Annotated in this window: 49 protein-coding genes (2 of these 49 cut by a window edge); 32 read left to right on the forward strand and 17 right to left on the reverse strand. The window is 48.4% G+C overall.

Going from position 1 to position 57671, the window contains the following annotated elements; translation table 11 throughout:
- The 5 genes from AC07OI_RS07955 to AC07OI_RS07975 form a co-directional block, all read left to right on the forward strand.
- Window positions 1-638, forward strand: the 3' portion of a protein-coding gene (locus AC07OI_RS07955; protein ID WP_492704288.1) for a MucB/RseB C-terminal domain-containing protein. It extends 379 nt beyond the left edge of the window; only the last 638 of its 1017 coding nucleotides appear in the window; its start codon lies beyond the left edge, outside the window; it ends in the stop codon at window positions 636-638.
- 12 nt (window positions 639-650) lie between these two features.
- Entirely contained in the window at window positions 651-2132 is a 1482-nt protein-coding gene (locus AC07OI_RS07960) for a DegQ family serine endoprotease (RefSeq protein WP_492704289.1), read from the forward strand.
- Window positions 2133-2268: 136 nt separating this feature from the next.
- The gene (locus tag AC07OI_RS07965) at window positions 2269-2520 is read left to right on the forward strand and encodes a glutaredoxin family protein (RefSeq protein ID WP_162041320.1); all 252 of its coding nucleotides are present in this window, start codon (window positions 2269-2271) and stop codon (window positions 2518-2520) included.
- A complete protein-coding gene (rnhB, locus tag AC07OI_RS07970) occupies window positions 2513-3118 on the forward strand; it encodes a ribonuclease HII (RefSeq protein WP_495256836.1) in 606 nt (201 codons plus the stop codon). The genes AC07OI_RS07965 and rnhB overlap by 8 nt, the downstream gene beginning before the upstream one ends.
- Window positions 3119-3931: a TrmH family RNA methyltransferase gene (locus AC07OI_RS07975; protein WP_495256837.1), complete on the forward strand. Its 813-nt coding sequence runs from the start codon at window positions 3119-3121 to the stop codon at window positions 3929-3931.
- Window positions 3932-4038: 107 nt separating this feature from the next.
- Here AC07OI_RS07975 and ppsR read toward each other — a convergent pair whose 3' ends face one another.
- Window positions 4039-4887 carry a posphoenolpyruvate synthetase regulatory kinase/phosphorylase PpsR gene (ppsR, locus tag AC07OI_RS07980; RefSeq protein ID WP_492704292.1) on the reverse strand — a complete coding sequence of 283 codons (849 nt, stop codon included), beginning with the start codon at window positions 4885-4887 and terminating at the stop codon, window positions 4039-4041.
- A 232-nt stretch (window positions 4888-5119) separates the two neighbouring features.
- Between ppsR and ppsA the strand changes: the two genes are divergently transcribed.
- From ppsA to AC07OI_RS08000, 4 genes are all read left to right on the forward strand, one after another.
- Window positions 5120-7537, forward strand: a complete 2418-nt coding sequence (ppsA, locus tag AC07OI_RS07985) for a phosphoenolpyruvate synthase (protein ID WP_495256838.1) — start codon at window positions 5120-5122, stop codon at window positions 7535-7537.
- A 229-nt stretch (window positions 7538-7766) separates the two neighbouring features.
- Window positions 7767-8294: an NfeD family protein gene (locus AC07OI_RS07990; RefSeq protein WP_492704294.1), complete on the forward strand. Its 528-nt coding sequence runs from the start codon at window positions 7767-7769 to the stop codon at window positions 8292-8294.
- Window positions 8295-8353: 59 nt separating this feature from the next.
- Window positions 8354-9304, forward strand: coding sequence for an SPFH domain-containing protein (locus AC07OI_RS07995; protein WP_492704295.1), 951 nt, complete (start codon window positions 8354-8356; stop codon window positions 9302-9304).
- 150 nt (window positions 9305-9454) lie between these two features.
- The gene (locus AC07OI_RS08000; RefSeq protein WP_495256839.1) at window positions 9455-11398 is read left to right on the forward strand and encodes an SPFH domain-containing protein; all 1944 of its coding nucleotides are present in this window, start codon (window positions 9455-9457) and stop codon (window positions 11396-11398) included.
- A gap of 25 nt (window positions 11399-11423) precedes the next feature.
- Here AC07OI_RS08000 and AC07OI_RS08005 read toward each other — a convergent pair whose 3' ends face one another.
- The 3 genes from AC07OI_RS08005 to AC07OI_RS08015 are packed head-to-tail and all read right to left on the reverse strand — an operon-like array spanning window position 11424 to window position 15325.
- The gene (locus tag AC07OI_RS08005) at window positions 11424-12314 is read right to left on the reverse strand and encodes an HvfC/BufC family peptide modification chaperone (protein WP_495256840.1); all 891 of its coding nucleotides are present in this window, start codon (window positions 12312-12314) and stop codon (window positions 11424-11426) included.
- Window positions 12311-13231 carry an MNIO family bufferin maturase gene (bufB, locus tag AC07OI_RS08010; protein ID WP_495256841.1) on the reverse strand — a complete coding sequence of 307 codons (921 nt, stop codon included), beginning with the start codon at window positions 13229-13231 and terminating at the stop codon, window positions 12311-12313. Before bufB ends, AC07OI_RS08005 begins: the two co-directional genes overlap by 4 nt.
- A 27-nt stretch (window positions 13232-13258) precedes the next feature.
- Complete coding sequence (locus AC07OI_RS08015) at window positions 13259-15325, reverse strand: ferritin-like domain-containing protein (RefSeq protein WP_495256842.1); 2067 nt, start codon at window positions 15323-15325, stop codon at window positions 13259-13261.
- Between the two features lie 184 nt (window positions 15326-15509).
- Here AC07OI_RS08015 and AC07OI_RS08020 point away from each other — a divergent pair, with 184 nt between their 5' ends.
- The 3 genes from AC07OI_RS08020 to AC07OI_RS08030 all read left to right on the forward strand — a co-directional run bounded on the left by AC07OI_RS08020 (window position 15510) and on the right by AC07OI_RS08030 (window position 19503).
- Window positions 15510-16202: a DNA alkylation repair protein gene (locus AC07OI_RS08020; protein WP_495256843.1), complete on the forward strand. Its 693-nt coding sequence runs from the start codon at window positions 15510-15512 to the stop codon at window positions 16200-16202.
- 111 nt (window positions 16203-16313) lie between these two features.
- Complete coding sequence (locus AC07OI_RS08025) at window positions 16314-18983, forward strand: polysaccharide deacetylase family protein (protein ID WP_492704301.1); 2670 nt, start codon at window positions 16314-16316, stop codon at window positions 18981-18983.
- Window positions 18984-19032: 49 nt separating this feature from the next.
- The gene (locus tag AC07OI_RS08030) at window positions 19033-19503 is read left to right on the forward strand and encodes an Aca2/YdiL-like domain-containing protein (protein ID WP_495256844.1); all 471 of its coding nucleotides are present in this window, start codon (window positions 19033-19035) and stop codon (window positions 19501-19503) included.
- A 53-nt stretch (window positions 19504-19556) separates the two neighbouring features.
- Here AC07OI_RS08030 and AC07OI_RS08035 read toward each other — a convergent pair whose 3' ends face one another.
- The 3 genes from AC07OI_RS08035 to AC07OI_RS08045 form a co-directional block, all read right to left on the reverse strand.
- Entirely contained in the window at window positions 19557-20672 is a 1116-nt protein-coding gene (locus tag AC07OI_RS08035) for an NADH:flavin oxidoreductase/NADH oxidase (RefSeq protein ID WP_495256845.1), read from the reverse strand.
- An 88-nt stretch (window positions 20673-20760) separates the two neighbouring features.
- Window positions 20761-20988, reverse strand: coding sequence for a DUF6500 family protein (locus AC07OI_RS08040; RefSeq protein ID WP_495256846.1), 228 nt, complete (start codon window positions 20986-20988; stop codon window positions 20761-20763).
- Window positions 20985-21587 carry an NUDIX hydrolase gene (locus AC07OI_RS08045; RefSeq protein WP_495256847.1) on the reverse strand — a complete coding sequence of 201 codons (603 nt, stop codon included), beginning with the start codon at window positions 21585-21587 and terminating at the stop codon, window positions 20985-20987. The genes AC07OI_RS08040 and AC07OI_RS08045 overlap by 4 nt, the downstream gene beginning before the upstream one ends.
- Window positions 21588-21758: 171 nt before the next feature.
- Between AC07OI_RS08045 and AC07OI_RS08050 the strand changes: the two genes are divergently transcribed.
- Window positions 21759-22565 (forward strand): M90 family metallopeptidase, encoded by an 807-nt coding sequence (locus AC07OI_RS08050; protein ID WP_495256848.1) that lies wholly within the window; start codon window positions 21759-21761, stop codon window positions 22563-22565.
- Between the two features lie 44 nt (window positions 22566-22609).
- Here AC07OI_RS08050 and AC07OI_RS08055 read toward each other — a convergent pair whose 3' ends face one another.
- From AC07OI_RS08055 to dapC, 7 genes are all read right to left on the reverse strand, one after another.
- Window positions 22610-24595, reverse strand: a complete 1986-nt coding sequence (locus AC07OI_RS08055) for an ATP-binding cassette domain-containing protein (RefSeq protein WP_492704307.1) — start codon at window positions 24593-24595, stop codon at window positions 22610-22612.
- A 117-nt stretch (window positions 24596-24712) separates the two neighbouring features.
- Window positions 24713-25615, reverse strand: coding sequence for a 50S ribosomal protein L3 N(5)-glutamine methyltransferase (gene prmB, locus AC07OI_RS08060; protein ID WP_495256849.1), 903 nt, complete (start codon window positions 25613-25615; stop codon window positions 24713-24715).
- Window positions 25616-25646: 31 nt separating this feature from the next.
- On the reverse strand, window positions 25647-26774 hold the full coding sequence (gene dapE / locus AC07OI_RS08065) for a succinyl-diaminopimelate desuccinylase (RefSeq protein WP_492704309.1): 1128 nt from the start codon (window positions 26772-26774) through the stop codon (window positions 25647-25649).
- 2 nt (window positions 26775-26776) lie between these two features.
- Window positions 26777-27148, reverse strand: a complete 372-nt coding sequence (locus tag AC07OI_RS08070) for an ArsC family reductase (RefSeq protein WP_495256850.1) — start codon at window positions 27146-27148, stop codon at window positions 26777-26779.
- A gap of 4 nt (window positions 27149-27152) precedes the next feature.
- Entirely contained in the window at window positions 27153-28295 is a 1143-nt protein-coding gene (locus AC07OI_RS08075; RefSeq protein ID WP_492704311.1) for a PilT/PilU family type 4a pilus ATPase, read from the reverse strand.
- 65 nt (window positions 28296-28360) lie between these two features.
- Window positions 28361-29188: a 2,3,4,5-tetrahydropyridine-2,6-dicarboxylate N-succinyltransferase gene (gene dapD, locus AC07OI_RS08080; RefSeq protein ID WP_495256851.1), complete on the reverse strand. Its 828-nt coding sequence runs from the start codon at window positions 29186-29188 to the stop codon at window positions 28361-28363.
- 73 nt (window positions 29189-29261) lie between these two features.
- A complete protein-coding gene (gene dapC / locus AC07OI_RS08085) occupies window positions 29262-30494 on the reverse strand; it encodes a succinyldiaminopimelate transaminase (RefSeq protein ID WP_495256852.1) in 1233 nt (410 codons plus the stop codon).
- A 334-nt stretch (window positions 30495-30828) separates the two neighbouring features.
- On the opposite strand from dapC, the gene smc reads away from it, so the two are divergent.
- From smc to def, 5 genes are all read left to right on the forward strand, one after another.
- Complete coding sequence (gene smc / locus AC07OI_RS08090; RefSeq protein WP_495256853.1) at window positions 30829-34353, forward strand: chromosome segregation protein SMC; 3525 nt, start codon at window positions 30829-30831, stop codon at window positions 34351-34353.
- Window positions 34350-35432 (forward strand): cell division protein ZipA C-terminal FtsZ-binding domain-containing protein, encoded by a 1083-nt coding sequence (locus AC07OI_RS08095; RefSeq protein WP_495256854.1) that lies wholly within the window; start codon window positions 34350-34352, stop codon window positions 35430-35432. Before smc ends, AC07OI_RS08095 begins: the two co-directional genes overlap by 4 nt.
- Window positions 35433-35438: 6 nt before the next feature.
- Complete coding sequence (ligA, locus tag AC07OI_RS08100) at window positions 35439-37493, forward strand: NAD-dependent DNA ligase LigA (protein WP_495256855.1); 2055 nt, start codon at window positions 35439-35441, stop codon at window positions 37491-37493.
- Between the two features lies 1 nt (window position 37494).
- Entirely contained in the window at window positions 37495-38370 is an 876-nt protein-coding gene (gene galU / locus AC07OI_RS08105) for a UTP--glucose-1-phosphate uridylyltransferase GalU (RefSeq protein ID WP_495256856.1), read from the forward strand.
- Window positions 38371-38453: 83 nt separating this feature from the next.
- Window positions 38454-38987, forward strand: coding sequence for a peptide deformylase (def, locus tag AC07OI_RS08110; protein ID WP_495256857.1), 534 nt, complete (start codon window positions 38454-38456; stop codon window positions 38985-38987).
- A 69-nt stretch (window positions 38988-39056) separates the two neighbouring features.
- Here def and AC07OI_RS08115 read toward each other — a convergent pair whose 3' ends face one another.
- From AC07OI_RS08115 to map, 3 genes are all read right to left on the reverse strand, one after another.
- Window positions 39057-39803, reverse strand: a complete 747-nt coding sequence (locus AC07OI_RS08115; RefSeq protein ID WP_492704318.1) for a pseudouridine synthase — start codon at window positions 39801-39803, stop codon at window positions 39057-39059.
- 88 nt (window positions 39804-39891) lie between these two features.
- Window positions 39892-42444 (reverse strand): [protein-PII] uridylyltransferase, encoded by a 2553-nt coding sequence (locus AC07OI_RS08120; RefSeq protein ID WP_495256858.1) that lies wholly within the window; start codon window positions 42442-42444, stop codon window positions 39892-39894.
- Window positions 42445-42456: 12 nt separating this feature from the next.
- A complete protein-coding gene (gene map / locus AC07OI_RS08125) occupies window positions 42457-43266 on the reverse strand; it encodes a type I methionyl aminopeptidase (RefSeq protein WP_492704320.1) in 810 nt (269 codons plus the stop codon).
- 414 nt (window positions 43267-43680) lie between these two features.
- Here map and rpsB point away from each other — a divergent pair, with 414 nt between their 5' ends.
- The 14 genes from rpsB to lpxB all read left to right on the forward strand — a co-directional run.
- Entirely contained in the window at window positions 43681-44427 is a 747-nt protein-coding gene (gene rpsB, locus AC07OI_RS08130; protein WP_110253518.1) for a 30S ribosomal protein S2, read from the forward strand.
- Window positions 44428-44563: 136 nt separating this feature from the next.
- Complete coding sequence (tsf, locus tag AC07OI_RS08135; RefSeq protein ID WP_492704321.1) at window positions 44564-45445, forward strand: translation elongation factor Ts; 882 nt, start codon at window positions 44564-44566, stop codon at window positions 45443-45445.
- Between the two features lie 245 nt (window positions 45446-45690).
- A complete protein-coding gene (pyrH, locus tag AC07OI_RS08140) occupies window positions 45691-46407 on the forward strand; it encodes a UMP kinase (RefSeq protein WP_162041352.1) in 717 nt (238 codons plus the stop codon).
- A gap of 85 nt (window positions 46408-46492) precedes the next feature.
- The gene (frr, locus tag AC07OI_RS08145; RefSeq protein ID WP_110253515.1) at window positions 46493-47053 is read left to right on the forward strand and encodes a ribosome recycling factor; all 561 of its coding nucleotides are present in this window, start codon (window positions 46493-46495) and stop codon (window positions 47051-47053) included.
- A gap of 35 nt (window positions 47054-47088) precedes the next feature.
- Window positions 47089-47868 (forward strand): undecaprenyl pyrophosphate synthase, encoded by a 780-nt coding sequence (gene uppS / locus AC07OI_RS08150; RefSeq protein ID WP_495256859.1) that lies wholly within the window; start codon window positions 47089-47091, stop codon window positions 47866-47868.
- On the forward strand, window positions 47868-48686 hold the full coding sequence (locus AC07OI_RS08155) for a phosphatidate cytidylyltransferase (protein ID WP_492704323.1): 819 nt from the start codon (window positions 47868-47870) through the stop codon (window positions 48684-48686). The genes uppS and AC07OI_RS08155 overlap by 1 nt, the downstream gene beginning before the upstream one ends.
- A 5-nt stretch (window positions 48687-48691) precedes the next feature.
- Complete coding sequence (gene ispC / locus AC07OI_RS08160) at window positions 48692-49876, forward strand: 1-deoxy-D-xylulose-5-phosphate reductoisomerase (RefSeq protein WP_495256860.1); 1185 nt, start codon at window positions 48692-48694, stop codon at window positions 49874-49876.
- Window positions 49873-51246: an RIP metalloprotease RseP gene (gene rseP, locus AC07OI_RS08165; RefSeq protein WP_495256861.1), complete on the forward strand. Its 1374-nt coding sequence runs from the start codon at window positions 49873-49875 to the stop codon at window positions 51244-51246. Before ispC ends, rseP begins: the two co-directional genes overlap by 4 nt.
- 69 nt (window positions 51247-51315) lie before the next feature.
- Entirely contained in the window at window positions 51316-53664 is a 2349-nt protein-coding gene (gene bamA, locus AC07OI_RS08170) for an outer membrane protein assembly factor BamA (RefSeq protein WP_492704326.1), read from the forward strand.
- A gap of 50 nt (window positions 53665-53714) precedes the next feature.
- Entirely contained in the window at window positions 53715-54233 is a 519-nt protein-coding gene (locus tag AC07OI_RS08175) for an OmpH/Skp family outer membrane protein (RefSeq protein WP_492704327.1), read from the forward strand.
- A gap of 5 nt (window positions 54234-54238) precedes the next feature.
- Window positions 54239-55300, forward strand: coding sequence for a UDP-3-O-(3-hydroxymyristoyl)glucosamine N-acyltransferase (gene lpxD / locus AC07OI_RS08180; RefSeq protein WP_495256862.1), 1062 nt, complete (start codon window positions 54239-54241; stop codon window positions 55298-55300).
- Window positions 55293-55754, forward strand: coding sequence for a 3-hydroxyacyl-ACP dehydratase FabZ (gene fabZ / locus AC07OI_RS08185; RefSeq protein ID WP_422949882.1), 462 nt, complete (start codon window positions 55293-55295; stop codon window positions 55752-55754). The genes lpxD and fabZ overlap by 8 nt, the downstream gene beginning before the upstream one ends.
- Before the next feature lie 3 nt (window positions 55755-55757).
- Window positions 55758-56546 (forward strand): acyl-ACP--UDP-N-acetylglucosamine O-acyltransferase, encoded by a 789-nt coding sequence (gene lpxA / locus AC07OI_RS08190; RefSeq protein WP_492704329.1) that lies wholly within the window; start codon window positions 55758-55760, stop codon window positions 56544-56546.
- A gap of 6 nt (window positions 56547-56552) precedes the next feature.
- Window positions 56553-57671, forward strand: the 5' portion of a protein-coding gene (gene lpxB / locus AC07OI_RS08195; protein WP_492704330.1) for a lipid-A-disaccharide synthase. The gene runs 42 nt beyond the window's last position; the window shows 1119 of its 1161 coding nt (coding positions 1-1119); it begins with the start codon at window positions 56553-56555; its stop codon lies off the right edge, out of view.

Below are 57671 nucleotides of genomic sequence, written 5' to 3' on the forward strand. Positions count from 1 at the left end.
ATGCGCAATCCCTCCCCGATTCTTATGCAATAAAAAAGGCTGAACTTGGCCGTGTCGCTGGTATCGATTGTCAGACATATTTGCTTGATCCACGCGATGGTTTCCGCTATGGCTACCGCCTCTGCGTAGAAAAAAATTCTGGCCTGTTGCTGCGTGCACAAACTGTCAATACCAGAAATGAAGTGATAGAACAAATCGCTTTCACTCAATTGACCATTGGAGATATTGACAAGCAGAGGGTAAAACCGACTTTTCAAAATACTGCACAATGGCAGGTTGAAAATTTAACGGTGCAGTCCAATATCCATTCAGGTTGGGTTGTTAAATCCTTGCCAGCCGGATTCAAGAAAACCCGTGAAATGAAGCGACTGATTCCCGCTGCTGGAAATGCAAAAAACAGTGATGGAACAGCGATCAAATCACATCAGGTAGTGCAAATGATTTTCTCTGATGGTTTGGCAGCGATTTCCGTTTTTATAGAACCGGATAGCGAAAACCGTACGGAGGGCAGTTTGCAGCAAGGTGCCATGACCATCATGGGGAAACGCCATGCTGAGTACTGGCTTACGGTGGTAGGTGAAGTGCCTGTCAGTGCAATCCGGCAAGTAATGAACTCAATTGAATTTAAACCTAAATAAGCGAATGACACCATGAAAGCGAATAAACTTTTTCCAATTGAAAAAATTGCTTCCACCCTGGTCTTGAGTGCCTGTGTGGGTTTTATTGCGCCGACCGCAATCAATGCCAATCCTGTGGCTGAGGCTGCAGCCGCTGTCGGTCTGCCTGATTTTACCGAACTGGTAGAAAAATCTGGCCCGGCTGTCGTGAATATCAGGACAACAGAAAAAGTTCAGCTAAACCAAAATGGTACGAGCGCTGAAGATGAGCAGATGCAGGAATTTTTCCGCCGCTTCTTCGGCACTCCCATGCCAACACCAAAACAACAACCAACTCCTAAAGGTCGTAAAACACCTCAACAACAAGAGGAGGAAGTGCCACGCGGCGTCGGTTCTGGTTTCATCATCTCCCAGGATGGCTATGTTTTGACAAATGCGCACGTGGTAGATGGCGCATCCGAAGTCTATGTCAAACTGACAGACAAGCGTGAATTCAAGGCAAAAGTCATTGGCGCAGATCGCCGTACTGATGTGGCAGTCTTGAAAATTGACGGTAGCAAATTGCCCCGCGTTACTATTGGTGACTCTGACAAAATCAAGGCGGGTGAATGGGTGATTGCCATCGGTTCTCCATTCGATCTCGACAATACAGTGACTGCAGGTATTATTTCTGCGAAGGCACGTGACACGGGTGATTATCTGCCGCTGATACAAACGGATGTGGCGGTCAATCCTGGCAACTCCGGTGGTCCGCTGATTAATATGCGTGGCGAAGTGATTGGTGTGAACTCGCAAATTTATAGCCGTTCTGGTGGCTATATGGGCATTTCATTTGCTATTCCGATTGACGAAGCCATGCGTGTCGTTGATCAACTGAAGTCCGCAGGTAAGGTTGTGCGAGGTTATCTGGGTGTTGAGCGTATAGACGTGCCTAAGGATATTGCCGAGGGTCTGGGATTGGCAAAAGCCCAAGGTGCATTGATACAGCGAGTCATGCCAGGTTCACCCGCAGAAAAGGCGGGGGTAGAGGTTGGCGACGTAATTCAAAAAGTTAACGGCACCGTGATTGATAGAGCTGTTGATCTGAACCGTGTCGTTGGCGATATCAAGCCTGGCGGCAAGGCGACAGTGACCGTTTGGCGCAAAGGTGGCGCCAGAGATATCGTGATTACGGTTGCTGAGGCTGATGTAGAAAAAACACCAGCAAAAACAGGGAAACAAAAAGCTGAGCCAGCCGCCAATGTATTTGGCTTGTCTATTACCGATCTGACAGAAGCACAGAAACGTGACGCGCATGTCAGTGGTGGCGTGATACTCGAAAATGCAGAAGGTGGTGCAGCCCGTGCTGGCCTGCAAGCGGGTGACATCATCACGCGTATTTTTAATACAGACATCAAGGACGCCAAGGAGTTTGCTGCTGTAATGGCAAAAGTTGATCAAAAGAAACCAGTTTTGTTATTGGTCAAACGTGGTGATGTGTCCAAATTCGTGGCAGTACGTCCAACAAATCAATAAGCTTTTTAAGTAATGCCAGGGCCACCCGTTTTTGGGTGGCCTTTTTTATTTTGTAGGTCTGATAGGGGCGACTTATAATGCTGGCATGGAGACTGAGCGCATGATGTCAGCACACCCACCACTTTAGGCAAAAACGATGATTCAATTTACACTTTATTCACGCAGTTATTGTCATCTCTGTGATGACATGCTGGAACAACTGCAAGCCTATAGCCCTGAATATGGCTTTACCGTCAAGGTAGTCGATGTTGATCAGGATGATGAAGTTCTGGCTTTGTACGATGAACTGGTGCCCGTCCTGGTAGGTCAGAAAGAAGGCCAGAGTCAGCAAAGGATTTGCCATTACTATCTTGATCCCGCCGCGTTGAAAGCTTTTTTCCATGCATGATCTGACACCTGGTTTATCTTTGTTTGATTATGACAATGAAGTGATTTGTGGCGTGGATGAAGCGGGCAGGGGACCATTGGCAGGGCCCGTCATGGCTGCAGCCGTGATTCTGGATCCGAGTCGTCCTATCGCCGGACTGCGGGATTCAAAGAAACTCAGCGAAGCAAAACGTGATCAACTGGCATTGGAGATCAAAGAACATGCCCTGGCCTGGTGTATCGCAGAGTGTTCTGAGCAAGAGATTGATGAGCTCAATATCCTGCAAGCCACCATGTTGGCCATGCGACGTGCGGTCGAGGGTTTATCGGTCCAGCCTACACTGGCACTGATAGATGGCAATCGTTGCCCGGTCATGTCCATAGCGTCGGAGGCTATCATCAAGGGTGATGACAAGGTGCCTGCAATATCGGCAGCATCCATATTAGCAAAAACTGCGCGCGACCATGTGTTAATGCAGTTACATGAAACTTATCCTCAATATGCGCTTGATCAGCATAAGGGCTATCCGACTGCCTTGCATCTGGAGCGTTTGCGCGAACATGGTGTATCGCCGATACACAGAAGATCTTATGCGCCAGTGAAAGCTTTACTCAAATAAATGAAATCGATTACTTCCCGTGACAATCCTCTCTACAAGGAATTCAAACAGCTTGCCACCAGTTCGCAGGCAAGGCGTAAGGCTGGTCGCACCTTGCTTGATGGTGTGCATCTGTGCGAGGCTTATTTTCAGCACCTGGGTGCACCAGAGTATTGCATCGTTGCAGAAAGTAGCATGGATAATGCTGAAGTAGCCGCTGTGCTGGCGCAAAGTGAACAACAGAAAACGCAGTGTATTTGCCTGCCAGATGCCTTGTACAAGGCACTAAGCCAGGTTGAGCATGGGGTAGGTGTGATGTTTGTTATCACTACGCCTGCTCCTGAATTTCCAGCTGCTTTGGCTTCATCTTCAGTGGTGCTGGACAATTTGCAAGACCCTGGCAATCTTGGCTCTATCCTGCGCAGTGCTGCCGCAGCGGGTATAAAAAACGTATTTTGCAGCCCCGGCACTGCGTTTGCATGGTCACCCAAAGTCATGCGCGCAGGCATGGGCGCACATTTTTTGCTGAATATTTTTGAAAATGTCGATTTGCCTGCATTATTAAACAGCGCTACGATTCCGGTGCTGGCTACCAGCTCTCACACCAGACAGACTATTTATCAAAGCAATTTGAATCAGGACGTAGTCTGGCTATTTGGTCACGAGGGACAGGGTGTTTCGCCTGAATTGATGTCTATGGCCACCAGTACAGTGACTATACCCCAGCAAGCTGCGATAGAGTCTCTGAATGTGGCGGCCAGCGCTGCCATCTGCTTTTTTGAGCAAGTACGGCAGCAACTGGATACACAAACGGAGAGGCTGCCGCAAAATTAACTTGGCGTTGTCGCCCCGTCCGAATGTTAAACTGGGTACTAAAGTGCTGTCTGCGCCGGCGACGCCTAGCCGGGGGCGCCAAGCCACCTTAATTTTGCAACAGTCTCTTAGTAAATCCGCACGTCAGATTTAATTTCCTGCAAAATCGTGGTTGAGATCTCTTCTATCGATTTTGCGGTTGATGACAGCCAGCGTATGCCTTCACGCTTCATCATCAGCTCTGCCTCGTTGACTTCGTAGCGGCAGTTTTCCAATGAGGCATATTTGCTGCCTGGGCGACGTTCATTACGAATTTCTGACAGGCGTTCAGGCGCAATACTCAAGCCAAAAATCTTGCCTTTAAATTCAGGTAATGCCGAAGGTAGCTTGCCTCGTTCAAAATCATCAGGAATCAAAGGATAGTTTGCTGCCTTGATGCCATATTGCATCGCCAGATATAGCGTGGTTGGGGTTTTGCCCGAGCGCGACACGCCAACCAGTATCACATCTGCCGTCGATAAATTTTTGTTGGACTGGCCATCGTCATGCGCCAGCGAGAAATTGATGGCTTCTATCCTGTTTTTATATTCTTCAGAGTCCGTAATATTGTGGCTACGCCCTATGGTGTGGGTGGACTTGACGCCCAGTTCTTGTTCCAGTGGAGAGACAAAGGTTTGTATCAAATCCATGTGCAAACCCTTGGATTTGAAAACAACACCAGCCAGGTCAGTTTTGACCAGTGTGGAAAATACGATGGGGCGATTTCCTTCAGCCGTATAAGCATCATTGATCTTGCGCACGGCATCGTGGGCTTTTTCCAGCGTATCGATAAAGGGCAAACGAACTTGTTTGAATTTTAAGTCAAATTGCGTCAATACCGAGTGACCAAAGGTTTCTGCAGTGATGCCAGTGCCATCCGAGACAAAAAAGACGGTACGGTTTGCTGCAGGCCGGACTTGCTGGGGAGTATCTGACATGATAGTTTTATATAAATAATAGCAATAGACTGGACGAAATATATTTGTACTCTTAGAAACAAAAAAGACTGCAAATTCTTATTCCGTTTAGATAAATCTTGCAGGACACAATGTAAAATGCTGCAACAGCATGTCAAGCGTAGTTCGCCTCAAGAATAACAAAAAATCAGCGGGATACGAAGCAGCACGGCATTAAACAGCAAAGATTTCTTACCATCAAAAAGAGGTTGTTATGTCCAACGCAGCAATTACTGAAGCAACTTATGTTGCCTCGTTTGAGCATTTACGCATGACGGATGTTGAATCCGTCGGCGGGAAAAATGCTTCATTAGGCGAAATGATTAGCCAGCTGGCAACAGCGGGTGTACGTGTTCCTGGTGGCTTTGCCACCACTGCACAGGCTTTTCGCGATTTCCTGACGCATAGTATCGATGGCGGCTTGCCGCTGGAAAAACGTATTGCCGACCGTCTTGAACATCTCAATATCGACGATGTCAAGGAACTGGCAAAAGCCGGTGCTGATATCCGTCAATGGATCATAGATACGCCTTTTCAACCACGCCTGCTGAAAGAGATAGAAGAGTTTTACAACAAGCTGGTGTCTGACTCTACTGCTGAAATGTCATTTGCTGTGCGTTCTTCTGCTACTGCAGAAGATTTGCCAGATGCGTCTTTCGCCGGTCAGCAAGAAACCTTCTTGAATGTTGTTGGAATTGACAATATCCTGGAGGCGATGAAGCACGTATTTGCTTCGTTGTATAACGACAGGGCGATTTCTTACCGCGTCCATAAAGGATTTACCCACGCTGAAGTTGCCTTGTCTGCCGGTGTGCAGCGTATGGTGCGTTCTGATCTGGGCGCAGCTGGCGTCATGTTCACGATAGATACAGAGTCCGGTTTTAAGGACGTGGTCTTCATTACGTCCAGCTATGGCCTGGGGGAAACCGTGGTGCAGGGCGCGGTTAATCCTGACGAATTCTATGTCCATAAGCCTATGCTGGAGCAGGGTAAATTGCCTGTCATACGCCGCAATATCGGTTCCAAGCTCATTAAAATGGAATTCACTGGTGAAGCCAAGGCAGGCCGCTCTGTAAAAACCGTGGATGTGCCAGTTGAATTGCGTAACCGCTATTCACTGAATGATACCGAAGTGGTGGAGCTGGCCAAGTACGCTACTATCATCGAAAAACATTATGGCCGCCCTATGGATATCGAATGGGGCAAGGATGGCCGTGACGGCAAACTGTACATCCTGCAAGCACGTCCAGAGACCGTCAAATCCCAGCAAAAACCTACTGATGCACAACAGCGCTTCAAACTCAAAGGCAGTGGCACAGTATTAGCCTCTGGCCGTGCGATTGGCCAGAAGATAGGTGCAGGCCGTGTACGCGTTATTCATGATCCATCCGAAATGGAAAGAGTGCAACCTGGCGATGTACTGGTTGCCGACATGACAGATCCCAACTGGGAACCCGTCATGAAGCGCGCTGCCGCGATTGTCACCAACCGTGGTGGCCGTACCTGCCATGCAGCGATCATCGCGCGTGAACTGGGTGTACCAGCCGTAGTGGGCTGCGAAGATGCGACCGATGTGCTGAAAGACGGCACTCTGGTTACCGTATCTTGTGCTGAGGGTGATGAAGGCAAGATTTACGATGGTTTGCTGGAAACCGAAGTGACTGAAGAGCTGCGCGGTGAATTGCCCAAGCTGTCTTTGAAAATCATGCTCAATGTCGGTAATCCTCAACTGGCATTTGACTTCCAGTCTGTGCCGAATGAAGGCGTTGGTCTGGCACGTCTGGAGTTCATCATCAATAACAATATCGGCGTACATCCAAAAGCGATTCTGGAATACCCGAATATTGATGCTGACCTCAAAAAAGCGGTGGAATCTGTTGCCCGTGGACATGCGTCTCCAAGAGCCTTTTATGTCGACAAACTGGCAGAAGGTATTGCGACTATTGCCGCAGCATTCTGGCCGAAGAAAGTCATCGTTCGCTTGTCTGACTTCAAGTCGAATGAATACAAGAAACTCATAGGCGGATCACGCTATGAGCCGGATGAAGAAAATCCGATGTTGGGTTTCCGCGGTGCAGCACGTTATCTGGCGCCGGATTTTGCCGAGTCATTCGAAATGGAATGCCAGGCCATGAAACGTGTGCGTAATGAGATGGGCCTGACCAATGTAGAAATCATGGTGCCTTTCGTACGTACCCTGGGTCAGGCTGAAAAAGTCGTGAATCTGCTGGCAAAAAATGGACTCAAGCGCGGGGAAAATGGCTTGCGTTTGATCATGATGTGCGAAGTCCCATCGAATGCAATTCTGGCGGAAGAGTTCCTGCAATTCTTTGATGGTTTCTCTATTGGCTCCAATGACCTGACACAGTTGACCCTGGGTCTGGATCGCGATTCCGGCATGGAATTGCTGGCAGCGGATTTTGATGAACGTGACCCTGCTGTACGCGCCTTGTTGTCACGTGCGATCGCCGCCTGTCGCAAACTCGACAAGTATGTCGGCATCTGCGGCCAGGGGCCATCCGATCATCCGGACTTTGCTGAATGGTTGATGAAAGAAGGAATAGAATCGATTTCCCTGAACCCTGATTCAGTGATTGATACCTGGCAGAAACTTGCAGCGGTCGGAAAATAAGTAGTCTGAATTAATGTAAAAAACGGGAACTCCTTGCAAAAGGGTTCCCGTTTTTTCTTGTTGGTGCGCCGCAACATAAATCGAATGTGACCCCTTGTATTTTTTAAAATTAGGACTAGACTACCGGTGTCGAAACTTAAGAAAAAGAAAATCAATACTTCAACAAAATTCCTGGAAGAGCCCTCGTTACCACGTCAGGTAACGGGGGCTTTTTTGTGAGTAAATTCCTATGGCGATTACCGATGAAAAATATAAGCCAGTCATAGAGAATACAAAAGTAGCAGAATTTATAAATACAAAAGTTGATAAGGAGAATAAGAATATGAACGGATGGATGATGTGGATGATATTGGCGGGCATAGTCGTGATATTTGAATTGTTCACGGGTACGTTTTACTTACTGATGATTTCAATTGGCCTGGTGGCAGGTGCTTTGGCGGCTGTATTTCAACTGGGTTCAGAGAGTCAGATGATTGTTGCGGCTGTTGTTGGCGCACTTGCAACTGCGGCCCTGCACAAGAGTAAATATGGCTGGAAAGAAAATGCAAATGCTGCCCGTGACCCGAATGTGAATATGGATATAGGGCAAACCTTGCAAGTCAATGAATGGAAGGATTTAGGTAATGGCAAGTTTGCCGCAAGAACCATGTATCGCGGTGCCATGTGGGATGTTGAATTGCAGCACTCGGCAGGCTATCCCGGTGCTTATATTATTGAAGAAATACAAGGTAGCCGTTTGATAGTAAAACCGTCGTAGCAGTACAAAGAATAATTGAAATCATATAAGACAAACTGAATAACAATAAAGGTAAGGATATGGAAAATATAGGTAGCGTCGCTCTGGTTTTATTGGTGTTGGCCATGGTATTTGTTTTCAAAACCATCAATGTCGTACCACAACAGCATGCCTGGGTTGTGGAGCGACTTGGTAAATATCATGCCACGCTGGGGCCAGGTCTGAATATCGTGGTGCCTTTTGTTGATCGCATCGCTTATAAACACATACTGAAAGAAATCCCGCTGGATGTACCGCCGCAGGTTTGTATCACCAGGGACAATACGCAATTGCAGGTAGATGGTATTTTGTACTTCCAGATTACTGATGCCATGCGCGCATCATATGGCTCGTCCAACTATATCTCTGCCATTACGCAACTGGCGCAAACCACCTTGCGTTCTGTCATCGGTAAGATGGAGCTTGACAAGACTTTTGAAGAACGTGATCACATCAATACCACGATCGTCAACGCGATTGATGAATCGGCAGCCAACTGGGGCGTCAAGGTCTTGCGTTACGAGATCAAGGATTTGACACCGCCTAAAGAAATCTTGCATGCAATGCAGGCACAAATCACTGCAGAGCGTGAAAAACGTGCTTTGATCGCCGCATCAGAAGGTCGCAAGCAAGAGCAGATCAATATCGCAACGGGTGAGCGTGAAGCTTCTATTGCCAAATCCGAAGGTGAAAAACAGGCATCGATCAACCGCGCACAAGGTCAGGCTGCAGCCATATTGGCGATTGCTGAAGCAAGTGCAGAAGCGATACGTAAAACAGCTGCAGCGATACAGTCGCCAGGTGGTGCCGATGCGGTTAATTTGAAAGTCGCCGAGCAATATGTTAGCGCATTCGGCAACCTGGCTAAAACCAATAATTCGATTATTGTACCAGCCAATCTGGGCGATATGAGTGGTCTGATAGCTACAGCCATGCAAGTTGTCAAGTCTCAAAAACCTGCTGTCATCGAGTCGCCACGACGACCCGTCTAATCAAATGAGGGGCGTGACAGGCTCCTCATTGTCGTAACACTACCCACACAAATTCCGTTATCCCGTTGTACTGCTGGCATCTACCAGATGCCAGTAGCGCTGCTGCATTTCCGAAAAAGATCGGAATTTTTTAAAAAGAAGAGGCTAAGTATGTTTGAAATTATTTTGGCGGCTATTGTTGTCATCCTTATTTTGTTGTTCTATAGCAGTAATGTGCTCGTGTATATCTCGAATGAGAAAATCGGTATTGTCGAAAAAAAATGGTCGGCCAGTGGCTCAGTCCAGCATGGATTTATTGCACTGAATGGCGAAGCCGGTTTCCAGCCTGAAGTTTTGCGTGGTGGCTTTCATGTGTTTTTCCCGTTTCAATATTCCATCCACAGACATGATCTGGTGACGATACAGCAAGGTACTCTGGCTTATGTTTTTGCACGCGATGGACAGGCTATGGCACCCACACAAAACCTGGCTTGTAATAAGGAGGCAAATGACTTTACCGATGTCCGCAGCTTCCTCACCAATGCTGGCCAAAAAGGTTTGCAGCGCAAAATCCTGCGCGAAGGTACCTATGCGATCAACCTTGCGCAATTCGTGGTGTTGACTGCCGAACGCGTGTATGCCTTGTCTCTGCCTGGTGATGGCAATATCAGTAATGACGGCATTGTCGTCGGCCAGTTGGCAGAAATGCTGGATGAACTGCGCTTGCGTAATGGTTTTCTTCCCTTGGTCATACGGGACGATAAACTGGCAGTGATTACCACGCATGAGGGGCAATCACTACCTGAGGGCACGATCGTTGCGCCGGTCGTTGGCGCAGATCCGCATCAAGAGCGTAGTTATCATCATGATTTCCAGAATCCAGAAGTATTCATCGATGCCGGTGGTTATAAAGGCCGTCAACTACAAGTCCTGGTTGAAGGCACTTATTATCTGAACGCACGTTTCGCCAGTTATGAAATAGTTGAGAAGCGTGTAGTGCCCGTCGGCTATGTCGGCGTGGTCGTGTCTTATACCGGTAAGGCTGGTAATGATGTGACAGGGGATGCATACCGTCATGGCGAACTGGTCAGTAGCGATGAAAAAGGTGTGCAGGTATCGCCGCTGTTACCAGGCAAGTATGCGTTGAATCCATATGCGAAGCGTGTCATCGATGTGCCAACAACCAACTTCATTTTGAAATGGCAGTCAGGACAGGTGGGCTCGCATGAACTGGACAAACACCTGAGCGAAGTTTCACTGATTACCAAAGATGCATTCGAACCTGACCTGCCTTTATCCGTCGTCGTCAACATCGACTATAAAATGGCACCGCTGGTCATACAAAGATTTGGCGATATCCAGAAACTGGTGGAGCAAACCCTGGACCCCATGGTTGCCGCGTATTTCAAGAACATAGGCCAGGGCAAAACACTCATCGAGTTACTGCAAGAACGTTCAGACATACAGGAGCGCGCCAAAGCAGAAATGCGCAAAAATTTTGAAGGTTATAACCTAACCCTGAATGAAGTATTGATAGGCACGCCGCGTGCCAAGACTGGCGACACGCAGATTGAAGTGATTCTGAAGCAATTGCGTGAACGCCAGGTCTCCAGGGAGCAACTGGAGACTTATAAAACCAAGGAAACCGCTGCCGTACAAGAGCGCATCCTGCGTGAGGCAGAGGCTAGGGCAAAACAACAGACTTCCATCACCGAGTCGGAGCTGGCCGTCAAGATCGCAGAAAACCAGGGTAGTGCAGCCGTACAAAAAGCGATCAAGGCAGCAGAAGAAGCGCGCCAGGTTGCTTCTGGCGCGGCAGATGCCAAACGCACCCTGGCCAATGCAGAGGCTTATCAAATCCAGCAAATAGGTGAGGCGCAGGCGAAAGCGACTGAATTGAATGTGGAGGCTTATGGCGGCCCTGAACTGCAATTCCAGCAAACTGTCTTGTTGCGTTTTGCTGAAGCAATAGAAAAAGGCCACATCGCCATGGTGCCAAGCATACAGACTGGTGGAAGTGGTAGCAGTTCTGCCGTAGATGCTTTTCTGGCACTCGCGGCAAAAGATTTGCTGAATAAAGGGGAGGGTAAGGCAGCAATGATTAATGCCGGTTAATCTTATATCTGAGAGGTGGCTTTGATCAGGTCAAAGTCACCTCTTTTATAGTCAGCAGACCAAGCGCTTGAGCTTGCGGCTGCCACAGGCAAATATCTGCCAGTAGTGCGTGAATATCCAGCCCGGTTTCTTGTGATGACTTTACTGCGCATTGATGCATATCTGGATTGTTGTAAGCAGCCTGTAAAAAATGATATTGCCATGGAAACAGGGGGATCAGTTGCACACGGTAATTCAGGCGGGTAAATGCGAGGTAACTGGTTTCTGGTTTTGGCGGGACGGGTAAATCCTGATCCGCAGGCGCATGTTTTGCCTGTCCCCAGTATGTCAGTAAAGGAAAGCTGGTTTTGAGCAGCCGTACGCAAGCCGGGACATGGATGTCTGCATGTGAACCCATCAGCAAGTCAAACACATTGTGGTTTTTGATGTCGAAGTTATTCTCTAGTCCAGGTGCCCGTATTACTTCAGTAAATGCCCGTTCCATTCGTGCTATCTCTACCGGAAACTGCAATAGCAGGTCTGCTTTTCCAGCCTTTAATCCATCTGTATCTTGGGGCTGACTTTGGAGCAGGAAGTTGGCAAAGCCAGCACCTAAATCATAGAGTGACGGTGCGCGGGAGGGATGTCGCCAGATATAGTTATGGGCAAAAAAATTAAACAATTCATCGCCCATCAGTCGGCGTAGAACCGGGAAGTCAGCTTGCAGGCATTCCTGTAAACGCAGGATGTAGCCATAGGCATAAACATGCATGCGCGATTGTTTACCTGGCGTGATTTTTATTACGTTCGATTCTTCCAGTCCCAGATGCTCCTGTGCCAGCGATAAACCTCTCACCAGCCCACCGGGCGCAGTCATTACCGTTAAAAACCAGTGCTGTAATTGTGATAGCGATGGATCAGGTACAGACTGGCTCATAAAGTGCTGAGTTCTTCCAGTTGAAAATGCAGAGGCGTAGAAATGCTTGTACCCAATGCTGTATTGATTTTCACCTCTGGAAAATGACCAGTCATGACCAACTGAGCTTTGTCCAGTTCTGCCAGCAAGTCAGGATAGGCAGGAATATTGGCATCCCATTCCAGCAGTGTAGAAACACCACCCGTCAAGGCTTGCGCCAACGCATACAAATGCCAGACTGGTGTCGGCACAGGCTGATCGTGCGTATCTATCATATAGTCGCCATGATGACTCGGCCCCGCCAGATGAATTTGCACGATACGGTCTGCAGGCAGGTTGCGTATATAGCGTTCAGCATCAAAGGCATGATTGTACGCAGATACATAAACATTATTAACGTCCAGCAGCAGGCCACAACCGGTTTTTTCAGTTAAACGGCTTAAAAATTCATCCTCAGCCATGCTTGATTGTTCAAATTCAACGTAGGTACTTGGATTCTCTATGATGAGTGGGCGCTCCAGAAAATCCTGCACTATCCGTACACGTTCTGCCACATGCGCTAGCGTGGCTTCATTCAAGGGTAACGGTAGCAAATCATGGGTATTTATCGCTGCTGCACCTGTCCAGCACAAATGATCTGATACCCAGGCAGGCTGCAATTCCTTTGCCAATTGCCTGAGTTTCTTCAGATAGTCGAAATTCAGCGCATCTGTACTGCCTATCGACAGCGAAACACCATGCATGACGATAGGACAGGTTTGCGCTATACGCTCCAGAACATGGCGCGCATAACCATGGTTATCAATGAAATTTTCTGTAATCACTTCAAACCAGGCTACTCCCGCACCATGTTCGAGTATGTGCTCAAAGTGGGTATTACGCAGACCAACGCCCAGACCCAGGTTGGGCAGGCCCAGACGTGGCTGCAAAGTATGCATGGTGTACTGCTCAGGCATGCTTAATTATCAGGTTGATGGTGGCAAGGCCAGGCGCAAATCATTTGGTTTTGGCATTTCCCCCGGGTTTTTGTGGCGCGTCGTCATCACCGTGCTATAGGCCGCCCAGGCCGTGTCAAACACACTGTCACCTTGCTTGAATTTGATGTTCTTGTTCAATAGATGCTCTGCATGTGGTGGTGCATCATCAAAAGTATACAAAGTCATTGTCCCGCTGGCGGGGAATAGTTGCGATGCAGAGATGGGCACGGCACAGCCGCCATAGGTCTTGCAGCGGTTATCACTTGGCGAGCTATATAGAGTGCCTGGAGGTGTAGGCTCCGGTGGTTTGCCGCACAGATTGTGTGAACCGCGGTCTGCAGTTGCGGCGACAAGCGCTTCTTTTTCCGGTTTAACAACCATATCTATTTGAGCAAAACCACAACCACCCTGGGCCTTGCAACCGTTTGAACCACGGCAGCTATGATAAACCGCAATGGCCGCACATTGATTCTCTCCCTGTCCGGTTTCCGATTCCTTGCTGGCGTTGAAATCCAGACCCTGGCAAGAGTGGTACAAAGTATTCTTGTCTGGTAGCGGAACACTGACTGACAAATCTGGTGAACAACCTGTAATCGCCCAGCAAATCGACATACGGTCACCTGAGCCAACCATGGATGGATAAGGGAAATTCGTTTCCTTGTTTGTCCAGTATTTGTCCAGTACAGAGGTTATGCCATAAATGGCACCTGCAGATACGCTGCTTAACATCTGCACAGTTTTTTCCCCTTCGCTTTTCAAGCGATTCAGTGCACCGGCAACGTCATCAGGTGCAGGGATATTTTGTGGCGCTGACGCAGCATCGTAGTCCTTATTGGTCAACATGGAGGCAGTCCACTGATTACCTGCAACAGCATGCCATTGTTCCCAAGTCAGCAAATGATCAGCAGTTGTCTGCCCAGGATGTTCCATCTCTTTGCGGATATCCTGAAAGCGTTCATAGTGATCAAATGCCGCACTGTGAAAGCGTGCGGCAGCATCTCTGGATGGCACATCCTTGCCATCACCGTCATACGCAGGATAATCGGCTTTCAGAGCTTCGTCAGACTCACGATAATCAGGCTGTACGGCACGCAGTAATTGGGTGCGGCGGTAGTGTTTGATTCCAGCGGAATTACCTTCGCCCTGATCGGTAATGGCACACATCATGTCTATGGCTTTGTTTTGTGAACCTGCCATGCCGCCATCAAGATCTTCAGGGCCAAACAAAGTATCAAATTGCGGGTATTCTTTTTGGGGGTGACTGTCGTTCGGCTGCTTAGGTGTACTGTGGACATTGAACATGTCTTTTTGCACTGCATTATTATCAAACAGTTTTTGCCACAGTGTCTGACCATCCGTATATTCCATACTGATGTATTTGGCATAGCATTCATACATATAACCAATAGTGCCGAACAGCGGCAGGTCAGCAAAGCCCTTATCGGGGTTCCAGTTAGCTAGTGGCACGTCGGGGAAATATTTATCAGCGTTGTGGCGTAATTCTTCGCGCGCCTGCTTTTCCGGCTGCTCAATTGCCAAAAACAGTTCTATCTGGTTGTTATTCAGCGACTCCAGATTGACCCTGACATCCTTATAGCTATTGGTATCCCTCAGATCAACAATGCAGGGTATGGTGTGCTTGTTTGGCCCGTAGCAAATCCAGCCACGCTCACTGTTTTGCAGACCAGAATTTTCAGTAAAGCTCGGGTTGACACCAATCGCCGTAGCGATATTGGCAGCCATCTGTAAATGCAGCATTTCCTGTATGAATACGCTGAAGATGACGTTGAAGGCACGCTCATTGGCTGTGCTGGCTTTTGCAGTGGTCGCCATTCCTGGCCATTGGCGGCCTTTATAATAATTATTACCCTTGGAATTGATCTGATGTGTGCCATAGATCGAATACATGGAATTCATGTACAACGGGATCGTAAATAACTCGACACTGACCGTGGCCTGGGCAATTGCCCTTACAGCAGCGGCATCGGTGTCGAATTCTGATAAGGGACGATTCTTGATGACGTGCTGCGGTGCTTCAGGTATGGCTGCGAACATGAGGCTACTCCTGCGCTGGCTTGGTATGATTGGGGGATGTGCAGATGAAATGCGGTAGTGACAAATGAGCAAAACGTAATGACTTTAACATAAAAGAATATGTGCTTGAAAGTATTTGAGTGCACCCGATTCTTTTAATACCGTTTGTTTTTCTCCGCATCTTTACAATTCTGGAGTAATCGATATGAAAGAAATTATCAGTCAATGTCAACTTGGTTTATTGCCGCTTGCTGACCCGGTACGGGCGCAAGGGATGCAAGCCTATATGAAAAACCGTTTTGAATTTCTGGGCATTCCCGCGCCAGACCGGCGCAGGGCGTGTATGGACATTATCCGGCAATTGAAAACGGCTGACGCGGACGAACTTTTACAGATCGCAAATAGCTTGTGGGTCTGTGAGCAGCGCGAATACCAGTATCTGGCAGTGGATATTCTGGCCAAACATTACCGGTGCTTGCGTTTGGAGGATGTGCCAGCCTTGCTCGCTTTAGTGCAGCAAAAATCGTGGTGGGACACTGTTGATGGCCTGGCTGGTGTGGTTGGCGACTTATTGCGGCAAAATTTAACAGCGAGACGGGATATGCAAGCTGGCATGGATAAAGCACTTGAACATCCCGATTTTTGGGTAAGACGCATCGCCTTATTGCATCAGTTAGGCTGGCGCGAGCAGACCGACGTGATCAGATTATTTACCTATGCCCTGGCGCTGGCAGATGAAAAAGAGTTTTTCATCCGTAAAGCGATAGGCTGGGCTTTGCGTGATTATGCCTGGCATGATCCTGTTGCCATACGAGACTTTTTGCAAAAAAACCAGGGTCGATTCTCTGGCCTGACCTATCGCGAAGCCGCTAAAAATCTGGGGAAACTGGGGAAATAGTTACAAAAAACTTTGCAGTTCCTTCCGCAGCAGCACATTAAGCAACCATACCGTATGGCATTTGCAATATGATATCGCTTGTTTGTTAATTGCCGGCCTGTATTTTTCCTGATGAAACCTCAAAAACTTATCTTGTCTGCCATCGCTGTAGTCAGCGTGGCTATCGCCTCTTATTTCCTCGTACAAAAGACTAGCACCACTCCTGAGAGCAAGGCGGTAGCTTCTCAGTCTGAGCAAAAGGATGCATTTGATCCTGCCAAATTGCCAGAAGATTTGAATGGTTTATTGGTCGCGTATCGCAAAATTATCATCTTGCTAGCAGATGAGAAAAAACTCAATGCAAAAGAACGTAATGAGGCAAATCGGGTAGGGCAGGCTTTGTTCCATGAAAATCTGGTCAGGCTCAATAATCTGGACGCTTTTTTCAGTAAATTGAAGTCACTCAGCAATGCCAAACGCGAAGCCAGCTTTGACACTATCCTGACCTATATAGAATCTGGTGAAGATTTATACGATGCAGACCGCCTCGCGTTCCGCGAAGTTTTGCTTAAGATGCAAACATTGATAGCGACAGAACAGACCCTGCCATCGATCAAGCTGCACAAGCGTGTCACTGACGATTTGAATGCACTCAGTGAAATCGAAAAAGAATACGACAAAGAACTCAAAGAAATTTTCTCGCGCTTTGAATCTCGTTCCATAGAACTGAAGCGTGAACGTTGGGATGATTACATCGCCAAGTTACGCAAGCTGTATAACCGAGAACAAATCCTAAAGGATTATGGGATCATCCTGCCTTACCCCGAAAAGCCGGAAGCAGCCGATGAGAAAGACAAGGAGATTTTCGGTCAGGGCTTACCACCAAAAACCGTAGTGTTGACTTTCGACGACGGCCCACATGCTACCTATACCGATGAAATTGCAGCGATACTCAAGCAATACAATGTGCCGGGGGTGTTTTTCCAGGTTGGCAAGAATGTAGGCAGTGTTGATGCGCAGGGCAAGGAATCGCTGAATAAAAACGCTGCAACCAGCAAAAAACTGTTGAGCGCAGGCCATGTGCTGGCTAATCATAGTTTCAGCCACGCCTTGCTGTCCAAGCAAAGCGGCAATAATCTGAATGCAGAAATTGAGCAGACAGATAAATTGCTGAAGGCCATAGACCCGGCTCGTTCTTCCTTGTTCCGTTTTCCCTACGGTGCAAAGAACAAAGAGGGCATGCAAATCCTTCACAAGCTGGGCTTGCGCTCGGTCATGTGGAATATCGATTCCCTCGACTGGGCTGACCCTGTACCTAATTCGATTGCCGGTCGTGTACTTGGCACTTTGGAGAAAGAGCAGCGTGGCATCATACTTTTCCACGATATCCATGAACGCACAGTAAAAGCTTTGCCGCTGGTACTGGATAAACTGATTGCCGATGGCTATAGCTTTGCCTCATGGGATGGCACTGACTTCAAGATTGCCAAAGGTGGCAAGCCTACGCCAGAAAAAGTCAGCATCAGTACCGACTATCAAAATAGCTGGGCTATCGTCATTGGTATCAACGAGTATGCAAAATGGCCCAAGTTGCAATATGCGGTGCAGGATGCCAATGCTATCCGCGACACTCTGATCAATCGTATGGGCTTTGCCGGCGACAAGGTATTGACACTCACCAATGCAGATGCGACCCGCAATAATATCCTCGCCTTATTCCATGAAAAACTGGGACATGGGCAATTGAAAAAAGATGACAGGGTCTTCGTCTTCTTTGCTGGCCATGGCGCAACCAGGAAGCTGAGTTCTGGTCGTAACCTGGGCTATATCATTCCCGTTGATTCTGACCCTGAGCAATTATCTGTCGATGCCATTCCCATGACAGATTTGCAGAATATCGCCGAGAGCCTCAATGCCAAGCACATTTTGTTTGTCATGGACGCCTGTTATAGCGGATTGGGGTTGACGCGTGGCGGCGGCACCAGCGCATTTCTACGCGAAAATGGAAAGCGACTGGGCCGTCAAATGCTGACGGCAGGTGGCGCTGATCAACTGGTTGCTGATGGCGGACCTAATGGTCATTCTGTCTTTACCTGGACTTTGCTGCAAGCCCTGAGTGGCAAGGCAGACATGAATGGCGATGGCATGATTACCGCAACAGAACTGGCAGCCTATATTGCACCCGCAGTATCAAGCGTATCGCAACAAACCCCTGCATTTGGCAGTTTGCCAGGTTCAGAAGGTGGTGAATTTGTATTTGAAACACGGGGAGAAGGTGAGTTCCTGAATGCAAAAACCAATCAATTGTCTGCTGACGCCATCGCCCTCAATAACAAACTTGATGGCGCAGTCAAAGCAGGTGCTGATACACCGATAGTCATCAAAAACCTGACTGGCGGTGAGCAAAAAATCGCGGCACCCAAAATGGTGGATGGCTCATCACGACAACTGGCACAAAGAGCCAATGACCATGGACTGCAATTGTATAAAGAGAAGCAATATGCACAGGCAGAAGCCGCATTTACAGAGGCGCTGAAGTACAGGCCTGACTTTGGTCTGGCGGCAAACAACCTGGGTTTTGTCTATTTCAAACAGCAAAAATATGCAGAAGCTGCGCGCTGGTTTGAAAATACTTTACAGATTGACCCATCGAGATCGATTGCCTACCTGAATCTGGGAGATGCCAGGGCGCTTTTGAATGAAAATGAGAAAGCCAAAAAAGCCTACACCAGCTTCCTGGAATTATCACCAAATAGCTCGAATGCCAATTATGTCAAAGAGGCTTTGAAAAAATTGAATTGATGCTTTTCAAGAGCGTTCAGAGATAATGAGAATTGAGTAAGGGATAAAAATGAATGGTGTGAGTTTGAAGGCTATGCGCAGCTTGCTGCATTTCAGCCAACATGAAGCTGCAGAGCTGATTGGTGGTGTCCCGGTACGGACCTGGAGTAACTGGGAAGCTGGTGCACAAAAGATACCGCAAGATGTGATATCCATGATTAATTACCTCATGATGTGTCGCAAGAAGGCTATTACAGATACGCAAGCTGCGATAAAAACCTACTACCAGCAAATGCCTCCCGGTGTGAGCAAAAAACCAGTAACGCTAGTCTGGTACGACAGTTTTGAAGACTGGTGTACTTTGCCGTATCGTGAGTCAATCATGTGGAGGCCACAGCAATCTGTAGTGGCGCATCTGATCTCGGTAGAGAACTGCAGCGTTGTACAATTTGAGGCTGCCGTATATGAAAAATGGCTGGGCAGGCGTCCAGATAATGATTCCATGCGCAATCAGTGGGCGGATGAACAGGTACTGGCCTGATGACGTCTGGCAAAGCTGCAGTATGCCGTTTTGCCAGATCGTACATGTATTGATTATCTTTGCCCTATGCGGGTGTCGCCAAACAGGTTTTTCTGATCACGTGGTTGAGAGCGCCAATACTGCTTTGGTGCATCCACTGTTGCCCCCAATTGCGCGGCTGCATGCCAGGGCCAATGCGGGTCGTACAAAATGCCACGGGCGATGGCGATGGCATCAGCTTTGCCTGTCGTAATAATTTCTTCTGCCTGATGGGCGTCCGTAATCAGGCCCACCGCGATGACAGGTATGCTGCAATGCAGTTTGATCTCTTCCGCCAGATGAACCTGATAACCAGGTCCCAGTGGGATTTTTTGATCAGGTGAAACCCCGCCGCTGGAAACGTGGATAAAGTCACAGCCGCGCTTCTGTAATTCTTGGACAAAGAGTTTGCTTTGCGAGATATCCAGGCCACCTTCCACCCAGTCGGTCGCTGAAAGTCGCAAGCCAACTGCCATGCTGTCTTTAGGAACTGCGGCCCGCACGGCATCAAATACTTCCAGAGGAAAACGTAAACGGTTTTCCTTTGAACCACCGTATTGATCTGTACGCTGATTTGCAATGAGAGATAAAAATTGATGTAGCAAATAACCATGTGCTGCATGTATCTCGATTGCATCAATACCCAAGCGGTGCGCGCGTACCGCTGCATCAACAAAAGCCTGTTTCACACGTTGCAGGCCGGCGTCATCCAATGCCAATGGTGCGCGCTCAGCTTGCGCATGCGGCACAGCTGAGGGCGCGACCATTTGCCAGCCACCATCTTCCAGTGCAATCAATTGACCACCATGCCATGGCGCCTGGCTAGAAGCTTTGCGTCCGGCATGACCCAGCTGTATCGCAATCGGCATGGCAGAATGCTTGCGTATCGAAGTCAATACTTTCGCCAGCGCAGCTTCTGTTTCATCTGACCATAAACCCAGATCACCTGGAGAAATGCGGCCTATCGCTTCTACGGCGGTGGCTTCCAGTATCAATAAACCTGCACCTGACAAGGCAAGTCCACCCAAATGAATAAGATGCCAGTCAGTCGCCTTGCCATCTTCTGCAGAGTACTGGCACATGGGGGCAATGATGATGCGGTTTTTTAAACTGAGTGAACCAAGCGTGATGGGGGAGAAAAGAGCGCTCATATCTTTGAGAAATGCATGAATGAAGAAAGTATTCTGATTTCTTCATTATGCCTGCGCTTTTCTTTTACTGCAGGGAGCCGCCAATTCTTCAGCTTGCTTCCAGAGCTTCAACTATTGCCTTGATTTTGACTGCCTTTTCAAAGTGATCAAACTTGTTTTCCATGATCCACCATGTGGCAGCTTCCATCAGCAATTGTGGGTCATCGTTTTTGTTGGCAAAGAACGCATAAAAGGATAGACCAACATTGCTGCCTTTTTGTTCTATTTTGTTATTGCATACTTCGGTGATCTTTTTTCTCAGAGTGCTTCTCATCATTTATTCGTATTCAATGTTAATGCGTGCAAGCCTCGGTAAAACGAGGCTATGTGCAGCGCTTGTGAAAACTCGTTGGTTTCTATCTTTTTCTGTATTTCAGAAATTGCCAGAAAGTCGAATTCTATATCTTCAGATACATCGAGCTGCTGCTCACCCTTTAAATCAATCCCGGTAGCAAAAAACAAATGAATGGTATTGGTTTGACGAGCAGGGTTGGCATGCATGATTCCTAAAAATTGCCAGTGAGTGGCGGTGTGACCTGTTTCTTCCAATAATTCTCTTTGTGCGGCAAGGAGCGGTGCCTCACCTTCTTCAATGACACCACCAGGTAATTCCAGGCAAACCTTTTTTATGCCATAGCGAAACTGCTTTACCGTCAATATACGGCCATCATCTGCCTGGGCAAACACATGCACCCAGTCTGCTTCATGGAGTACATAATAGGGTTCGATTATTTGTTTATTGGGGAGCTTGCATGTGTCTGCGGTCAGCTTTAACCAGTTATCGCTGATTAGTATCTTTGAGCTTAAGGTTTCCCAGGGTTTCATAGTAAGGCCCAGACTTGCGAAGGAAAAAATCAATCCATGATATTTTCTCATGAAATTATCTAATTCATATTATTTAATGCCATGTGATCTGATAAGCTGATTTTCAAGGGCCATGACCTTATATATTAATTGCTATTGAGTTTGACTTTGTCGCGCCCATTTGCATCTGATCAACGAATGTCAGATGCAAATCACATTCGCAATCCTGATTAGGTTGTCGACATGGAATGGTTAATTCTTATTATTGTTTTACTGGTACTTGGCATCGTTGTCCTGCCCAGGCTGCGCTTGCGTCGTGTGTTATCCCAGGCTTTTCCCTTGAATTACTCAAAAATTTTACGCAAAAACCTGCCGGGCTATACGCGCATGCCGACTGATCTGCAAATGCAGTTGAAGAAACGCATACGCCAGTTTCTTTATCAAAAAACTTTTGTTGGTTGTAGTGGTTTAGTAATCACTGATGAAATCAGGGTAACGATAGCGGGCAGGGCTTGCCTGTTGCTGTTGAACCGTGAATCAGATGTGTATCCGCAGCTTACGCATGTGCTGGTATATCCATCAGCATTTGTGGCACCCCGGACCCAAATGAATGCTGATGGTATCGTCACGCATACCAATCAGGGATTGAGCGGAGAATCATGGAGTGATGGCCGTGTCATTCTGGCCTGGGATCAGGTCGCACATAATCCCGACAATGAAGCACGGGGGCAGGATGTGGTTATTCATGAATTTGCCCATCAGCTTGATAGTGAAACGGGAACGACCAATGGCGCGCCAGCCTTGAAGTCAGCAGCAGCTTATATGGCATGGTCGACGCTGATGGAAAGAGAATATGCTCAATTACATCAGGCGATAGCCAATGATATTCAAACGGTCATTGATCCTTATGGCGCGACCAATCCGGCAGAATTTTTTGCTGTCGTGACAGAGGCCTTCTTTAAGAAAAGCCGTGATCTTGCTCACTATCATCCAGCCTTGTATGAACAGTTGAGGGCGTATTATCAGGTTGATCCATGTGACTGGGTTTGACTTTTGGTCAAAAAGCAAAGGGGCGCTGTATGCGCCCCTTTGCTTTATTCTACTGCTTCCAGAAATTCCTGCTGCTCCAGCCAGTCAGCTTCTATCTGCCCCAGTTCCTTGACGACGTAAGCCTGGTCGAGTAACAGTGTCTTCAACTTTTCCTTATTGGCATCGTTATAGATGTCGCCATCTTCCAACTGTGCATCGATGTCTTTCTTTTTGATGTTCAACTTGGCCATCTGCTCTTCAAGACGTTTGATGCGTGTTTCTATTGGTTTACGCAGATTAGCAAGGCGTGTGCGTTCGTCGGCGTCGCGTTTGCGCTGCTCCTTGTCATCAACCTTGGCAGCGGGAACAGGTTTTGCCTGTGGTAAAGCAGCTTCCTGCGCTTTGGTTTTTTCTGGCAGGGCAGGGTTGGCTTTTTCCAGTTTGTTTTTGAACAGCCAGTCTTTGTAATCGTCCAGATCGCCGTCAAATGGTTGCAGCTTGCCATCAGCAACGATGATAAACTGGTCCGTTGTGGCACGCAGCAAATGCCTGTCATGTGAAACGACGACCAGTGTGCCTTCAAACTGCGCCAGGGCATCAGTCAAGGCTTCGCGGGTTTCCAGATCCAGATGGTTGGTTGGTTCATCGAGCAGCAAGAGGTTGGGGCGCTGCCAGACTATCATTGCCAATGCCAGACGGGCTTTCTCACCCCCAGAGAATGGTTTGATGGGGCTGCTTACCATGGTGCCAGGGAAGTTGAAGCCGCCAAGGAAGTTGCGTAATTCCTGCTCACGTACATCAGGGGCAATATGGGCCAAGTGCCATAGCGGTGATTCGTCATGACGCAACATCTCTACCTGATGCTGGGCAAAGTAACCGATGGACAAACCCTTGCCAGTTTGCATGACACCGTTCAATGGTGCGATATCGCCAACGATGGTTTTGATCAGTGTGGATTTACCTGCACCATTGACACCCAAGAGGCCTATGCGCTGACCGATTTGCAGCGTGAACTTGACATCGCCCACGATTTTTTTCTCGGTGAAGCTGTGATCAGTTTCTGATTCTGTACGGTAGCCGCAATCCACATCTTCCATCACCAGCATGGGATTCGGGGCGCTCAGTGGCTCGCGGAATTCAAAAGAGAACTCGGCAGCAGCCCGCAAAGGCGCCATTTCTTCCATACGTGCCAGCGCCTTGATGCGGCTTTGTGCCTGCTTGGCTTTGGATGCCTTGGCCTTGAAGCGGTCAATAAAGGATTGCAGATGGGCGCGTTTGCGGGTCTGTTTCTCCAGCATGCCTTGCGCGAGTTCCAATTGCGCTGCACGCTGGCGTTCAAAGCCAGAATAATTGCCACCATAGCGCTTGAGCTTGCGTTCATCAATATGCACGATGACATTCACCACGCCATCGAGAAAATCGCGGTCATGGGAAATGATGATCAGTGTGCCTTCATAGCGCTTGAGCCAGTCTTCCAGCCAGATGATGGCATCCAGATCCAAGTGATTGGTTGGTTCATCAAGCAGCAGCAAATCGGATTTGCACATCAGCGCCTGCGCCAAATTCAGGCGCATGCGCCAGCCACCAGAAAAACTGGCGACTGATTGCTCCAGTTCATTAATCTTGAAGCCCAGGCCCAGCAGTAATTGTTCTGCACGTGGGCGCACGGTGTAGGCATCGGCATCGGCCAATGCACCATACATATTGCCTATGGCAATACCGTTTTCATGGCTTTCTGGCTGGGCTTCCAGTTCGGCCAGTTGTGCTTCGAGTTTGCGCAAGGCGACGTCACCGTCTATTGCGTAATCAATGGCGCTGCGTTCCAGTGGTGGTGTTTCTTGCGCGACGTGGGCAAGCTGCCATTTGGCCGGGAAATCAATGCTGCCCTGATCAGGGTGCAATTCACCGCGCAACATGGCAAACAAGCTCGATTTGCCAGCACCGTTGGAGCCGATCAAGCCTATCTTGTCGCCGGGATTGAGCGTCACATCGACGCTGTCAAATAATGGTTTGATGCCGCGCGCCAGGACGACTTGTTGAAGACGTATCATATAAACTTAATTAATGGGTAATGCAATTATTGATGCAAAAAAATGGAAAAACGGGCAAAACTGGTTTTGCCCGTCTTCAATGTACTTATTACACTGATTACACTGCGCTACACAGATTTATGCAGTGAAATTGCTCAGTTGGTCAGCCTCTACCAAAAATACCATGTCATCACCGGCACTGGTACTCAACCAGGTCAGGTTCAGTTCTGGGAAGGCGGCTTCGGCGAAGGCACGTTCATTGCCAATTTCCACCATCAGCAAACCATCTTCGGTCAGGCGTTGTGCAGCACCTGCGACTATCTTGCGCACCAGGTCCATGCCATCATCACCGCCAGCCAGGGCGATTTGTGGTTCGTGCATGTATTCCTTAGGCAGTTTGGCCATGGAGCCGGAGTTCACATATGGTGGGTTGGTGATGATCAGGTCATATTTCTTGTCCGGCACATTGCTGTACAGGTCAGACTCGATCAGGGTAATGCGGTCCTGCAATTCATAGGTTGCTACATTCCGCCTGGCCACTTCCAGTGCATCTTTTGAAATATCAACGGCATCCACATGCGCCTCTAAGAACATATCGGCCAGCATAATGGGCAGACAGCCAGAGCCGGTGCACAGTTCAAGGATGTTAGTGATAGCTTCTGGATCTGTCACCCATGGTGAAAAATGTTCGGGTATCAGTTCAGCGATGAAAGAGCGCGGCACGATGACACGTTCATCCACGTAGAAATTATAAGTGCCGAGCCAGGCTTCATTTGTAATGTAGGATGCAGGCACGCGGTCGACTGCACGTCTGTCAATTACGCGCAATACGGCATCTATTTCTGACGGTAATAAATGCGCATCAAGGAATGGTTCTATCTTGTCCAGTGGCAGATGCAGAGTATGCAGCAGCAAATAAGCGGCCTCATCCAGCGCATTGGCACTGCCATGGCCAAAGAACAGTTTTTCTTTATTGAAGCGGGTGACGGCATAGCGCAACAGATCGCGCAGAGTCAGAAAGGTAGTAGCGGGTGTAGTCATATTGTTTCCGTATCGGCCAGTGGTGAGCTGATCAGGTCAGCAGGTTTTCCAGAGTGCGGCGATAAATATTCTTGAGCGGGTCTATGTATTGCAGCTCTATGTGTTCGTCAATTTTATGGATGCTGGCATTTGGCGGACCAAATTCAACCACTTGTGGGCAGATCTTGGCGATGAAACGGCCATCAGATGTGCCACCGGTAGTGGAGAGTTCGGTTTCTATGCCAGTTTCAGCACGGATTGCATCACCCAGTGCATCGCTGAGGCTGCCTTTGGGGGTCAGGAAAGGATGGCCACCGACTGTCCATTTCAGATCATATTCCAGGCCATGCTTGTCGAGTATGGCATGCACCCGCTGTTGCAAGCCCTCGGCTGTGCTGGCAGTGGAAAAACGGAAATTGAAATCGATAACCGCTTCGCCAGGGATAACGTTGGAAGCACCAGTGCCGGCATGGATATTCGACATTTGCCAGGATGTTGGCAGGTAATACTCATTACCTTCATCCCAGACTTCAGCCACCAGTTCTGCCATGGCAGGGGCGGCCAGATGGATAGGGTTTTTTGCCAGCTGCGGATAGGCGATATGGCCTTGTACACCTTTGATTATCAGCTTGCCTGACATGGTGCCGCGACGGCCATTCTTGATGGTGTCACCCAGTTTATCGACAGAGGTTGGTTCGCCGACAATGCAATAGTCAAGCTGCTCGCCACGTGCCTTGAGCTTTTCGCAGACGACAACTGTGCCGTCAGTAGCCGGACCTTCTTCATCACTGGTGATGAGGAAGCCAATGGACCCTTTATGACCTGGATGGGCAGCCACGAATTCTTCTGTCGCCACCACAAAAGCGGCAATCGAAGTTTTCATGTCGGCTGCACCACGACCATACAGCTTGCCATCTCTGTGAGTAGGTGTAAATGGCGCAGACTGCCATTGCGCTACAGGGCCAGTAGGTACAACATCAGTATGACCGGCAAACACAAGCAAAGGCTGGGTCTGACCACGTCTGGCCCATAGATTGGTTACGTCACCAGATTGTATTGTCTCGCATTGGAAGCCCAGAGGCTCCAGCAGGGCAATCAGGGTGTTTTGGCAACCCTTGTCTTCAGGTGTGACCGAATCCAGCGCAATCAGCTGTTCGGTCAGGGCAAGTGTTTTGCTCATGTTTACTTATGGAAAATGGACTGGTATTGCGGCACAGAAAAACCGACATTCACTTGCGATTTGCCATCATTATTGATCAGCAATACCGGGCGTTTGATGACAGATGGTTTATCCAGCATGAGTGCAATGGCTTGCTCAGTATCTGTGGCAGAGGATTTTTCTTCGTCACTAAGCGCCCGCCAGGTGGTGCCTTTGCGGTTGATCAACACATCCAGGCCTTGATGCTCCAGCCATGTTTCTATGGTGGCGCGGTTCAAGCCTTGTTTTTTGAAATCATGAAATTCAAAAGCCAGTTCCTGCTCTTGCAACCAGGTACGGGCTTTTTTAACGGTGTCACAGTTTGGAATGCCAAACAGGGTAATGCTTCGCGTCATACTTTTATACGTTCAGGGTAAATTCTGTGAAAGAAGCTTCTTCTTTGGTTTCTGGCTCTGGCTCTGGTTGAGGCGCTGTAACGCTTGCGGCTTCATTGTTCAGCAGCCATAACAAGTTATTGGCAGAATCAGAATTGGCCAAGCCTTCCTCCTGCGTGATCAAACCTTCCCTGATCAAATGCATGAGGGCGCGCTCAAAGGTTTGCGAACCAGGTGACAAGCTTTTCTCGATAGCTTCCTTGATCTGGAAGATATCGCCTTGCTCTATCAACTCAGCCACATAGCGGGTGTTGAGCATGATCTCGACTGCAGGGGCACGACCACCATCTTTAGCGCGTATCAAGCGCTGCGAGATAATCGCGCGTATGGATGACGACAAATCCAGCAGCAATGCACTACGCGTTTCCATAGGAAAGAAACTGATGATGCGATTCAATGCCTGATAACTATTATTCGCATGCAGGGTCGCCAATACCAGATGGCCGGATTGCGCATAGGCAATCGCTGCCATCATGGTTTCCAGATCGCGAATCTCACCAATCAGGATGCAGTCTGGTGCCTGACGCAAGGAGTTTTTCAGCGCCGTTTTCAGACTTTCAGAATCGCTGCCAATTTCACGCTGGTTAACGATGGATTTTTTACTGCGGAACAAAAATTCTATCGGGTCTTCCAGCGTCAGGATATGGCCGGTCTTGACTTCATTCCTGTGATCCAGCATGGATGCTATCGTAGTTGACTTGCCTGAGCCGGTCGAGCCGACCAGCAAGATCAAACCACGTTTTTCCATAATCAGCTCAGCCAGTACCGGTGGCAAATGCAGGGTGTCAAGCTTGGGAATATCACCAGGCACATAACGGAAGACAGCAGATATGGAACCACGCTGACGGAAGGCCGACAGACGGAAACGACCTATGCCTGGTGCGCCGATACCGATATTCAGTTCGTTTTTTTCTTCCAGTTCCTCCATATGCTCAGACTCTACTACCTCACTGAGCAGCGACAGAATGTTTGCCTGGTCCATCTTCTGCTGATTGATAGGGAGCAGATTGCCATTGATTTTCAAATGTATGGGCGAATTCATCGCGAAAAACATGTCAGAAGCCTGTTTTTCCTTCATCAGTTGAAATAACCTCTCCATCGCTGCCATGATGTTTCCCTAAGCTGAGCTAATTATTAAAAGAATAATGCAAGAACGACGCAAAAAGTACTAAATCAAGCGCCACGCAACAATTCATTGATGCTGGTTTTCGAGCGTGTCTGTGCATCGACGCGCTTCACAATCACTGCGCAATACAGGCTGTATTTGCCATCAGCAGATGGCAAATTACCGGAAACAACAACAGAACCTGCAGGTACCCGGCCATAACTAACTTCGCCAGTGGCGCGGTCATAAATCTTGGTGGACTGACCGATGTAGACGCCCATGGAAATGACGGAATTTTCTTCAACGATCACACCTTCAACGATTTCTGAACGTGCACCGATAAAGCAATTGTCTTCAATGATGGTCGGGTTGGCTTGCATAGGCTCCAGTACGCCACCGATGCCAACGCCACCAGACAAATGTACGTTTTTACCAATTTGTGCGCAAGACCCGACAGTCGCCCAGGTATCAACCATCGCGCCTTCATCGACATAAGCGCCGATATTGACATAAGAAGGCATTAACACCACGTTTTTTGCGATAAAGCTGCCACGGCGTGCAACTGCAGGTGGCACCACGCGGAAGCCGCCTTTGACGAAGTCTTCTGCCGTGTAAGTGGCGAACTTGGTTGGCACTTTGTCGAAGAACTGCATATGATCACCAGAAGGCATGCAGATATTGTCTTCCAGACGGAAAGACAGCAATACAGCTTTTTTGATCCATTGATTGACTTGCCAGCTACCCTCAATTTTTTGCGCAACGCGCAGAGTGCCGGCATCAAGTTCACTCAGTACATGGGCAACTGCCTCGCGGATTTCTGCAGGCGCAGATTTTGGTGAGAAATTTGTGCGGTCTTCCCAGGCTTGATCAATGATTTGCTGTAATTGTTGAGTCATGTTGAGTGTCTTCAAATGAAAATGTAAAAAATAAAAACCGAAATAATCTTGTGTCTACTGTTTGGCTACAATATCAGACTGTTGCCGAAGTAAAATTCTTGCAAAAGCTGACTATCCTTTGTGCCGCTTCCAGGCATTCTTCAGGCTCAGCCACCAAGGCCATGCGTATGCGGTTTTGCCCAGGGTTGATACCATGAGCCTCACGCGCCAGATAACTACCGGGCAGAACTGTTACATTATATTCCTCGTACAGGCGGCGGGCGAACTCCGTATCTGATAAGCCCATGGCATCAGGAATTTTTGCCCACAGGTAAAAGGCAGCGTCAGGCAGTTTTACGTCCAGCACTTCCTGCAAAATCGGTGTGATCTGGGCAAATTTGCGTATGTACTTGTCGCGATTTTCTTGCACATGCACTTCGTCATTCCATGCCACAACTGAGGCAGCCTGTATATTCGGGCTCATGGCACTGCCATGATAAGTCCGGTACAGCAGGAATTTCTTGATGATTTCCGCATCGCCGGCTACGAAGCCGGAGCGCATGCCAGGTACATTCGAGCGTTTTGACAGGCTGGACAAGGTAATCAGGCGTTGATAATCATTCCTGCCCAGTTCACGTGCGGCTTGCAGACTGCCCAGCGGTGCTTCGGCTTTGAAATAGATCTCGGAATAGCATTCATCTGCAGCAATAACAAAACCATAACGGTCTGACAAGGCAAATAACTCTTTCCAGTCATCCAGATTCAATACTGCGCCAGTGGGGTTGCCGGGAGAGCAGATATACAGCAGCTGTACGCGTTGCCAGACGGATTCAGGGATGCTCTTATAGTCAGGTGCAAAATTGCGTTCAGGGTCAGCATTGGCAAAATAGGGCTCAGCTCCGGCCAGATACGCTGCACCTTCGTAAATCTGATAGAACGGGTTGGGGCATACCACTAATGGCAGCCCATTCTTGCAGGCACTGGGGTCGATGACGGTTTGCGCCAGGGCGAACAAGGCTTCGCGTGAACCGATGACAGGCAAAACCTGAGTCGCAGCATCCAATGGAGGTATGCTGTAACGGCTTCCCAGCCAGGCAGAAATGGAGTTACGCAAGGCATCCGAGCCAGCGGTGGATGGGTAACTGGCCAAGCCTGCCATATTGTTGACGATGGCATCCTTGATCAAAGCGGGAGTAGGGTGCTTGGGTTCGCCTATGCCCAGACTAATGGCTGGAAACTTGGCATTCGGTACAACATCGGCGAACAGGCGTTTCAGTTTCTCGAACGGATACGGCTGCAACTTACTGAGATAAGGATTAAATGTCATTTTTTCGAATTGTTGTCGATGCCAAACAGATTTTTAGCCAATTTCTCTGGCCTGCTGGCCGTATTCCGGCATTTTATTTGGTCTGCTTGTGCTTGTTACTTCTTATTTGCAATCCGTATTATAGCGTCCTGAGGATTCTATAGAGAAAGGCTTTCACCTGTACTTGCGTGAAATACTGATTAATATGTAAATTGTGTCATAAGTTTGAAAACTGAAAATTTTGCTCTTACGATGGTATGATGCAGCGATACAGGAACGCGGCTGGCATTGATGGCCTTGGCATATATACGATACGCGGTAGATTTGACTGCAAAAGATAATAAAATTATATAAAGTGCGATTAACTTCTATTAAATTAGCGGGATTTAAATCTTTTGTAGATCCCACCCATTTTCAGGTTCCTGGCCAACTGGTTGGTGTTGTCGGCCCTAATGGTTGCGGCAAGTCCAATATTATTGACGCTGTGCGCTGGGTTTTGGGTGAATCCAAAGCCTCTGAGCTGCGTGGCGAATCCATGCAGGACGTTATCTTTAACGGTTCTACCCACCGCAAACCCGCTGGTCGTTCATCAGTCGAGCTGGTTTTTGATAACAGCATGGGTAAAGCTGCCGGTCAATGGAGCCAATACGGTGAAATCGCCGTCAAGCGTACCTTGACGCGTGATGGCACGTCTACGTACTACATCAACGGTCAGCCAGTGCGCCGCCGTGATATTCAGGACATCTTCCTCGGTACAGGCCTGGGTCCGCGTGCTTACGCGATTATCGGTCAGGGTATGATTTCACGCATCATTGAAGCCCGTCCGGAAGAATTAAGGATTTTTCTCGAAGAAGCTGCCGGTGTTTCCCGCTACAAGGAGCGCCGCCGCGAGACAGAAAACCGCATCCACGACACCCATGAAAACCTGGTACGTGTTGAAGACATCCTGCGCGAGCTGAATAACAACCTTGACAGGCTGGGTGCACAAGCCGTAGTTGCCAATAAATTCCGCGAATTGCAGACTGACCAGGAAGAAAAGCAAAAACTGTTGTGGTTGCTGCGTAAAAAAGAAGCGGAAAACGAACAAAAAAAGCATTTTGCCGAAATAGAAAAGACCCAAACCGACCTCGAAGAGCAAACAGCCAAGCTGCGCCATGTCGAGCTGGAGCTGGAGCAAATGCGTCAGGCCCACTATGCAGTCGGCGACCGCATGCATCAGGCGCAAGGTCATTTGTACCAGACCAACGCTGAGATTGGCAGCCTGGAAGCACAAATCAAATTTGTCATCGAATCACGCAGCCGTTTGCAATCGCAATTGCAGTCACTGACTGCACAGCGCGATCAATGGCAAAATCAGAGTCGGCAATTCCAGGATGATTTGTCTGAAGGCGAAATCCATGTCGAGGAACTGGCCATGCGCGCCGAGCAGGCACTGGAAGTCAGCCAGCAACAGCAAGACAAACTGCCCGCGATGGAGCAAATATGGCGTGAGTCTCAACTGAAGACGACAGAATCACGCGCCAAAATCATGCAGATGCAGCAGCAGATAGAGCTGGAATCTGCCCATCAGCGCAATGCCTCGAATATCCTGAACACTCTGGCATCCAGACGTGAACGCCTGATGCAGGAGAAGCAGGGTCTGGTATTGCCGGATACGACGCATCTGGATAATTTGTCCACGCAGTTGGAAGAGAAAAAGCAGGTGCTGGAAGAACTCACCATGCAACTGGAGGAAGCGCAAGAGCGCTTGCCTTTGCTGGAAGATGAGCGCAAACAGGCGCAGCAGCAAGTGAACCAGGATAGCGCTGAATATGCGCAACTGGAAGCACGTCTGCTGGCCCTGAAGCAATTACAGGAAAAAGTACAAAGCCAGGGCAAAGTACAGCCCTGGCTGGAAAAGCACGAATTGAGTGGTTTGCCAAAAATCTGGCAAAAACTGCATATCGAAGCTGGTTGGGAAACCGCGCTGGAATCTATCTTGCGTGAACGTACCGCAGCGCTGGAAATGTCGAACCTGGACTGGGCTAAGGCTTTTTTTGGTGATGCGCCACCTGCCAAGTTGGCTGTTTGTGCGCCCACTATCGTAGCAGAAGCTGTCACACCTCTGGCTGGCTTCAAACCTTTCATCGATTTACTGCAACTCAATGATGCAGGTTTGCGTGGTTTGATGCAGGACTGGTTGCATCAGGTTTATATCGCTGACGATATTACTTCTGCCTTCATGGACAGGGTTAAATTGCCAGCCGGTGCCTGTTTTATCACCAAGCAAGGCCATGTGATTGCCCGCTCAAGTGTGCGTTTTTACGCCTCCGATTCCGAGCAGGATGGTGTACTTGGCCGCCAGCAAGAGATAGAAAACATCACCAAGCAATGCCGCGCCAAGCATATGCTGGCGGACGAATCCAAGACCCGCGCTGTACGCTCAGAATCTGCTTACACTCAGGCCACACAGCAATTACAAGACTTGCGCCAGCGCGTGGGCAGCCTGACACAGACTACGCACAGTCTGCAAATTGAATTCATGAAATTGTCTGAAGTGCAGGAGCGCTTTAATCAGCGCAGCACGCAGATAGGCAGTGATCTGGCAGAAATTGCTTCGCAAGAGAGTGAGCAACAGCAAATCAGGGCAGAGTCCGAGCAAAAATTTGAGCAACTGGACATGGACCTGGCGGAACTGCAGGAAACCCATGAAGAAGGCCAGACCGCTTATCTGGAAAAAGAACAGCAATTGAATGAAGCCAGACAGCGTCTGCGCGATCTGGAACTGGCCGCTCAGGAAGCAGCTTTTGCAGAAAAATCCCATCGCAGCAAGATGGAAGAATTGCGCCGCAGCATTGCGACTGCGCTGGAGCAATCAGCGCAATTATTCGCCAGCATGCAGCAGGGACAGCTTGAGCTGGAATCCATGGATGACCAGACTGCGCAAGCCGGTTTGCAAGATTTGCTGGACAGACGTAGTTCTCAGGAAGTGGCGCTGGCAAATGCCCGTCATGAACTGGATCAACTGACGCAACAATTACGCCATCACGAAGAATCCAAAATGCAGGTGGAACGCAGCCTGCAACCGCAACGTGACCGTATCGTTGAGTTGCAATTGAAAGAACAGGCTGCGCGTCTGAGCCAGGAACAGTTCTCGGAGCAATTGCGTAATTTTGAAGTTGATGAGGAAGCCCTGGCGCAAAAACTGCATGATGATCTCAAACCATCTTATTTGCAGGGTGAAGTTACCCGTCTGACCAATGCGATTGCAGCGCTAGGTGCGGTGAATATGGCTGCTCTAGATGAGCTGGCGCAAGCAACTGAACGCAAGACTTTCCTGGATGCCCAGCATGCTGACTTGACTGAGGCGATCACAACCTTGCAAGATGCCATCCACAAGATTGATATTGAAACACGCGACTTGTTGCAGGATACCTTTGACAAGGTGAACCATCATTTCGCTGAGCTTTTCCCAATTTTATTCGGCGGTGGTCAGGCAAAACTGATCATGACCGGCGACGAAATCCTCGATTCTGGCGTGCAAGTCATGGCGCAGCCACCTGGCAAAAAGAATGCGACCATTCATTTGCTGTCTGGTGGTGAAAAAGCCCTGACAGCAACTGCGCTGGTATTCTCGATGTTCCAGCTGAATCCTGCACCTTTCTGCTTGCTTGATGAGGTTGATGCACCGCTGGATGATTCAAATACCGAGCGTTTCTGTAATATGGTGAAACGCATGTCGTCAAACACACAATTTTTATTTATCTCCCATAACAAGATTGCGATGGAAATGGCACAACAATTGATTGGTGTCACCATGCAAGAACAGGGGGTTTCACGAATCGTGGCGGTAGATATGGAATCTGCCGTCAATTTTGCTACTGAGGTTCAAGCAGCATGACAGATCTACAAATAAGTTTGTTAGCGATAGGTGGAACGCTGGTGGTAGGCGTCCTTATTTTTAATAAATGGCAAGAATACAAAGCCAAGAAAACCGTTGAAAATGCGTTTGGCGATGGACATGATGATGTCCTCATGAATCCTGATGCGCCCGTGGAGTCCATAGTCCGGCATGAGCCTAGCCTGGATGGTGATGTGCAGCCAGTCGACGATGTGCCACAACACCATGCACCCATGCACGCAGATGTTGCCACTGAAATGGAAGCCCCGGTAGCTGTTCAGGATAAAGAATTGCCAGTTGATGAATTAATCGATTGCGTAATTCCATTGGAATTTGAAACACCTGTACGTGGCGAAAAAATATTGGCAGAAATTGCTGATCTTAAGTATGTAGGCAAAAAACCTGTGCATTTCATAGGCCAAAGCCATAGCGGCGAGCGCGATGTGATTGCCGTTGGCGGGGCTTATACCTGTCTGTTTGCCGGCGTGCAAATGGTCAGCCGCAATGGCCCTTTGAATGAATTGGAATATTCTGAATTCATCATGAAATTGCGGGCGATTGCTGACAATCTCAGCGCACATCCAGATATTCCAGACATGAACAAAGTCATGGTCAATGCCCGCGAATTGCATCAATTCGTCGCTGAACATGATGCCCAACTGAGTGTGAATATCGCTGCCAATGGTGCGCCATGGGCCTTGAATACTTTGCTGGCAGCATTGGAGAAAATGGGTTTTGATCAGCGCCCTGACGGTCGTTTGATGATGCCTGATGGTGACGGCGGCAGCCTGTTCACCTTATCGACCAATGTCAGCGTCAGTGAAACCATGACTTCGCGTCTGACGCTGTTACTGGATGTACCCTGCGTTGCCCCTGCTCGTGATGGCTTTGGTGCCATGGCAGCTTGCGCCCGCTCTTTGGCGACGCGTCTGGGCGGTACAGTCGTGGATGATGGCAATCAGCCTATTTCCAAACTGGCGCTGGATGAGATATCCGGCCAGGTCCATGAATTTTATGCCGCAATGGCAGAGGCGCAGATTCCTGCTGGCTCTTTGCGTGCCCAGCGATTATTTAGTTGAAATTATATGTTGAATTTTTTACCTAGCAACGAGAGCGTCTCAAATTCAGTTGATCCCAGTTCTCGCGCAAAGTATCTTCGAACTGAATTAAATCGTCACGGGTATGCTTACTACGTATTAGATAATCCTATCATTCCAGATTTTGAGTATGACAAACTCTTTGATGAGTTGCAAAAAATAGAGTTTGAATACCCTGATTTAAGAACTCTTGACTCACCTACACGTCGGGTTGGTGGGGTGCCTTTGGCAGCATTTTCACAAGTAAAACACTCCATTCCAATGCTGTCTTTGGGAAAGGCTCAAACTGATGACCAGCTTAAAAATTGGGTAAAAAACATTCAAAAAGAGCTGGGGGATGTATCGACATTTCAATTCGCGGCAGATTTGAAATTTGATGGGTTAGCAGTGAATTTACGTTACGAAGATGGAATACTAGTACAAGCATCGACTAGAGGAGACGGTGAAATTGGGGAAGATGTAACGGAGAATATTAGAACGATCAGAACCATACCGCTTCAATTGGAGCATTTTTTCCCCCCGAAAGTATTAGAAGTTAGGGGGGAGGTCGTAATGTTTAAGGCAGATTTTGAGAGATTGAATCAAAAACAACGCGATTCGCAATCAAAAGAATTTGTAAACCCACGCAATGCTGCCGCTGGAAGTTTGCGTCAGTTAGACTCAAAAATTACTGCTCAACGGAATCTGAAATTTTTTGCATACGGCGTAGGACTATTAGAGGATGAGTACGCGCCAAAAACGCACGATGAACTACTGAAATGGTATCAAGAAATGCGCATACCAGTATGCAATTCTAGAAAAATTGTAAATGGTGCTTTGGCTTTATTGAATTTCTACAAAGAAATTGAGTTGAAAAGAGATAGTCTTGACTTCGAAATTGATGGATTAGTTTATAAATTAAATGATTTTTCCTTGCAACACCAACTTGGCTTTAGAGATCGAGAGCCAAGGTTTGCTATTGCTCATAAATTCCCTGCCGAAATTATAGAGACAACGATATTGGATATAGAGGTGCAGGTCGGTAGAACAGGTGCGATCACACCTGTGGCCAGGCTGGCCCCTGTCTTTGTTGGTGGTGTGACTGTAACCAACGCCACCTTACACAATGAAGAGGAGATACAGCGCAAGGATATACGTATAGGCGACACGGTTTCTGTACGCCGCGCAGGTGATGTCATACCTGAGGTCGTTGCCAGCATATTGGAAAAACGTCCGGCAGATTCGCGCCAGTTTGTCATGCCGGTGGAGTGTCCGATTTGTGGCTCGCCCATACAAAAGCCGGAAGATGAAGCGATTGCCCGTTGCAGCGGTGGCTGGATAAAATGTACTGCACAACGCAAGGGTGGCTTGTCGCACTTTGCTTCACGTAAGGCAATGAATATTGATGGTGTAGGAGAGCAGCTCATTGATCAGTTGGTCGACAAGAATGTCGTTACAACTGCTGCAGATTTGTATAAGCTTGGTCTGCGCGCGTTGGTTGAGCTGGACCGCATGGCAGAGAAATCTGCGCAAAATGTATTGAGTGCGCTGGAAACATCGAAGCTGACCAGTTTCCCGCGTTTTATCTATGCGCTGGGGATACGCCATGTTGGTGAATCTACGGCAAAAGATCTCGCTGCACATTTTGGTAATACGGATGCATTAATGAAAGCGACGGAAGAGCAGTTGCTGGAAGTATCGGATGTCGGTCCTGTGGTTGCCAAATCGATACTCCGCTTTTTTTCTGATCCGCTTAATGTGGAGTTGGTGGAGCAATTGCTGGCGTCCGGCATACATTGGCCTGAGATAGAAGTCCAGGAAAAAGGTGAGCAGGTATTGGCTGGCAAGACGCTGGTATTGACAGGTACGTTGCCTACACTGAGTCGTGATCAGGCGACAGAGATCATAGAAAAAGCGGGCGGCAAGGTTTCAGGCTCAGTATCAAAAAAAACCAGTTATCTGGTTGCTGGCGATGATGCGGGAAGCAAGCTGGTAAAAGCGCAAGAATTGGGTTTAACTATATTGACAGAAGCAGAATTGCTTCAACTTTGTTCCAGGAGCTGAAATGAGAAAAATTAAAAAAGCCGTATTTCCCGTGGCTGGTTTGGGTAGTCGCTTCTTGCCTGCGACGAAAGCGCAACCAAAAGAGATGCTGCCCATTGTAGATAAGCCTTTGATCCAATACGCGGTTGAAGAAGCGGTTGAGGCTGGCATTACAGAGATGGTATTTATCACGGGTAGAAACAAGCGGGCGATCGAAGATCATTTCGATAAGGCTTATGAACTGGAAAGCGAACTGGAAGCAGCGGGCAAAGAAGCCTTGCTGGATCTGGTCAGGAACGTTATTCCCAAGAACATCAACTGCATTTATATCCGCCAGACAGCAGCTCTGGGTTTGGGCCATGCGGTATTGTGCGCGCGTCCAGTAATTGGCGACGATCCTTTTGCGGTCTTGCTGGCGGATGATTTGATGGATGCGGATGTTGGTCAACCTTCTGTCATGGCGCAGATGGCGCGTCAGTATGAAGCAGAAGGTGGCAGCATTATTGCTGTACAAAACGTGCCGCGTGAATTTACCCGTCAATACGGTATCGTCAGTGGTACACCTTACACTGATAGCCTGGAAAGAGTGCAGGGTATAGTAGAAAAGCCTATGCCTGACGTTGCCCCGTCGACTCTGGCGGTAGTTGGCCGCTATATTTTGTCTGGTCGCATTTTCTCTTATCTGGAAACTCTGGGTAAAGGCTCTGGTGGTGAGATTCAATTGACTGACGGCATTGCGGCCATGCTGAAGGACTTTCCTGTCTATGCCTTCCGTCCCAATGCAACGCGTTATGACTGCGGCTCCAAACTGGGTTATCTGAAGGCCAGTGTTGCCCTGGGTTTGAAGCATAAAGAAACCAGCGCAGAGTTCTCTGAATATCTGCAGTCCCTGAAATAAGTAATACTAAAATACGGCCAGACAGAATCTGGCCGTATTTATATGAAAATCATTTATTACATTCATTAAACATCTGGTGCACCATGATTCATCCTATCCTGAAAATGGGCGATGCCCGACTATTAAGAGTTGCTGAGCAAGTCACTGCGTTTGATACGCCAGAATTGCATGAGCTCATCAAGGATATGTTCGAGACCATGATTGCTGCCAATGGCGCTGGTTTGGCAGCGCCGCAAATTGGTGTGAATTTACAACTGGTGATTTTTGGTTTCAAAAATAATCCACGTTACCCTGATGCACCTGTTGTGCCTGAGACAGTGCTCATCAATCCTGTACTGACACCCTTGTCTGAAGAGACTGATGACGCATGGGAAGGCTGTTTGTCTGTGCCAGGCATGCGAGGCCTGGTGCCGCGCTGGAGTGCTCTGCGGTATGAAGGCTTTGATCAGTTCGGCACACGAATTTCACGTGACGTAGATGGCTTCCATGCCCGCGTCGTGCAACATGAGTGCGATCATCTGAATGGCATTTTGTATCCCATGCGCATACGCGATCTGACACAATTTGGTTTTACTGAAGTCTTGTTCCCGGAACTTGACCCTAACGACGACGATTGAGTTATTGATTTCAAAACAAAAGGGGCAAGAATGTTGGTTCTTGCCCCTTTTGTTTTTTTAAGATGTAAATTAGAACTGCTCGTCTTCACGCAGATAGCGCCACTGACCTTCTGGCAATTTACCTAGTTTGATCTTACCTATGCGTACACGTTTCAGACCTATGACTTTCAAGCCTACCATTTCACACATGCGCCTGATCTGGCGCTTCTTGCCTTCGCGCAGGATGAAATTCAACTGGTCTTCATTCTGCCAGGTGACTTTGGCGGGTAGCAGTTTCTTGCCGTCCAGTGACAGGCCATGATTCAGGCGCCGCAGATCTGCATCTGGCAAACGCCCAGGTTTACCGTATTGCACCCGTACCAGATATTCCTTTTCCACCACCGTGGTTTCGCCTATCAAATGCTTGGCGATACGACCATCCTGGGTCAATACCAGCAAACCGACTGAATCGATATCCAGGCGGCCAGCCGGTACCAGACTACGCAATTGAGTAGGGTGGAACTGGGTATCGACTTCATCTTCTGTCCAGCGGTTTTCTGGCTTGATCAGGGCGATTGCTGGCGTGTAGCCATCTTCAGCCTGACCGCTGACATAGCCTACCGGTTTGTTGATAAGGACAGTGACGCGTTTCGATTGCTCGGCGGCAGCCTGCCTTTCCACTGTTACTTTTTGATGGGGTAGTACTTTGCTACCCAGTTCCGAGATGACTTTGCCGTCAACTCTGACCCAGCCGCGCGCTATCCATTCATCGGCCTCACGGCGGGAGCAAAGGCCAAGTTCGGACATGCGTTTGGAGAGTCGTACAAGTTCAGTCATGATGCTTTTAGAGTAGGCTTGCCTGGGGCTTGTTGCGAATCAGGCAAGGGTTTTGATTATTCGGTTGCGGTACTGCGTTCGATAGAGCTTAAATTCTTAGGGCATCCAGCAAGTCAGTTTCAAACTGTATCTGGCTGCGGGCACCTTGCAGGGCCTGGCCATCAACAATGAAAACGTCTTCCACTCTTTCTCCCAGAGTCATGATTTTGGCTGTATGTAAATTGATTTTATACTTGGTCAGTATATTTGCCACCGCATACAACAAGCCATTTCTGTCATTGGCAGAGATGGACAGTAAATAATACTGACCACGATCATCTGGCCGTAAATCCACCGTAGGCACGATAGGGAAGGTGCGCGACATCCGTGACAAACGTCCACGGTTTGGTGGTGACAATGGTGTCTGACGAGTCAGAATTTCTGTCAGTTCGTGCTCTATCAAATTAATGATGTCACGGTAATTATTGGCAAAAGCAGGTTCTATCACCAGAAAAGTATCGAGAGCGTAACCATTTTTGCTGGTGTGAATTTTTGCATCGAGAATGCCAAAATTCTTGCCGTCAAAATAATTACAGATGCGTGCAAACAAGTCGGGCTGATCTTTGACGTAGACTGTAATCTGCAAACCTTCACCTATGGGCGATAGCCGGCATTTCACCACTGGTATCTGGCTATCTATGCGGTCATGCAAGGCACGTGTTTGCCAGGCGATATCAGATGCGTCATGGCGCAGAAAGTATGCGACATCAAGTTGCTGCCAGAATTTTTCATGCGCATCAGGTGCCAGACCATACAGGCGCAAGGCTTTCAGCGCTTCTTCCTGACGATTCTTTAACTCCCTGTCCTTGCTTGGTGTTTCGCCACCCAGCACGCGTAAGGTCATGCGGTATAAGTCTTCCAGCAGCTTGCCTTTCCAGGCATTCCAGACTTTGGGGCTGGTGCCACGAATATCAGATACTGTCAGCAAATACAGGGCCGTCAAATGACGTTCGTCCTTGACCAGATTGGCGAAATTTTGCACTACATCAGGATCAGATAAATCCTGTTTTTGTGCCACATGCGACATGGTCAGGTGTTTTTCTACCAAAAAGATAATCAATTCGGTATTGACCTTGCTCAGGCCATGGTCGTAGCAGAATTTCTTGGCATCTGCCATGCCCAGCAGTGAATGGTCGCCACCGCGCCCCTTGGCGATATCGTGAAATAAAGCTGCGATATACAAAACCCAGGGTTGATTAAAATTCGCCATCAACTGGCTGCAAAATGAGTATTCATGCGCATGCTCGGGCATGGTGAAGCGGCGCAGGTTGCGCACGACCATGAGGATGTGCTGATCTACTGTGTAGGCATGAAACAGATCATGTTGCATCTGTCCTATGATGCGACGGAAATTCGGCAGGTAGCGACCCAGTATGCTCATTTGATTCATGCGGCGCAACGCATGGGTGATCCCTTGCGGCGATTGCAGAATTTGCAGAAATAGAGAGCGATTGAAGATGTCATGGCGAAATTCAGCATCAATCAACAGCCGCGCATGCCAGAGGGCACGCAACGTCCTGGCCGTCATGCCTTTGAGTTCGGTGTGTCTGGCCATGACTAGAAAAACTTCCAGTATGGTCGATGGATTTGCTTCAAAGGTATCATCTCTGGCGATATCGATGAAGCCGTTCACCTCATTGAAATGCTCATTGATGGGCCGTGGTACCGAGGGCTGTGGAAATAATACTGCTTCAATATTTTGTAGCAATATAGTATTGAGTTGCGTAACAGCCTTGGCAGCCCAGTAATAGCGTTGCATCAGGTATTCGCTGGCACGTCTGGATTCTGTAGTCTTGAATCCAAAGGTTTCTGCTATCGGTGTCTGTACATCAAAAATGAGGCGATCTTCACGGCGGCCTGCATGGATATGCAGTCGTATGCGTATGTCTTTAAAAGCACGCTCATTGCGTTTTAACTGACGGGCTTCGACATCTGTTATCAGGCCACGCTCAGCCAGTTCACGCCATGAGTTACCCAGATTAGCAGCTTTAGCCACCCAGAGTATGACTTGCAAATCCCTGAGCCCGCCCGGGCTTTCTTTGCAATTAGGTTCCAGACTATAGGGCGTGTCTTCATATTTGACGTGGCGCTGTTGCAGCTCCAGGAGCTTTTCCTGGAAAAATTTTTGCGGCTGCATGGCTTCCGCATATTGCTGCTGCATTTCCTTGAACAATTTGCGGCTACCTGTTACCAGACGTGCTTCCAGCAGGCTGGTTTGTACGGTGATGTCGGCAGCGGATTCTTGCAGGCATTCATCTATTGTGCGTATGCTGTGACCAATATCCAGACCGATGTCCCAGAAGAGTTGCACCAGTTTTTCCAATTTTTCACGCAAGACAGCATCCGGCCTTTGCTGTAACAAAATCAGCACATCAACGTCGGAATAGGGGAATAATTCGCCACGACCATAACCGCCAACAGCGACCAGTGCCGCTTCTTTCGGAAATTCAAAATGACGCCAGATTTTGCTGAGTTGCTGATCGACATTGCGGCACAAATCATGTAGCAATTGTTCTGCCTTATGATTTTCCTTGAACGCATTAATGACGATCAGTTGCGCTGATTTCAATTCTTCCTTGAAAGAGAGTGCCGGTGTCTGCATGTGACCAGGGTCTTAAGCGAGTTTGATGAAATCCGGGATAGGCGGGTAGCCTGCCGACAATGTCAGCACTTCATAACCGGTTTCCGTTACCAGGACAGTATGCTCCCACTGGGCCGACAGGCTGCGGTCCTTGGTTTTGATGGTCCAGCCGTCAGGCATTTCCTTGATATCACGGCGGCCAGCGTTAACCATGGGTTCTACCGTGAAAATCATCCCAGGCAACAGCTTCTCCATAGTGCCAGGTTTACCGTAATGCATAACTTGTGGTGCTTCATGGAAAATTTTGCCTATGCCATGGCCGCAAAATTCACGAACGATGCTGTAGCCTGCACGTTCAGCGTGCTGCTGAATAACATGGCCTATGTCGCCAAGATGCGCGCCAGGTTTGATTTTATCGATACCCAACCACATGCATTCATAAGTAATCGCATTCAGGCGTTTGGATAGTATGGACGGTTCACCCAGCAAGAACATACGGCTGGTGTCACCATGGTAACCATTTTTGATGACGGTAATATCCAGATTGACTGAGTCGCCATCTTTCAAGACCTTGTCTCCAGGTATGCCGTGGCAAATAACATCATTCACTGATGTGCAAATGGCTTTTGGATAAGGCGTGTAACCCGGTGGGCAATAATTCAATGGAGCAGGGATGGTGCCTTGCACATTAGTCATGAATTCATGACACAAACGGTCAAGTTCACCAGTCGTTATACCAATTTTGACAAAAGGCGTGATGTAATCGAGGACTTCCGAGGCCAATTTACCGGCAATGCGCATGCCGGCGATATCTTCCGGCGTCTTTATAGTGATAGCTTCCATACGTTTTCTTGTCGTTTGCCAAGACTTGCATAGCGAATACATGACATGGCCCGACATTTTTGCCTGGCGGCCAGGTTCGCTTACCAGCTAAAGTCTTGATCTGAGTAAAATTGCGAAAGTGTTGCAGAACCGGAATTATAGTCTATGAAAGGCCGTACCGTATTGCCCTGACAGCGCTCCTGCACTGACTTCTTAATCTCAGCACTTGAGGAAAATACTGTTTTCATAGTAGAATAGATGGTTAGCTTGTAGATGTATAGAAATGCGGTACTTGCTAATTTATATTTTATCAATCGAATCCGGTCGAAAAGGGTGTCTTGCAGCGCTTGGTTTTGATAGTTATTAAGGTAGCTATTGCAACTATTAAGCCGCTCAGATCACTGGCTGGATTCAAGACCTAACCCTGGAGTTATTATGTCTGTAACAATGCGTGAAATGCTGGAAGCTGGTGTGCACTTTGGTCACCAAACCCGTTTTTGGAATCCAAAAATGGCACCGTACATCTTCGGCCATCGCAACAAGATTCATATCGTCAACTTGGAAAAAACCCTGGCAATGTACCAGGACGCGATGAAGTACATCCGTCAATTGTCTTCCAATCGCGGCACAGTGTTGATGGTTGGCACTAAGCGTCAATCCCGTGACATCATCGCAGCAGAAGCACAACGTGCTGGCATGCCTTTCGTTGATCAGCGCTGGTTGGGTGGTATGTTGACTAACTTCAAAACAGTCAAAACATCTATCAAGCGCCTGAAAGACATGGAAGCTTCCATCGAAGACGGCTCCGTTGAGAAACTGTCCAAAAAAGAAGCTCTGATGTTCCAGCGCGAAATGATCAAGCTGCAAAAATCCATCGGTGGTATCAAGGATATGGGCGGCGTTCCTGATGCAATTTTCGTGGTTGACGTTGGTTACCACAAAGGTGCAATCACTGAAGCTGCGAAACTGGGTATCCCGGTTATCGGCGTGGTTGATACTAACCACTCCCCAGAAGGTGTTGCATACATCATCCCTGGTAATGATGACTCCTCCAAAGCAATCGCTTTGTATGCTCGCGGTGTTGCCGACTCCATCCTGGAAGGCCGTGCAAACGCAGTGAACGAAGTTTTGGAAGCTGTTAAGCCAGGTTCTGATGAGTTTGTAGAAGTAGAGCAAGCTTAATAGCCTGTTCTGGCACATGGTTTCAAGCTGCTGTGGCGGCTTGAAACAAAAAATGGGGCAACAGTCGTTCGCCCTTTTTTTTAAACAAAATTTGATATCGGTGTTTCTTTAAACACCATTGAACTAGGAGAATGACATGGCGGCGATTACAGCAGCTTTGGTAGGTGCACTGCGCGCAAAAACAGATGCGCCAATGATGGAATGCAAAAAAGCGCTGACAGAAGCAGAAGGCGATATGGACCGTGCGGAAGAAATTCTGCGTGTAAAACTGGGTAGCAAAGCTTCCAAAGCATCTTCCCGTATTACTGCAGAAGGTGTTGTCGCATCTCACATCGCTGGCAATGTTGGTTCCCTGATCGAAGTTAACTGCGAAACAGACTTCGTGACCAAGAATGATGATTTCCTGGCGCTGGCAAATACTTGTGCAAAATTGATCGCTGAGCATAACCCTGCTGACATCGCAGCTTTGGGTGCGTTGCCACTGGACGGCAAAACAGTTGAAGAAGTGCGCGCAGCACTGGTTGGTAAAATCGGCGAAAACATGTCTTTCCGTCGCTTTGTCCGTTTTGATACAACGGCTAAACTGGTTTCTTACCTGCACGGTACACGTATCGGTGTGGTTGTTGAATTTGACGGTGCGGATGAGCAAGTTGGTAAAGACGTAGCGATGCATATCGCTGCGATGAAACCAGTATCCCTGTCTTCTGATCAGGTTCCTGCTGAGTTGATCGAAAAAGAGCGCTCTGTAGCAGCTTTGAAAGCAGCAGAATCTGGCAAGCCAGCAGATATCGCTGAAAAAATGGTTGAAGGTTCCGTACAGAAATTCCTGAAAGAAGTTTCCTTGCTGAATCAAACATTCGTTAAGAACGACAAGCAAACAGTTGAGCAGATGTTGAAATCTGTTAATACAACTGTCAAGGCATTCACCATGTTCGTCGTTGGTGAAGGCATTGAGAAGAAGCAAGATGACTTCGCCGCAGAAGTGGCCGCGCAAGTGGCCGCAGCAAAACAAGCGTAATTGGCGAAATAAAAAAACGGGCCGAAAGGCCCGTTTTTTTAAATCCAGCGATTGTAAGTATTTGTGTCTGAGCATCAAATTTGTGTATTCAGGTGTAAATATGAGCGGATGGTGCTCCATTTGCTTTGTGTATTGCCTGACCGGGCTAGTTTACAAATCAAATGGTCATTGAGGTGCCTTATCCAGGCTGCTTCATCCAGTATGCATTTTTTAAAACTATTTAAACTACCAGAAGGAGTCCTATCATGACAAAACCTGCTTACAAGCGTGTGCTCTTGAAGCTCTCTGGCGAAGCCCTGATGGGCGATGATCCGTTTGGCATTAACCGTGCGACGATAGAGCGCATGGTGGCCGATGTGGCCGAAGTATCAAGAATGGGTGTAGAGCTGGCCATCGTTATCGGTGGCGGTAACATCTTCCGTGGCGTGGCACCTGGAGCGCAAGGCATGGACAGGGCTACTGCTGACTATATGGGTATGCTGGCCACGGTCATGAATGCTTTGGCATTATCGGATGCGATGCGTCAGGTCGGTTTGACTTCACGTGTCATGTCAGCAATCGCCATTGACCAGGTCGTTGAGCCTTATGTGCGTCCTAAAGCCTTGCAATATCTGGAAGAGGGTAAAGTCATTGTATTTGCTGCAGGTACCGGTAATCCCTTTTTTACTACCGACACAGCCGCTGCTTTGCGCGGTTCTGAAATTGGCGCTGAAATCGTCCTGAAAGCGACCAAGGTTGATGGCGTTTATACCGCTGATCCTAAAAAAGATGCCACAGCGACACGTTATACAACGATTTCTTTTGATGAGGCCATTGCTCGTCACCTGCAAGTCATGGATGCAACTGCCTTTGCTCTTTGCCGCGACCAGAAACTGCCTATCAAGGTATTTTCCATAATTAAACCAGGTGCATTGAAGAATGTCATCCTGGGGGCAGACGAAGGCACCTTAGTGCACGTATAATCCTGCACTTTGGATTGTTTCATATTAATTCGGCAAGGAGCGCGGCAAGACCCGTCGCTCGTGCCCAGATGTACAGGAGAGCGCTATGAGCGTAGCAGATATTAAAAAAAGTTCTGACCAGCGTATGCAAAAGTCTATCGAGACTTTAAAGGCAGATTTGTCTAAAGTACGTACTGGCCGTGCCCACACCGGCATTCTGGATCATGTCCAGGTTGATTATTACGGTACACCTACCCACATCACCCAGGTTGCCAACGTTACTTTGATCGATGCCCGCACGATTGGCGTGCAGCCTTGGGAAAAGAAGATGTTGAACGCTATTGAAAAAGCCATCCGTGATGCTGATCTGGGTTTGAACCCGTCATCTCAGGGTGAGTTGATTCGTGTGCCAACTCCGCCGCTGACAGAAGAGCGCCGCAAGGAAATGGTCAAACTGGTCAAGACTGAAGGCGAGAGCGCCAAGATCGCGATACGCAACATCCGTCGTGATTCTAATGAGTCGCTGAAAAAGTTACTGAAAGAAAAAGAATGCTCGGAAGATGATGAGCGTCGTGCCCAAGATGACATCCAGAAATTGACAGACAAGTTTGTTGCCGAAGTGGACAAGCTCCTGGCTGACAAAGAAAAAGAAGTGTTGACAGTATAAGTCGTCGCCCGCGTATCAACACATTCTGGATTTACATGACCCATACAAGTTCCACCAAGGAAATTCCGGCAGTTGGCGCAATTCCTAAACATATCGCAATTATCATGGACGGCAACGGGCGCTGGGCAACTAAGCGTTTTTTGCCGCGTGTCGCCGGGCATGTAAAGGGCGTTGAGGCGGTCAGGGGCATCGTTGAAGCCTGTGCCCGCCGCGGTATTTCTTACCTGACCTTTTTCGCATTCAGCTCAGAAAACTGGCGTCGCCCTGCCGAAGAGGTGTCATTATTAATGCGTTTGTTTGTGACCGCTCTTGAAAAAGAAGTGGCGAAAATGCACGCTAATAATATACGTCTGAAAGTGGTTGGCGACCTCACGCGCTTTGACCCGCAACTGCAAAGCATGATAGCTGCTGCAGAGCAAAAAACTGCCAGTAATCAAGGCTTGACCGTGACCATTTGCGCCAATTACGGCGGGCGCTGGGACATCATGCAGGCCATGAACCGTTTGCAAAAAGAGCGTGTGGCAGCAGGGCAGGCTGATCAGGAAATGACAGAAGACCAGCTTGCCGCTTATCTGTCTATGGCCTATGCGCCTGAACCGGATTTGTTTATCCGTACCGGCGGCGAGACACGCATTTCCAATTTCCTGCTCTGGCAACTGGCGTATAGTGAGTTGTATTTTACAGATACGTTCTGGCCTGATTTTGACGCGGCTGCTCTGGACTTGTCCATTTCATCTTATCAAAACCGCGAACGTCGCTTTGGACGGACCAGTGCGCAAGTAACCGAACAATCTGCCCAGCAAGAAAGCAAGTAATGCTTAAAACCCGTGTTCTGACTGCTCTGGTTCTGTTGGCCATTTTGCTACCAGTACTGTATTCGGCCAATTTCTATGCATTTTCTGTAATGGCTGTCGCTTTTTTTGCTGCTGCGATGTGGGAATGTCAGCGATTATTCAAAAAACCCGGTCCCATCATCATGGCTGCGTTGTGGGTAGGCTTGCTGGTGTATTGCTTATTCCATCTGGCAGATTTCTCGCATCCCTTACTGTTTGCGTTAAGTACGGCATTCTGGGCTTTCAGACTGGTTCCCACGCTGGCCAGAGGTTTGCCAGAGACTCATAATTTTTCCAGCGGCATGCTGAGCACTTTATATGGTATCAGTATTTTTGCCTGCTTCGTCGCGATTGCTGTTTTCTTCCAGCGTTCACCGATGTATTTGTTCTCTGTCATGGCAATCGTCTGGATTGCCGATATCGGCGCCTATTTTTCTGGTAAAGCTTTTGGCAAGCGCAAACTGGCCCCGACAATTTCTCCCGGTAAATCGTGGGAGGGCGCTATCGGTGGCTGGATATGCGTATTGATACTGGCCGCGGCGACCAGCTTTATTCCCGCGCTGGAAAATACTTTTACTGCGCAATTGCTTGCCAGAAAAGGCTGGCTCATCTTTGTTTGTGCCATGACTTTGATTACTGCCGCCAGCGTAGTGGGTGATTTGTTTGAATCTTCATTAAAGCGTCGCGTTGGCATGAAAGACAGTAGCAACCTGTTGCCTGGCCATGGCGGTGTACTTGACAGGATAGATGCATTGATACCTGTGCTTCCTCTGGCAGCCTTAGTGGACTTGTGGCGATAAAATAAATGCAAAAAAAACAGCAATTATGCATATTGGGGTCTACGGGCTCAGTAGGCGTATCGACACTGGATGTCGTCGCGCGTCATTCTGATCGCTACAGTGTTTTTGCACTGACTGCACATACCCAGGTAGCAAAACTGGCTGAGCAATGTGCACAGTTTTTGCCTCAGGTTGCAGTAGTTGGTACAGCGCAGGCTGCTGACGGACTGGCAATTCTATTAAAAGAAAAACATTTACCTCAAATCCAGATACTGTTTGGCCCTGAAGCCTTGTGTGCCGTTGCCAGCGCCAGCGAGTGTGACAGCGTGATGGCCGCTATTGTAGGTGCGGCTGGCTTGCCCGCTTCTCTGGCTGCAGCAAAAGCGGGCAAGAAGGTATTGCTGGCGAATAAAGAAGCACTCGTCATGTCTGGCCAGTTATTCATCGATGCCATTAAAGACAGCGGCGCTGCCCTGTTGCCCATCGATAGTGAACACAATGCCATTTTCCAGTGTCTGCCTGGCAATTACAATCGTCAACCAGGGCAGCATGGCATACACAAGATATTGCTGACCGCCTCTGGTGGGCCATTCTTGAACAGAGACGTGAATACCCTGGACGATGTGACGCCTGAACAAGCCGTAGCGCACCCTAACTGGGTCATGGGGCGAAAAATCTCTGTCGATTCAGCAACGATGATGAATAAGGGCTTGGAGGTCATCGAGGCACACTGGTTGTTTGCAACGCCAGCAGAGCAGATAGAAGTAGTCATCCATCCGCAAAGCGTGATTCATTCCATGGTGTCTTATACTGATGGCTCTGTGATCGCACAAATGGGTAACCCGGACATGCGCATACCTATCGCCTATGGCATGGCTTATCCAGAACGCATAGCTTCTGGAGTTGCACCGCTAGACCTGCTGAAAGTCGCCAGTCTGAATTTCATCAAACCAGATTTCCAGCGCTTCCCTTGTCTGCAATTAGCTTATGATGCCTTGAAAGAAGGCAAGTCTGCTGCAACTATATTGAACGCAAGTAATGAAATCGCTGTCCAAGCGTTTTTGGATAAGAAAATAGGCTTCCGCATGATCAATCAGGTCATAGAGCATACACTGAGCAAGGTGGTGGCAACAGAGGCGCCAGACCTGGAAAGTATACTTGCCTGTGATGCAGAGGCGCGTCGTGTTGCTGAGGCTATGATCGCCTTATGACCTGGCTGCAAAACGCACTGGCCTTCCTTGTGACCTTGGGCATACTGGTCACTATCCATGAATTTGGGCACTATATCGTCGCACGCTGGTGTGGCGTCAAGGTTTTGCGCTTTTCTCTGGGTATGGGGAAAATCATTTACTCAAAACGCCTGGGTAAAGATCAAACGGAATGGGCAATCTCCATATTGCCGCTGGGTGGTTATGTCAAAATGCTGGATGTCCGTGAAATGGGCGCTGACAATATTGATCCTGCCGAGTTGTCCCGTGAATTTTGTCATCAATCGGTCTGGAAGCGTATCGCCATCGTTGCTGCGGGCCCGATAGCCAATTTTTTATTGGCCATCTTTCTTTATACGGTTTTGTTTGTACATGGCGTGCCTGAGCCTGTTGCCAAAGCGCGTGTTGGCTCCGAGTCTTCTATTGCCTACAAGGCGGGTCTGCGTCACGGCGACTTGATTACGGCCTTTAATGGTGAGCAGATACAAAGCTGGTCTGAATTTCGCTGGAAAATGATGCAGGCTGGTGTCAATAATCGTAATCCGGTATTGGAAGTGCAGCGTGCTCATTCCGGGCAAGGCAGTGACAATACGCCACTTTCCATAGAAATTCCTCTTCAACAACTATCCTCCAGAGAAGCCGATGCAGATATTTTGCTGCATCTTGGCTTGAATCTTGCTGGTAGTGCTGAGGTTGTGCTGGAGGATTTTTTGCCGGATAGCCCTGCAATGCGGGCAGGCTTGCAGGTTGGTGACCGCATTCTGGAAATTGGACAAAAACCTTTGCTTGATGTCATAGATTTCCGGCAAATCGTCAACGCCAATCCCGATAAACCGTTGAAGCTATTGGCTCAACGGAAGGGGAAGAAATTTGAGGTGGAAGTCACCCCTGTAAGCCAGGAAACTAATGGGCAAACAGTAGGGCTGATGAAAGTAAAACTGCAGCCTGTCACATATGAAATGACGATAGTGCAGGCAAACCCGCTGCAAGCACTCATTAAGTCAGTTGAAAAAACCTGGGACACCAGCATCTTCAGCCTGAAAATGATGGGGAAAATGTTAACGGGCAGTGTTTCTTTGAAGCATATAACCGGACCTTTGACTATCGCTGACTATGCCGGGCAAACATCCAGAACTGGCTTGATTACCTACCTCAGTTTCATTGCGGTAATCAGTATTAGTCTTGGCGTGATGAATTTACTACCAATACCGGTTTTAGATGGGGGGCATTTGTTGTATTATTCGCTGGAAGTTTTAACGGGGAAACCTTTGCAAGACCGTTACGTCGAAATGGGGCAGCGCGCCGGAGTTTTTTTGCTATTGACGATGATGGCAATAGCTTTTTTTAATGACATTGCCCGACTAGTGCCATAATAGCTGGCTTGATGGCAGAAACTCATTTCAGATAGCAATATTGAGAGTATTGAAAGAAATTTATACCCAATGAAATTACATATAGAGCAGTTCACTTTAGCCCATTTTCGTCGTCATGCTTTATCTTTGGCTGCACTGGCACTTTGCACCGGAAACGCACTCGCGATTGAGCCCTTCACCGTCAAGGATATACGTGTAGAAGGCTTGCAACGGACAGAAGCTGGTACTGTATTTAGTTATTTGCCAGTAAAAGTCGGCGAACAATTTGATGACGCAAAAAGTACCACTGCGATCAAATCCCTGTATGCAACGGGTTTCTTCAAGGATGTTCAGATAGAAGTACAAGACGGTGTCTTGATCGTCTTGCTGGAAGAACGTCCTACTATTGCCGGTGTAGAATTCACCGGTACTAAAGAATTTGAAAAAGATGCACTCGTCAAAGCCTTGAAAGACATAGGCGTCGGTGAATCACGTATTTTCGATAAGGCAACAGTTGACCGTGCCGAACAAGAACTCAAGCGCCAATACCTGTCCAAGGGCTTGTATGGCATGCAAATCACAACCACCATCACGCCGATAGAACGTAATCGTGTGAACGTCACTTTTGCCGTGGATGAAGGTGATGTGGCAAAGATTGCTCAAATCAATATTATTGGCAATAAAGATTTTTCTGACGGTGAAATCCGTGATTTGCTGACCTTGACGACACCTGGCTGGTTTACCTGGTACACCAAGGCTGATCAATATTCCAAGCAAAAACTGTCTGGCGATATCGAGACTTTGCGTTCGTTCTATCAAAACCGTGGTTATCTGGAAATGCAGATTTTGTCCACCCAGATTTCCATTACACCAGATAAAAAAGATATCTACATCACCATCAATATTGATGAGGGCGATAAATATACTGTCTCCGATATCAAGCTTGAAGGTGACACCATGGGCAGGGAAGAGGAGCTAGCCTCTTTGCTGTTGCTCAAAAAAGGCAATGTCTATAATGCAGCTCGTCTGACGGAAAGCACCAAGCGCATTTCTGAACGCATGGGTAATTTCGGTTATGCCTTTGCTAACGTGAATGCAAATCCTACCCTGAATAAAGAAAAGAAAGAAGTTGCATTTACCATCTTTGTTGACCCAGGTAAGCGCGTTTATGTGCGCCGTATCAATCTGGCTGGTAATACCCGCACCCGTGATGAAGTTATCCGCCGTGAATTCCGCCAGTTTGAAAGCTCCTGGTATGACGGTGAAAAAATCAAGACTTCACGCGACCGTGTAGAGCGCCTTGGTTACTTTAAAGATGTCACGATAGAAACGCCTGAAGTACCTACCAGTGTTGATCAAGTTGACGTCAACCTGACTGTGACTGAAAAACCTACCGGTAACCTGATGTTTGGTGCTGGTTATTCCAGTGCAGAAAGACTGACGCTGACAGGTTCGATCCAGCAAGCCAATGCCTTTGGCAGTGGTGACACGATAGGTTTGGATATCAACACTAGTCGTCAGAATCGTACGATTGCTCTTTCTCACACTGATCCATACTTCACGGATGATGGCGTGAGCCGCAATGTGGAAGCGTATATTCGTACCACGCGTCCGATTATTGGTAGTATTGGTGACTATAAAATCCAGACTACTGGTGGTGCTTTGCGTTTTGGTGTGCCATTCTCTGAAGTTGATACCGTGTTCTTTGGTCTTGGCTTTGAGCGCACCAAGGTTGAAACTTACTACGGCAGTCCATATCGTTACCTGAAATATGTTGCTGATTATGGCACTGGCTCCAAAGATACGACGGCGATAGACTATGGTATTGGTGAGGCAGTAACCAATTCTTTCCCATTGACCGCAGCCTGGCAAAGGGATAGCCGTGATAGCGTATTGACGCCGACGATAGGTCGTTATCAACGTGCCAACCTCGAATTGGCGGCTGTAGGCAGCTTTAAATATTATCGTGCGATTTATAATGCACAATTATTCCAGCCCGTTTATCGCTCCATCGTTCTGGCTTTGAACGGTGAAATTGACTACGGTCATGGCCTTGGTGGCAAGCCTTATCCACTGTTTAAGAACTTTTATGCTGGCGGTATAGGCTCGGTACGTGGCTATGAGCCATCTTCTTTGGGAACCAAAGATCCAAATGGCGATGCTTTGGGTGGTGCAACCCGCTTGCTGGCTAATGTAGAATTGCAGATTCCTTTCCCAGGGGCTGATAAGTCTTTGCGCTGGTTCACTTTTGTGGATGGCGGCAATGTATTTGATGAAGGTCAAAAAATCCGGGCGAAAGACTTACGCTTTTCTGCCGGTATCGGTATAAGCTGGATATCACCAGTTGGCCCATTGAAGCTCAGCTTTGGTAAAGCCTTGAATGCCAAGGCAGACGATAAGAAACAAACCTTCCAGTTCCAGATGGGAACAGGGTTCTAATTTCTTATGTTTGGCTGTGTTTTGTTTTAGTACGTGTTACGGAGATTATTTTGAGTCAACATACTACCCCGACCAAATTGTTGCAACGCTTGATGGTTTGTGCGGCTTGCGTTTTCAGCGTTGCTCAAGCTCAGGCGCAGGACACCAAAATAGCCATCTTTGATTCTCAAAGGGTGATGCGTGAATCCGTGCCTGCAAAAGCGGCAGAAGCCAAGCTGAAAGTCGAATTTCAAAAACGTGGCGAAGAACTGGAAAGCCTGGCAAAAAAATTGAAGGCGACTGCTGAAAAGTATGAAAAAGATGCGCCTTTATTGTCAGAAGCTGACCGTGTGGTTCGCCAGCGTGAAATTACCGAACTGGACCAGACTTTCAAACGCAAGCAGCGTTCTTACAATGAAGATGTGAATCAGCGTCAGAACGAAGAGATCGCGTCTTTGGTAGAACGTGCGCAAAAAGTGATCAAGCAAATTGCAGAAGTTGAAAAAATTGATCTGGTCTTGCAAGATTCTGTCTATCACAGCGCCCGTATCGACATCACTGACAAAGTTCTCAAAGCACTCTCCAAATAATTCCTATGACCGCAAGCATTCGGCTGGGTGAATTGGTCGATCGCTTCGGTGGTCAATTGACTGGTTCACCTGATATTACTGTTACTGGCATTGCTCCTCTGAGTGAAGCCAGTGAACAGCATGTTACCTTTTTATCCAATCCCAAATTACGTCATCAAGCCGCCGCTACACAAGCCGCAGCATTGATATTGACGCAGGCTGATTTTGAGCAAATTGGCAAAGACTATGCCGGCATTTGCCTGATAGTCCCGCAGCCCTATGTGTACTTTGCCCGCGCGGCGCAATATTTTGCTTCGCTTAATGCGATACCTGCAACAGTAGGTGTGCATCCCGCTGCCTGGGTCAGTCCGCTGGCAATCGTGGCAGCAACTGCCAGCATAGGTGCCAATGTCAGTATCGATGCTGAAGCCGTAATTGGCGAGCATGTCGTCATCAAACCGGGCGCCGTAATAGGTCGTGGCGTGGTGATAGGTGACAACAGCCTGATCCATGCGAATGTCAGTATTTATGACTATTGTGTTCTGGGGCAGCGTTGCATCATCCATTCTGGCGCAGTGATAGGTGCAGACGGTTTTGGCTTTGCCAATGAAAAAGGCCAATGGATAAAAATCCCGCAAACGGGCAGGGTGCTGATTGGTGACGATGTAGAAATCGGCGCAAACACCAGCATAGACCGTGGCGCCTTGGCCGACACCATCATAGAAGAAGGTGTAAAGCTGGATAACCAGATACAGATCGGCCATAACTGTCACATAGGCGCGCATACTGCGATGGCTGGCTGCGTGGGCGTGGCAGGTAGTGCCAAGATAGGTAAATATTGCACATTTGGTGGCGCGGCCATGGTGCTGGGACACCTGACCATCGTCGACAATGTGCATATTTCTTCTGCCAGCATGGTATCGCGCTCCATCCTGGAACCTGGTCAATATACAGGCTTCTACCCCTTGGCAAAGAATGCCGACTGGGAAAAAACTGCTGCCATCGTACGCAATTTGTCGGGTATGCGTGAAAAAATGCGTTATCTCGAAAAAACAATGAAAACACTGACTGAAAAAGATCATGAATAGCCTGGACATTAATCAAATCAAAGAATACCTGCCCCACCGTTATCCTATGTTGCTGGTAGATCGCGTACTGAGCTGGGAAAATGGGAAAACCATTACCGCCATCAAGAATGTCACGGCAAACGAAGAGTTCTTTAATGGACACTTCCCGAACAAACCTGTCATGCCTGGCGTATTGATGATAGAAGCGATGGCGCAGACTGCTGCCATCCTCTCATTCCTGACCATGGGCCAAAAACCTGATGAAAACACCATCGTGTATTTCCTCGGCATTGATGGCGCACGTTTCAAGCGTCCAGTTGAGCCTGGTGACCAGTTGAAGATGGAAGTTGAAATCATCAAGGTCGCACGCGGTATCTGGAAATACAAGGCCAGGGCAACAGTCGATGGTCAATTGGCGGTAGAAGGCGAATTGATGTGCACCATGCGTACGAAAGATGAAGCCAAGGAGGGCTAGATAATGCATATCCACCCAAGCGCGCTGATTGACCCCAAAGCCAAGCTGGATAGCACGGTTGAAGTGGGTGCATATTCCATTATCGGCCCCAATGTGACGATAGCGGCAGGTACCAGGATAGGCCCGCATGTCGTCATTGAAGGACATACGACGATAGGTCGTAATAATACTTTTTACCAGTTCTCATCCATAGGCGCCGCACCGCAAGACAAAAAATATGCGGGTGAACCTACGCGCCTTGAAATTGGTGACAATAACGTCATTCGTGAATTTTGCACCTTCAATCTGGGTACGGTTCAGGATAATGGCGTAACCCGCCTGGGTAACGACAACTGGATTATGGCTTATGTGCATCTGGCACATGACTGCCAGGTTGGTAATAACGTCATATTCGCCAATAATGCCGCTTTGGCGGGTCATGTACACGTAGGTGACTGGGTGATACTGGGTGGTTTTACCAATGTGCACCAGTTTTGCAAGATAGGTGCACACGCGATGTGCGGCATGGGTACCTCCTTGCTGCAGGACGTGCCGCCGTTCGTCATGTTGAATGGCAATCCGGCAGCAGCGCATGGCATTAATGTTGAAGGTTTGAAGCGTCGAGGCTTTAGCCGCGAACAAATCTCAGCCATACGTCAAACTTATAAGCTGATCTATAAATCCGGTTTGACCCTGGAAGAAGCCAAAGCAGCGATAGATGAACAGATTGCTGAACTGGAAGCAGATGCGGCACTTCACGTGCAATCCATGCGTCATTTCCTGGACGCTGCAACACGCGGCATCGTTCGTTAAGCTGCTGTGACAACTCAAGCTAATCGCCCCATCATTGCCATGGTTGCCGGAGAAACCTCAGGCGACATGCTAGCCAACCGTCTCTTGTCCGGCTTGCGCCCGGCCTTGCCTGATGCCCATATGCACGGCATAGGTGGCCCACGCATGGCTGAACATGGCTTTATTAACGACTGGCCCATGGAAAAACTGTCCGTGCGCGGTTTGTTTGAAGTGCTGGCGCATTATCGTGAAATCAGCGGCATACGCAAGCAATTGCGCGAACAGTTATTGCTGGAAAAACCGGATGTTTTCATCGGTGTCGATGCACCAGACTTTAATCTGGATCTGGAAATCCAGTTGAAGCGTGCCGGCATTCCCACCATGCACTATATCAGTCCATCGATCTGGGCCTGGCGTGGTGGCCGCATCAAAAAGATAGCTGAAGCTGTATCCCATATGTTGGTGGTGTTTCCCTTTGAAGAAGAGATATACCGCAATGCTGGTATACCTGTGACTTATGTGGGTCATCCGCTGGCACAAGTCATTCCCATGGAAACGGACATGGCTGCAGCCAGGGACGAACTGGGCCTCGACAAGAATGCCAGAGTTGTCACGATCTTGCCGGGCAGTCGTATGTCCGAGATCAAATACAATACGGAAGCCTTTATCCAGACGGCCAAAATACTGTGCCAGCGTGACCCACATTTGCAAATCGTCGTGCCTATGGCTGGCGAAAAACAGCGCAGTTATTACATCAAGCTGGTGGTCGAGGCTAAACTCGATAATGTACCTGTGCTACTGATTGATGGCCGTTCGCATACTGCCATTGCAGCCGCAGATGCAGTACTGGTCGCATCAGGGACTGCGTCACTGGAAGTGGCTTTATTCAAAAAGCCTATGGTGATTGCCTACAAGATGATGGAAGCCTCATGGCAAATATTGCGCCATATGGGTTACCAGCCCTGGATAGGTTTGCCGAATATACTGGCGCGTGAATTCCTGGTGCCAGAATTTTTGCAATCTGCCGCCAGGCCAGATGTGATGGCAGATGCCCTGTGGCAGCAGTTAAGTGACGAAGCCTTGCAGGAACGCCTTAAACAGCGTTTCATCGATATGCATCACTCCCTCTTGCGCGACACTGCCAAC

The organism is Undibacterium sp. GW821-FHT07F11 (assembly GCF_059418665.1).

Bases quoted from the DNA above. Each gene is read 5' to 3' on its own strand.
- AC07OI_RS07960 (WP_492704289.1), top strand. From the start codon at position 651: ATGAAAGCGAATAAACTTTTTCCAATTGAAAAAATTGCTTCCACCCTG.
- AC07OI_RS07965 (WP_162041320.1), top strand. From the start codon at position 2,269: ATGATTCAATTTACACTTTATTCACGCAGTTATTGTCATCTCTGTGAT.
- rnhB (WP_495256836.1), top strand. From the start codon at position 2,513: ATGCATGATCTGACACCTGGTTTATCTTTGTTTGATTATGACAATGAA.
- AC07OI_RS07975 (WP_495256837.1), top strand. From the start codon at position 3,119: ATGAAATCGATTACTTCCCGTGACAATCCTCTCTACAAGGAATTCAAA.
- ppsR (WP_492704292.1), bottom strand. From the start codon at position 4,887: ATGTCAGATACTCCCCAGCAAGTCCGGCCTGCAGCAAACCGTACCGTC.
- ppsA (WP_495256838.1), top strand. From the start codon at position 5,120: ATGTCCAACGCAGCAATTACTGAAGCAACTTATGTTGCCTCGTTTGAG.
- AC07OI_RS07990 (WP_492704294.1), top strand. From the start codon at position 7,767: ATGGCGATTACCGATGAAAAATATAAGCCAGTCATAGAGAATACAAAA.
- AC07OI_RS07995 (WP_492704295.1), top strand. From the start codon at position 8,354: ATGGAAAATATAGGTAGCGTCGCTCTGGTTTTATTGGTGTTGGCCATG.
- AC07OI_RS08000 (WP_495256839.1), top strand. From the start codon at position 9,455: ATGTTTGAAATTATTTTGGCGGCTATTGTTGTCATCCTTATTTTGTTG.
- AC07OI_RS08005 (WP_495256840.1), bottom strand. From the start codon at position 12,314: ATGAGCCAGTCTGTACCTGATCCATCGCTATCACAATTACAGCACTGG.
- bufB (WP_495256841.1), bottom strand. From the start codon at position 13,231: ATGCATACTTTGCAGCCACGTCTGGGCCTGCCCAACCTGGGTCTGGGC.
- AC07OI_RS08015 (WP_495256842.1), bottom strand. From the start codon at position 15,325: ATGTTCGCAGCCATACCTGAAGCACCGCAGCACGTCATCAAGAATCGT.
- AC07OI_RS08020 (WP_495256843.1), top strand. From the start codon at position 15,510: ATGAAAGAAATTATCAGTCAATGTCAACTTGGTTTATTGCCGCTTGCT.
- AC07OI_RS08025 (WP_492704301.1), top strand. From the start codon at position 16,314: ATGAAACCTCAAAAACTTATCTTGTCTGCCATCGCTGTAGTCAGCGTG.
- AC07OI_RS08030 (WP_495256844.1), top strand. From the start codon at position 19,033: ATGAATGGTGTGAGTTTGAAGGCTATGCGCAGCTTGCTGCATTTCAGC.
- AC07OI_RS08035 (WP_495256845.1), bottom strand. From the start codon at position 20,672: ATGAGCGCTCTTTTCTCCCCCATCACGCTTGGTTCACTCAGTTTAAAA.
- AC07OI_RS08040 (WP_495256846.1), bottom strand. From the start codon at position 20,988: ATGATGAGAAGCACTCTGAGAAAAAAGATCACCGAAGTATGCAATAAC.
- AC07OI_RS08045 (WP_495256847.1), bottom strand. From the start codon at position 21,587: ATGAGAAAATATCATGGATTGATTTTTTCCTTCGCAAGTCTGGGCCTT.
- AC07OI_RS08050 (WP_495256848.1), top strand. From the start codon at position 21,759: ATGGAATGGTTAATTCTTATTATTGTTTTACTGGTACTTGGCATCGTT.
- AC07OI_RS08055 (WP_492704307.1), bottom strand. From the start codon at position 24,595: ATGATACGTCTTCAACAAGTCGTCCTGGCGCGCGGCATCAAACCATTA.
- prmB (WP_495256849.1), bottom strand. From the start codon at position 25,615: ATGACTACACCCGCTACTACCTTTCTGACTCTGCGCGATCTGTTGCGC.
- dapE (WP_492704309.1), bottom strand. From the start codon at position 26,774: ATGAGCAAAACACTTGCCCTGACCGAACAGCTGATTGCGCTGGATTCG.
- AC07OI_RS08070 (WP_495256850.1), bottom strand. From the start codon at position 27,148: ATGACGCGAAGCATTACCCTGTTTGGCATTCCAAACTGTGACACCGTT.
- AC07OI_RS08075 (WP_492704311.1), bottom strand. From the start codon at position 28,295: ATGGCAGCGATGGAGAGGTTATTTCAACTGATGAAGGAAAAACAGGCT.
- dapD (WP_495256851.1), bottom strand. From the start codon at position 29,188: ATGACTCAACAATTACAGCAAATCATTGATCAAGCCTGGGAAGACCGC.
- dapC (WP_495256852.1), bottom strand. From the start codon at position 30,494: ATGACATTTAATCCTTATCTCAGTAAGTTGCAGCCGTATCCGTTCGAG.
- AC07OI_RS08095 (WP_495256854.1), top strand. From the start codon at position 34,350: ATGACAGATCTACAAATAAGTTTGTTAGCGATAGGTGGAACGCTGGTG.
- ligA (WP_495256855.1), top strand. From the start codon at position 35,439: ATGTTGAATTTTTTACCTAGCAACGAGAGCGTCTCAAATTCAGTTGAT.
- galU (WP_495256856.1), top strand. From the start codon at position 37,495: ATGAGAAAAATTAAAAAAGCCGTATTTCCCGTGGCTGGTTTGGGTAGT.
- def (WP_495256857.1), top strand. From the start codon at position 38,454: ATGATTCATCCTATCCTGAAAATGGGCGATGCCCGACTATTAAGAGTT.
- AC07OI_RS08115 (WP_492704318.1), bottom strand. From the start codon at position 39,803: ATGACTGAACTTGTACGACTCTCCAAACGCATGTCCGAACTTGGCCTT.
- AC07OI_RS08120 (WP_495256858.1), bottom strand. From the start codon at position 42,444: ATGCAGACACCGGCACTCTCTTTCAAGGAAGAATTGAAATCAGCGCAA.
- map (WP_492704320.1), bottom strand. From the start codon at position 43,266: ATGGAAGCTATCACTATAAAGACGCCGGAAGATATCGCCGGCATGCGC.
- rpsB (WP_110253518.1), top strand. From the start codon at position 43,681: ATGTCTGTAACAATGCGTGAAATGCTGGAAGCTGGTGTGCACTTTGGT.
- tsf (WP_492704321.1), top strand. From the start codon at position 44,564: ATGGCGGCGATTACAGCAGCTTTGGTAGGTGCACTGCGCGCAAAAACA.
- pyrH (WP_162041352.1), top strand. From the start codon at position 45,691: ATGACAAAACCTGCTTACAAGCGTGTGCTCTTGAAGCTCTCTGGCGAA.
- frr (WP_110253515.1), top strand. From the start codon at position 46,493: ATGAGCGTAGCAGATATTAAAAAAAGTTCTGACCAGCGTATGCAAAAG.
- uppS (WP_495256859.1), top strand. From the start codon at position 47,089: ATGACCCATACAAGTTCCACCAAGGAAATTCCGGCAGTTGGCGCAATT.
- AC07OI_RS08155 (WP_492704323.1), top strand. From the start codon at position 47,868: ATGCTTAAAACCCGTGTTCTGACTGCTCTGGTTCTGTTGGCCATTTTG.
- ispC (WP_495256860.1), top strand. From the start codon at position 48,692: ATGCAAAAAAAACAGCAATTATGCATATTGGGGTCTACGGGCTCAGTA.
- rseP (WP_495256861.1), top strand. From the start codon at position 49,873: ATGACCTGGCTGCAAAACGCACTGGCCTTCCTTGTGACCTTGGGCATA.
- bamA (WP_492704326.1), top strand. From the start codon at position 51,316: ATGAAATTACATATAGAGCAGTTCACTTTAGCCCATTTTCGTCGTCAT.
- lpxD (WP_495256862.1), top strand. From the start codon at position 54,239: ATGACCGCAAGCATTCGGCTGGGTGAATTGGTCGATCGCTTCGGTGGT.
- fabZ (WP_422949882.1), top strand. From the start codon at position 55,293: ATGAATAGCCTGGACATTAATCAAATCAAAGAATACCTGCCCCACCGT.
- lpxA (WP_492704329.1), top strand. From the start codon at position 55,758: ATGCATATCCACCCAAGCGCGCTGATTGACCCCAAAGCCAAGCTGGAT.